This is a genomic window from Saccharomonospora glauca K62 (assembly GCF_000243395.2).
GTDB lineage: Bacteria > Actinomycetota > Actinomycetes > Mycobacteriales > Pseudonocardiaceae > Saccharomonospora > Saccharomonospora glauca.
Genome location: NZ_CM001484.1, coordinates 659,061 through 713,475 on the forward strand (window position 1 = coordinate 659,061; position 54,415 = coordinate 713,475).

Here is a 54,415-nt window from a genome sequence, read left to right on the forward strand (position 1 = left end):
GCGCGGCGAGGTAGCGCGGCAACGGGTACGCGGGTTCGAGCGCCTTGCGCAGCAGCGGCATCAGGTCGGCGTCGGTGCGGACCCGCTTGGCCTGTTCCTCGGCCCTGGCCTCGCGCAGCGACGGCAGGCGGTCCACGAACGCGTCGATGGCGAGCACCCCGGCCAGCGCGCCTCGGGACACCGGGACCGGTGTCGTCTCGGGCGGCCCCACGCCGGAGGCGAGGTCGAGTAGCGTCGGGTCGAGTTCGCCGCGCGCGGTGGCCCGCCGTACGGCGAGCGCCAGGGCCGCGGGGAGCACCGTCGCCAGCGTCTCGTCGGACAGGTTCTTGTAGAGCGCGCAGAGCGCGTTGCGCTCCAGCAGGAACGTCTCCCGTCCGCTGTCGGGAGTGTCCACAGCGGACATCGTGCCGTGGTGGCGGTGATAGGCGATCGAGTCGGGCACGTAGCGCACCCGCCAGCCACGCAGGTTGAGCCGCCAGCCGAGGTCGACGTCCTCGTAGAACATGAAGAAGTCGTCGTCGAACCCGCCCAGCTCCGCGAACACGCTCGCGCGGACGAACATGGCCGACCCGGTGGCGAACAGGACGTCCTTGGCGACGTCGTGCTCGGCCTTTGGCAGGTCGGCGATCGGGGTGTCGGCATGACGCTTGTAACCCATGCCGAACCACGTCAGTCCGCCGTCCACGAAGTCGGCGCGCTCACCGTCGAGGTCCAGCACCTTGCTCGCGACCGCCCCCACGGTCGGTTCGTCGCGCAACACCTTCACGGCGGCGTCGATCCAGCGCGGATGCGGCCGGGCGTCGTTGTTGAGGAACGCCAGCACCGTGCCGTTCGCGTGCCGGGCCCCGAGGTTGCAGCCCCCGGCGAAGCCGAGGTTGCGGTCGGAGGGCACGACTCGCGCGGAGGGCACGGCCGCCGCGATGCGGTCGGCGTCGTCGCCCGGCGAGGCGTTGTCGACGCAGATGATCTCCAACCGTGGGTGATCCAGTTCGGTGAGCGCCCGTAGGCACGCGATGGTGTCGTCGGCTCCGCGGTAGTTCACCACGACGACCGAGACCAGCGGAGTCGTGTTCCGCGTCGTATCCCCCTGGACCAACAGAGCTCCTTCCCGCCCGCGCAAGACTACTGTCCGGCCCACCGTCGCCAGACGTCACCTCGGCCCAGCACGCTTCGTCGTCGCACCTCCGCGCGCTGTCGCAACGTCGAGGGCAGCCGGAGGGCGACGTCGGCCAGGACCCGGCAGCGCAGCGGGACCCGGAAGTTCGCGGCCTTCGGGACCTCCTCCGAGCGTCGGGCCCGCCGCAGCGGCAGCACGGCCGTGAGAGCCGCGAACCTCGCCAGTTCCCGTGCGGCCACCACCGGGGGAGCGCACCGCAGCAGCGTCAACAGCCGGTTGCGTTCGTTCCACCGGTGGAACCGCGCGGAGCCGGGCCGGGTGCTGGCCCCGTGACGGTGGACCACCACCGCGTCCGCCGCGACGGCGACGTCGTAGCCGGCCAGTCGCAGTCGCCACGCCGTGTCGGTGTCCTCGTAGTAGCAGAAGAAGTCGGCGGGCACACCTCCCACCGCGCGGAGGGCGTCGGTGCGCAGCAGCACCGCGCCGCCGCAGAAACCGAACGGGCGCCGAGGTTCGGTCAGGTCGGCGCCGTGTCCGTCGGCGGTCAGGCACACCCCGAGGGACTGCACCTCGCCGCCGGCGTACCGCATCAGCGAGCCGACCGCGCCCAGTGCGGGGTCGGCGAGCAGCGTGTCCTCCAGCGCGGAGAGCCACCCCGGCCGTGGCACGGCGTCGTCGTTCAGCCACGCCACCAGAGGCGTCTCGACATGCGCGAGCGCCGCGGCGACCCCGCCCGCGTAGCCGGTGTTGCGGGGCAGTCGGAGCACCTCGGGACGGCTCGGGTGTCGCGCCAGCAGGGTCGCCGTGCCGTCGTCGGACGCGTTGTCGACGACGAGGGTGCGGTGTGGACGGTCCTGCGCGGCGAGCCCGTCGAGGCAGGCGGTGATGTGGTCCGCTCCGCGCCAGGTGACCACCACGACGGTGGTGAGGGGGTCCGAGGGCGTGGCGCTGGTCGGCACCGGGGCAGGATAGCCCGCACGACGGCGGCAGAATGGTCGCGTGCCGGAACTCGTGGTCGTCGCCGAGCAACTGCTCGCCCCCGTGCCCGGTGGTACCGGCCGGTACACCGCGCAACTGCTGCGGGCATTGGCCGCCACCGCGCCGCCCGGCTGGACGGTGACCGGCGTCGTGGCCCGGCACGCCGAGGTGGAGGCCGCCAGGGTCGAGGGCGTCGCGGGACCTCGGGTACTGCCCCTGCCGCCGAGGGCGCTCGTGGCGATGTGGGAGGCGGGGATACCGCTGTGGCCGGGAGGCGATGCCGTGCACGCGCCCACGCCGTTGGCCCCGCCGAGGGCGCCCCGTGGCCGTTCGTTGTCGGTGACGGTGCACGACACCGTTCCCTGGTCGCACCCGGAGACCCTCACCCGCCGAGGAGCGCGCTGGCACCGGCGGGTGATCGCGCGAGCGGCACGGCGGGCGGACGCCCTCGTCGTGCCGACGGAGGCCGTGGCCCGTGATCTCGCACGTCGGCTGGCGGTGCGCGTGCCGGTCCGCGTGGCCGGACACGGTGTCACCGACCTCGGGGCCCCCGCGCCCGTGCCCGACCTGCCCGACCGCTACGTGCTGGCCGTGGGCACCGTGGAGCCCCGCAAGGGGGTGGACGTGCTGGTGACGGCCGTCGCCGAGGTGGCGCGGTCGGACGAGTCCGTCTCCCTGGTGCTCGTGGGGCAACCCGGCTGGGGTGGTCTGGACCCCCTGCGGATCGCCGCGGACCGCGGCCTCGCCGAGAGCCGGGTCCGGTTGCTCGGCAGGGTCACCGACCGCGAGCTGGCGACCGTGTTGCGGGGCGCGAGCGTCCTCGCCATGCCGAGTCTCGCGGAGGGCTTCGGGTTACCCGTGCTGGAGGCGATGGCGGCGGGAGTCCCCGTGGTCCACAGCGACGATCCCGCGCTGGTGGAGGTGTCCTCCGGTGCGGCGATGGTGGTGCCGCGCGGGGACGCGCGAGCCCTCGCGGAGGCGTTACGGCGCGTCCTTGCCGACTCCGCCCTCGCCGCACGTCTTCGCGCCGACGGGAAGCGGAGGGCGGCCGAGTTCACGTGGGTGAGGGCCGCGAAGGCGGTCTGGGCCGGACATACCACGTAACGTAGGCAACGGTTTGTCAAATCCGGACCAACGTCACTCTGACGGGTCGTAGGCTGCACGGGTGCCCGAACCGCGTGTGTTGATCGACGCCACGGCCGTGCCGGCCGACCGCGGAGGAGTGGGCCGGTACGTCGACTCCCTCATCGCGGCCCTCGACGAGAACGGCGCCCGCCTCACCGTGGTCTGCCAGGCGCGTGACGCGCAGTTGTACTCGAAGCTCGCCCCGCACTCGCGCATTGTGCACACCGCCCAGTCCACGGCCACCCGGACGGCGCGGCTCACCTGGGAACAGACCACGCTGCCGGGCCTGGCCCGCAGGCTCCGGGTCGACGTCGTGCATTCCCCGCACTACACGATGCCGTTGGCCGCGCGGACGGCGTCCGTGGTGACCTTGCACGACGCCACGTTCTTCACCGACCCCGTCCTGCACTCCTCGGTCAAGGCTCGGTTCTTCCGGGCGTGGACCGTGACGGCGCTGCGCCGGGCGTCGTTGTGCGTGGTGCCCAGCCTCGCCACGGCCGACGAGCTGCGTCGGGTCACGCGCGTGCGAGGCGCGGAACTCCACGTGATCCGCCACGGTGTGGACGTCGACCGCTTCCACCCGCCGACGCCGGAGGAGGTCAAGGCCGCGCGGGACGCGGTGGGGCTCGGCTCGACGCCGTACGTCGCGTTCCTCGGGGCCCTGGAGCCCCGCAAGAACGTTCCCGCGCTGATCAGGGGTTTCTCCCTCGCGGTCGCCGACCTGCCCGATCCGCCCGCGCTGGTGCTGGCCGGGCAGCCGGGATGGGACTCGCAGGTGGAGCAGGCGCTGGCCGACGCGCCGCTGCGGTTGCGCGTGATTCGCGCGGGATACCTGCCCTTCGACACGCTCGCCGGATTCCTGGGCGGTGCCGAACTCGTCGCGTACCCGAGCCTGGGGGAAGGTTTCGGGCTCCCCGTGCTGGAGGCGATGGCCTCGGGAGCGTGCGTGCTCACCACCCGGCGGCTGGCCCTGCCCGAGGTCGGGGGCGACGCGGTGGCGTACTGCGGGGTCGGTGCGGGCGACGTCGCCGTGGCACTGCGGGAGTTGCTCGACGATCCCACGCGCCGCGCCGAGCTCGCGCAGGCCGCGCTGCGGAGGGCCAAGGAGTTCTCGTGGTCGGCCAGCGCCGAGGCCCATCGTGAGGCCTACGAGCGGGCATGGCACCGCCACCGCCGGGCGTGACCCTTCGGAGCGGCGGAGTTCGGGGCCGGTGGTCGCCCGGTACCGGCGGCCGCCGAGATCCCCGTGAGGAGGAGCGGTGCACAATGTCGGCGTGACGGAGCCGAAGACGTACGGTGACGAGGTCGCCGTGGTGACAGTGACCTACTCGCCGGGCGAGACCCTGGACCGCTTCCTCGACACGTTGGAGAAGGCCACCGACCGTGACGTCACGGTGGTGCTCGCCGACAACGGGTCCGTCGACGGGGTACCGGAGAAGGCGGCGGCCGAGCGCGACAACGTCCACTTCGTCCCCACCGGCGGAAACCTCGGTTACGGCGGCGGCGTCAACGCCGGTGTCGCCACCCTCGGTGACGAGGTGGGGTGGATCGTCATCGCCAACCCCGACCTCGAATGGGACCCCGGCTCGCTGGACGAGTTGCTGAAGGCCGCGAAGCGCTGGCCGCGGGGAGGGGCGTTCGGTCCGCTGATCCGGGAGCCGGACGGGTCGGTGTATCCGTCGGCACGGTTGCTGCCGTCACTGGGCCGAGGGATCGGGCACGCCGTGCTCGGCAAGATCTGGCCCGGAAACCCGTGGACCCGCTCGTACCGGCAGGAGACGCAGGCCCCCACCGAACGCACCGCGGGCTGGCTCTCCGGTTCGTGCCTGTTGGTGCGCAGGTCCGCGTTCGACTCCGTCGCGGGCTTCGATTCCCGCTACTTCATGTACTTCGAGGACGTCGACTTCGGTGACCGGCTCGGCCGGGCCGGGTGGCTCAACGTCTACGTGCCGTCGGCGAGCGTGATGCACATCGGCGGGGTGTCCACGAGCAAGGCCTCCAAGCGCATGCTCGCGGCCCACCACGACAGTGCCTACCGCTACCTCGCCGACCGACACACGGGGCTTTTGTGGAAGCCGGTGTTGGCCGCCATCAAGCTGGGTCTCGCGGTGCGGCTGAAGGTGGAGACCCGCGGCGCCTGAGGCGGGCCCGCGATCACAGCCCTTCGAGCCTGCGGGCGACGTACGACTGGTTCCGCGTCGTCTTGGTGGTGGGCACCAGTCCGCCGTCGTCGGAGTCCTCGTCGGTCCGGGACTCGGCTTGCGCGTCGGCCTTCGTGTCGCCGCTGCCCTCGGACGAGGGGATCGACACGGGCTGGGTGACGTCGGGCTGCTCCGACAGGGGAGTCCGCATCGGGGTCGTCGGCATCGTCTCGGAAAGGTGGGACTCCCGCGAGACGTCGTTGGCCTCGATCACGGACGACGGCAGTTTCGTAGTGGTGTTCGGGTCGACCTCGGAGTCGATCTTCTGAACCACCGCCCGTGGAATCTGCTGTGTGTTCACAGAGTCCATCGGCGATGTCATGTTGTCCGGTGTCACAACGCCCTTGCGCGCTTGTGCGCGGGCGAGCACGGCGTCCGCGCGGTCGCGGGGATCCATGTCCTCGCACCCCCATACCCTCACCGATGGCCCTCTCTGCACCGGGCCGCCGCCTTCGGCCTCTAGGGTAGGCCCTCTGGCACCCGCCCGTCGAAGGTTGGGTGTGCTTCGTCGTCGAGTCGATGATGTAGGTATGGGAGGGGTCTGCGCGACATGACGTCCGTGTCGGGTGCTGATGCCGTGATTCTCGTGGGGGGCAAGGGAACGCGGCTGCGTCCGCTCACCCTGTCGGCTCCCAAGCCGATGCTGCCCACGGCGGGGGTTCCGTTCCTGTCGCATGTGCTCTCGCGTATCCGCGCGGTGGGGATCACACATGTGGTGCTCGGCACGTCGTACCGCGCGGAGGTGTTCGAGGAGTACTTCGGCGACGGCTCGGCGTTCGGCCTCGACATCGACTACGTGGTGGAGTCCGAGCCGCTCGACACGGGCGGTGCCATCCGCAACGTCGTGGACCGGCTGCGGGGCGACGACGCGGTGGTGTTCAACGGCGACATCCTCTCGGGGGCCGACCTCGGCGCCCTGGTGGCCGCCCACCGGAAGGCGGAGGCCGACGTCACGCTGCACCTGCAGCGGGTCGCCGACCCGTCTCGGTTCGGGTCCGTACCCACCGACGCCGACGGCCGGGTCACCGCGTTTCTGGAGAAGACTCCGAATCCGCCCACCGATCAGATCAACGCGGGTTGCTACGTGTTCCGCCGCTCGGTGATCGAGGAGATCCCGGCGGGCCGTCCCGTGTCGGTGGAGCGCGAGACGTTCCCCGACCTGTTGCGGCGGGGCAGGCACGTGCACGGCTACGTGGACAGCTCGTACTGGCTCGACGTCGGTACCCCCGAGGCGTTCGTGCGCGGTTCGGCCGACCTCGTCACGGGGCGTGCCCCGTCCTCGGCCCTCCCCGGCCCCACGGGAGAGCGGTTGGTGCTCGACGACGCGGTGATCGCCGACGGCGCCGAGGTCACCGAAGGGTCCACCGTGGGTAAGGGGGCTTCCGTGGCCGCGGGTGCCCGAGTCCGTGGTTCCGTGCTCTTCGACGGCGCGGTGGTCGCGGAGGGGGCCGTGGTGGAACGGTCCGTGCTCGGTGTGGGAGCCCGAGTCGGCAAGGGAGCCGTCCTGAGGGGCGTGGTGCTCGGCGACCGGGCGTCGGTGGGCGCCGAGTGCGAGCTGCTCGACGGGGCGCGAGTGTGGCCGGACGTCGAACTGGCCGATTCCGCGATACGGTTCTCCAGCGATGTCTGAGGTCTCCCGCCGCTGGCGGCCTCCCTTCCCCCTCGACGTCGAGGGCGTACTGGCGCCCCTGCGCCGAGGCCGGGGCGACCCGTGTCTGAGGCACGACGGCGGCGGGCGCACCTGGCTCACCGCGAACACGGCCGACGGGCCGGGCACGCTCGTCTTCCGCGTGTGCGGGGACGGCACCGTGGAGGCGCGGGCATGGGGCGGTGGCGCGAACGTGCTGCTCGACGGGCTTCCCGAGCTGCTCGGGGCCGCTGACGACGACACCGGTTTCGTCGCCCACCACGACGCCGTGGCCCGAGCCCGGCGGCGGTCCCCGCTGCTCCGCCTGACCCGCACCGGCCGGGTGTGGGACGCGCTCGTACCCGCCGTGCTGGAGCAGAAGGTGACGACCCACGAGGCGCGGCGGTCGTGGCGGGAGTTGTGCCGTTGGTTCGGGGAACCGGCGCCCGGCCCGACCCCCGTGGGCCTGCGGGTGCCCCCGACCCCGGCGGCGATTCGGGCGGTGACGGAGTGGCAGTGGCACCGGGCGGGCGTCGACCTGCGACGGCGGACGACCCTGGTGGCCGCCGCGCGGGTCGCGCACCGGCTGGAGGAGGCCGCGATCCACGGCGGGGAACGCGGCCGCGCGCTGCTGCGGAAGGTGCCGGGCATCGGGGTGTGGACGGCGGCGGAGATCGCGCAGCGGGCGTGGGGCGACCCCGACGCGGTGAGTTTCGGTGACCTGCACACCCCGTCGCTCGTGGGACACGCCTTGGTGGGGTGCCCGTTGGACGACGGCGGGATGGCGGAGGTGCTGGCGCCGTACGCACCGCAGCGGCAGCGGGTGGTGCGTTACCTGCAGGCGGCGGGGTACTCGCGCCCGAGGTTCGGGCCGCGTGCCCCGGTGCGGAACTACCGCGCGATCTGAGTGAACGCCTCGGAAAGCTGTGCCTCGGCTCGGTCGAAGTACTCCTCCAGAGCCTGCTCCGCCTCGACGAGCTTGCCGTCGAGGACGAGCGTGGTGATCCGGCGGTTGAATTCGAGGTAGGGCTCGTGGAACTCGCGCGGCCGGGACATGACGTGGAAGGCCAACCGCAGTTCGGCGAGCAACTGCCGCATCAGCTCGTCCACGCGCGGGCTGCCCGCGAGCCCGCCGATGGCCTGGTGGAACCGCATGTTGGCGGTGCCGACGTCGACCCAGCGCTGTTCGGCGTGGGCGCGTTCGCCCTCTGACACGGCCTCGTCCAGGGCGGCGAGGCGAGTGCTGTCGGCGGTGTCCGCGAGCCGGATGGCACGGGTCTCCAGCATCCGCCGCACGCGGTAGAGATCGGCGACGTCCGCGGCGTCGAGGACCCGCACGAACACCCCGCGATGGAACTCGTGGACCAGCAGGCGTTCGTGCACCAGTAGCCGGAACGCCTCGCGGAGGGTGTTGCGCGACACGGACAGCGCGCGTCCGGCGTTCTCCTCCGACAGCCGGGTGCCGGGCGGCAGGGCGCCCTCGATGATTCGCTGGCGAAGGACGTCGGCGACGCGTTCGGCCGTGCTCGTTCGGTCGAGCAGTGCGCGATCGCCCGCGAGCAGGTCGACCCACAGGTCCGTGGTAGTCATGCGACCTCCGTTCGACGTCCCGCAGAGTACCAGGACAACTACACAAGCCCCTTGCAGGATTGTTCAACAATTCTGTACTGTCGGTCGTCCGACGGAGGTGGTGACATGCGCCTGCTGCCGTGTGCCGACACGGGGTTGCTCGTGGAGCTCGACGACCTGGCCCAGGTCATGGGCTTGCACGCGGCGTTGCGCGCCGACCCGCCCGTCGGGGTGGTGGATCTCGTTCCGGCCGCTCGCACGCTACTGGTGCGGTTCGATCCTCGTCGGACCGATCGCGCCACCGTGGAAGGCGCCGTGAAGTCCGCGAGCGCCGCTCGGCCCGCGGAAACGACCCGTGGGGAGACCGAACTCGTCGAGATCCCCGTGACCTATGACGGCGACGACCTCGCCGAGGTCGCCGACCTCCTCGGCCTCACCCCACGGGAGGTGGTCGCCGCGCACACGAGCGCGCGGTGGACCGTCGCGTTCGGCGGGTTCGCCCCCGGTTTCGGGTACCTGACGGCCGAGGAGTGGCCCCACGACGTTCCCCGCCGTGGGGAGTCCCGCACCGTCGTGCCGGAGGGAGCGGTGGCGGTGGCGGGGCCGTTCAGCGGGGTGTACCCGAGATCGTCGCCCGGTGGGTGGCAGCTCATCGGGCGTACCGAGACGGCGCTGTGGGATCTCCACCGTGATCCGCCCGCCCTGCTGCGGCCCGGAGTGAACGTGCGATTCGTGGAGAAGTCGTGAACGAGCGCGCGGAAATAGGGCTGGAGATCGTGGAGAGCGGCCCTCTCGCCACCGTGCAGGACCTCGGTCGACCGGGGCTCGCCGGGATCGGCGTCGGCGCCTCGGGAGCCGCCGACCGTGCGGCACTGCGGCTGGGGAACCGCCTCGTCGGCAACCCCGAGGGCGCGGCGGCCGTCGAGGTGACCTTCGGCGGGTTCGCCGCACTCGCGCGGCGCGACCTGACCGTCGCCGTCACGGGAGCCCCCTGCCCCGTGACCGTCGGGCGGCGGGGAGGCGCGGTGGGCGCCGTGCTGCGGGTGCGTGCGGGGGAGTGTTTGCGGTTGGGGGTGCCCGAACGCGGACTACGCAGTTACGTGGCGGTGCGGGGCGGGATCGCCGTGGAGCCCGTGCTCGGTTCCGCCTCCACCGACGTACTCGCCGGGGTGGGACCCCCGCCCCTGGAGGCCGGGCACACGCTGCCGGTGGGCGTCCCGAGGTTGCCGTTGCCGCCCGTGGACTTCGCTCCCGTGCCGCCGCTGCCCGCGGACGAACTCACGCTGCGCGTCGTTCGGGGGCCCCGCGCCGACTGGTTCGCCGACGCCGCGCTGTCCACACTGCTGGGGTGCCCCTACGAGGTGACGTCGCGCAGCAACCGGATCGGCCTGCGCCTCGACGGTCCCGAACTGGTCAGGGCCCGGCACGAGGAGCTGCCGAGCGAGGGCGTGGTACCCGGCGCGCTGCAGGTGCCTCCGAGCGGCAAGCCCACCCTGTTCCTCGCCGACCACCCCGTCACCGGCGGCTATCCGGTGATCGCGGTGGTGCTGTCCGCCGACGTCGACAAAGCGGCCCAGGCAAGACCGGGAGCGAGACTCCGCTTCGTGGAAGCCTGACCATCGTGTCCGCAAGTTGTGCACTCGTGTCCGCAGGTTGGGTACGGGTGTTCGCACTTCCCGTACACGGCGGCGCCGCTGGGGCCTCGCCTAGGCGCACACAAAGCGCGGACACGCGTGCGAGACCTGCGGACACGCGTGCGAGAACTGCGGACACGCGCTCATAACTTGCGTCAGGTTTCCAGGGCCGCCTTGACGATGGCGAGGGCCTCGTCGGCGGACAGGCCCAGCGCACGCACCTGCTCGGCGTAGGCCGCCGCCGCGTCACGCGCTCGCCGGAGGGTGACATCGCCCGAGGCGCCGACGAACGTCCCGGCCCGGCCCTTGGTTTCGAGCAGGCCGACCTCCTCCAGCTCCCGGTAGGCGCGGGCGATGGTGTTGGGCGCGATGCCGAGCTCGGCCGCCAGCGCCCGGACGGTGGGGAGCTTGGTGCCGACGGCGAGGCTGCCGTTGCGAATCCGCCGCGCGATCCCCGACTTCACCTGCTCGTACGGCGGCGTCTTCGAATTGGGGTCCAGCCGAACGATCATGTCGCCCTCACCTGTCGAGCGCCGCGGCGATGAGCTCGGTGAGGTCCTCGGTCCGCGGCGGCAGCTCGTGCACCGGCCACCACCGCAGGTCCTCGGACTCGTCGCTGGCCACCGGCTCGGCCCCCTCGGGTGCCCTGGCCACGAAGCGCACGTCGAAGTGCCGGGTGGGCACCCCGAGCGAACACGTCACCGGGTGCACGTCGAGGTGCACGGGCTCCGGGTCGAGCGAGAGCCCGGCGATGCCCGACTCCTCCGTGGCCTCCCGCAGCGCCGCCTCGACGAGCGAGGTGTCCTCGGGCTCGCAGTGGCCGCCGAGCTGCAGCCAACGCCCCACGCGCGGGTGCAGGGTCAGCAACACATGCTCGCCCTTGGCGTCGAGCACCACCGTGGAGGCGGTGAGGTGTCCCGCCACGCACGAGCGGTCGCACGCGTCCCGTCGCGCGGCCAGGAAGCCGAGGTAGCTCTGGCGCAGTGACTCCTGTGCGGCGTCGGAGGGCTTCCACGCCTCCAAGGTCGCCGTCGCGTCGGCGTGCAGGGCGCTCACCATTCGATCAACCCTTCGTCGAGATCACGCGGGGGTCGTGGGGACAGTGGGGTCGCCGGGTGACCGATCGCCACGGCGCCGAGCGGGTACCAGTGGTCGTCCAGCCCGAGGGTACGGCGGACCACATCGGCGGCGAAGATCGTCGAGCCGATCCAGCAGGAGCCGAGCCCCTCGGCGGCCAACGCCACCAGCAGGGCCTGCACGGCCGCGCCGCCGGCCACCGTGAACATCGTGTGCTCGCAGTCGTTGCGGCGATCGTCCCGGTAGGTGTGCGCGCCCTCGGGCACGAGGAACGGCACGACGACCTCGGGGGCGGTGTAGAGGATCTCGCCTCGGCGCAACCTGCGCTCGATCTGCTCGGCGCCGAACCCGTCGCCTTCGAGATCGGCGCGCCACGCCTCGCGCATGGCGTCGAGCAACTTCTCGCGTTCGGCCCGAGTACGCAGCCAGCCGAACCGTACGGGCCTGGTGTGGTGGGGTGCGGGCGCGGTGAGCGCGGCACCCACGGCCCTTCGCAGGGCCTCCGGGTCCACGGGCTCGTCGGTGAACTCCCGCACCGACCGACGCACGAGCACGGCTTCCCTGCGTCCCTTGGCGACGGCCTCCGCCGTGCCCAGGCGGAAGAGGTCCTCCTCGGCCGGACGCACGAGGTCGCGGGCGGTGGCCGCTCCCGGAACGTCGTCGCCGACGGACAGGCCGCGCACCACGGCGACGGGCACGGCCTTGAGCTTGCCCTTCACCAGGTCGGCAGCCGCGGCGACCTCGTCGGCCACGGCGATCTCGGTGACGGCGAGTTCGTTGCCCTGCCGGTCGCGGGCGCCGGCGTACGAGCGCAGCACACGTAGCCCCGAGGAACCGATGGCGGCGTCGGTCTGTCCGACCCGCCACGCACGACCCATCGTGTCGGTGATGACCACCGCGACCTCCACGCCGAGCCGTTCGCGCAGCCCGTTGCGCAGCGCCAGGGCCGAGGCGTCCGGATCGGCGGGCAGCAGTGCGATCTCCCCGGAGTCCACATTGGAGGCGTCCACGCCGGAGGCCGCCTGCACGATGCCGAGGGTGTTCTCGGTGATCACCGTGCGGCCGACGCGGGCGAGCACCCGCACGGCTTCCCGGTCGACGAGCTTGCGTCGTTCGGCGTCCCGCTTCTCCGGGTCGTCGGGCACGCGCACGAGCCTGCCCTCGACCTTCGACACCACCTTGCTGGTCACCACCACGACGTCGCCGGAACGCAACCACGGCGCGTGGCGTGCGATGGCGCCCGTCAGGTCGTCGCCGGGACGGAACTCCGGAAGCCCCTCCACCGGCAGGATCTCGATACGGTCCGCGGCGTGCTCAGTCATCGTCCACTCCGGCCAGGTCGAGCGCGGCCCGCACCATGTCGGCCGTCGCCTCGACGTCGGACATGATCAACGGCACGGCGCGTACGGCCACTCCCGGCACGTTCGCCGACTCGCCCTTGTGGACCAGCCAGCCGTCGAGCAGCCCGTCCTCGGACGTCTGCCGCGCCCCGTAGTACCTGCCGACTCCTTCGGCCGACGTCTCGACCCCGATCGCGGACAGGCACGCGTCGGCCATGCCCCGCAGGGGCTTCCCACCGATGATGGGGGACACACCCACGACCCCGGCCTCGGTGGCCCGAAGCGCCTCGCGCACGCCGGGCACGGCCAGCACCGTGCCGATCGACACGACCGGGTTCGACGGGGCGAACAGCACGGCGTCGGCCTCCTCGATGACCTCCAGGACACCCGGCGCCGGTTTGGCCTCCTCCGCGCCCACGGGAACGATGCTGTGGGCGCGAAGCTTCGCCCGGTACCGCACCCACCACTCCTGGAAGTGGAGGGCCTTGCGCTGCCCCTCCTGCTCCGGGTCGTCCACCACGACGTGGGTCTCCACCCGGTCGTCGGTCATGGGCAGGAGCCGGACGCCCGGCCGCCAGCGGTCGCACAGCGCCTCGGTGACGGCCGACAGCGGGTAGCCCGCGCGCATCATGCGGGTGCGGATGAGGTGGGTGGCGATGTCCTTGTCGCCGAGTGCGAACCACGTCGGTTCGGCGCCGTAGGCCTCCAGCTCGGACTTCACGGTCCAGGTCTCGTCGGCGTGTCCCCACCCGCGTTCCGGGTCGACCCCGCCGCCGAGCGTGTACATGCAGGTGTCGAGATCGGGGCAGATACGCAACCCGTGCATCCACACGTCGTCGCCCGTGTTGACGAGCGCGGTGATCCGGTGGGGGGACTCCCCTTCTCCGGTCGGGGGCAGGCCGAGAGCGGCCTTGACACCGAGCAGGAACCGGGCCCCGCCCACCCCGCCGACGACGACGACAACCTTCACTGTGTTGGCCTCTTCTTCACGTTCGGTGTTGCTCCTCCGGTGCTCGATCCTCGCACGGGACTCGCTGCCGGCAACGGTGGTATGGCACGAATCCGGTTCGCTCGGTGTCCACCCTCGAAGTCGGCGGTCCGTGTCCGGCGCGTGGGCGAATTCACAGGGCCCGTGAGGGCGGAGTTCGTCCCATGGGGGCCATGTTCTCGGCGCGCGTCTGCTGGAGTTCGGCGGTGTCGGTCACAATGGTGGTTGCCCCAACGAAGCACCCGGGGACGCGCGAATTCGCGTGGGTGTTCACTCCGTAACACGGCGACATCCCCTCGGGGGCGTCGGCATAGGATGCGCAAGCGGAACAGCGGAGTTGTCCGGCGAGAAGGCCAGACCGAAAGACAAAGCAGGAGAACGCAGTGACCTACGTGATCGCCGAGCCCTGCGTCGACGTGCTCGACAAGGCATGCATCGACGAGTGCCCCGTCGACTGCATCTACGAAGGCGAACGGATGCTCTACATCCACCCCGACGAGTGCGTCGACTGCGGGGCTTGCGAGCCGGTCTGCCCGGTGGAGGCCATCTACTACGAGGACGACGTCCCGGACGAGTGGAGCGCCTACACCAAGGCCAACGCCGACTTCTTCGACGAGCTCGGCTCGCCGGGCGGGGCGGCGAAGGTCGGAAAGACCTCGCACGACCCGCAGTGGATCAAGGACCTGCCCCCGCAGGGCGAATGAGTAGGCCCGCGCTTCCCGACTTTCCCTGGGACTCGCTGGCCGAGCACGCCGCCACGGCACGCTCCCACCCCGACGGGATCGTCGACCTGTCGGTGGGAACCCCCGTGGACCCGGTGCCGGAGAGCATCCGGGCCGCGTTGGCGTCGGTGTCGGACATTCCGGGTTACCCCACCACGCACGGCACCGCCGCGTTGCGTGAGGCGGCGGTGGACGCGTTGCGGCGGCGACACGGTGTCACCGGTGTCGAGCCGGAGGCGGTGCTGCCCACGATCGGGTCGAAGGAACTCGTCGCCTGGCTGCCCACGCTGCTCGGTGTGGGCGCCGGTGACACGGTGGTGATCCCCGAGCTGGCCTACCCCACCTACGAGGTGGGCGCACTGCTCGCGGGCGCGACCGTCGTGCGGGCGGACGGGCTCACCGCGCTCGGCCCCGCGAGGCCGAAGCTGTTGTGGCTGAACTCGCCGTCGAACCCCACCGGCAGGGTGCTCGGGGTCGCTCACCTGCGCAAGGTGGTGGAGTGGGCGCGGGAGCGCGGCACCGTGGTGGTGTCCGACGAGTGCTACCTGGCGCTCGGCTGGGACGCCGAGCCCGTGTCGATCCTGCATCCGGACGTGCACGGCGGCAGCCTCGACGGTCTGCTCGCGGTGCACTCGCTGTCGAAGTCGGCGAACCTCGCCGGATACCGCGCCGGCTTCGTGACCGGCGACCCCGTGTTGGTGCGTGACCTGCTGGCCGTGCGCAAGCACGCCGGGATGATCGTGCCGAGGCCCGTGCAGCAGGCCATGACCGTGGCACTGGCCGACGACGACGCGCTGCGGGACCAGCGTGCCCGCTACGCCGCGCGTCGGGACGTGCTGCGACCCGCCCTGGAGCGAGCGGGGTTCCGTATCGAGCACTCCGAGGCCGGGCTGTACCTGTGGGCGACGCGTGGCGAACCGGCGCGACGGACGGTGGCCCGGTTGGCGGAGCGCGGCATCCTCGTCGCACCGGGCACGTTCTACGGGCCGAAGGGCGGCGAGTACGTCCGGGTGGCGTTGACCGCCACCGACGAACGAGTGAAGACGGCGGCGGCGCGCCTGGCGGAGTGACACCGGGCGCGCGGTCCGCGGGAGTCGGGTCGGCGGAGAGCGGTTTTTCCGTGGGGCCGGATCGGGCACGTACTCGCCCGGTCCGGCCCCACGGCGTTTTTCGCGTGGCCTCAGTCGTTGGCGTGCAGGGCGGCGTTGAGCTCGATGCCCGCGCCGGTGCGTTCGACGACCTCCACCGCGCCGGTGGCGGAGTTGCGCCGGAACAGCACACCGGAGACACCGGACAACTCGCGAGCCTTCACGGTGCGGCCCCGGAAGACCACCTTCGTGCCCGCGGTGACGTACAGGCCCGCCTCGACCACGGAGTCGTCGCCGAGCGAGATCCCCACGCCGCCGTTGGCGCCGATGAGGCACCGCCGGCCGAGGGAGATGACTTCCTTGCCGCCACCGGAGAGCGTGCCCATGATCGACGCGCCGCCGCCGATGTCGGTGCCGTCGCCGACCACGACGCCCGCCGAGATCCGGCCTTCCACCATCGACGCGCCGAGCGTGCCCGCGTTGAAGTTCACGAAGCCCTCGTGCATGACCGTGGTGCCGCTCGCGAGGTGGGCACCGAGCCGCACCCGGTCGGCGTCACCGATGCGGACGCCGCTGGGCAGCACGTAATCGACCATCCGCGGGAACTTGTCGACGCTGTGGACGGTCACCGGACCGCGGGACCGCAGCCGCATGCGCGTCGCCTCGAAACCCTCCACCGGGCACGGACCGTGATTGGTCCACACGACGTTGGCCAGGTGCCCGAAGACACCGTCGAGGTTCTGGCCGTGCGGGCGCACCAGCCGGTGGGACAGCAGGTGCAGCCTGAGGTACACGTCGTGCGCGTCCTTGGGCGGTTCCGCCAGCGACGCGATGGTGGTCCGCACGGCCACGACCTCGACTCCCCGCGCGTCGTCGGGTCCGAGTACGGCGGTGGCCGACGCGCCGAGGGCTTCGGAGGCCTGTTCCTTCGACAGTCGCTCGGTTCCGCTTGTCGCGGCCGCGTCCGCGTCGACGAGTTTCGGCTGCGGGAACCACGTGTCGAGCACGGTGCCGTCGGGCGTGACGGTCGCCAGGCCGACACCGGTCGCGCCGGTCGTTTCGGGATTCGGGGTAGCTGTGCTCACGGGGGCTACGGTAACCCGCGGTCAGCTCGGGGACCCCGTCACATCGGGCAGGCTCGCCACCTCGGTCCGCAGGCTCGACAGCGCCGAGGCCATGTCGGTGAGCGTGCCGGCGCACACGTCGGGGTCGCCGTTGCCCTCGCAGTTGTTGTTGCGGTAGGCGGCCACGGTGGTGTCGAGGTCGTCGGCGGCCTTTCGCAGCCGAGGATGGTTCGTCGCGTACTTGCGAGCCGTGCCCGGCACGTTCGCCAGTTGCGTGACGTACTTCTCGCACGACGGCGACCGCACCTCCGTGGGTGCCGTGTAACAGGCGTCGGCCTGCAACGCACGCACCTTCACCAGCAGCGCGCCGGGCCCCGGATCGGGGGAGCCCTTGGGGCTGGGACCGGCCTCACGCGAACAACCGGTCAGTGTGAACAGTGCGGCGGTGAGCAGAGCGACACAGGCACGGGTACGCACGTCCCCACCGTACGCAGCGGGGGTTACGGTGCCAGCATGGCCTCGCTCGATCTGTGTTCCGATCCCGTCGACCTGACCGCCGCGCTCGTCGACATCGCCAGTGTGTCCGGGGAGGAAGCGGCCATCGCGGACGCGGTGGAGGACGCGTTGCGTTCCCAGGCGCCGCACCTGGAGGTGGTGCGCAACGGCGACGCGGTGCTGGCCAGGACGAACCTGGGCCGGGCGAGGCGGGTCGTGTTCGCCGGTCACCTCGACACCGTGCCGGTCAACGACAACCTGCCCTCGCGGCGTACCGGATCGGGCGACGACGAGGTGCTCCACGGTCTCGGCAGCGTCGACATGAAGGGCGGCGACGCCGTGTTCCTGCACCTGGCGGCCACGCTCCCGGACCCGCGTCACGACGTGACCTTCGTCTTCTACGACTGCGAAGAGGTGGACGCCGCCCGTAACGGGCTGGGCCGCATCGAACGGGAACTGCCCGAGTGGTTGCGCGGCGACCTCGCCGTGGTGGGGGAGCCGTCCAACGCCTCGATCGAGGCGGGGTGCCAGGGCACACTACGTGCGGAGATCCGGTTGAAGGGCGTGCGAGCGCACACCGCGCGGGCGTGGATGGGCACCAACGCCATCCACGCACTGGCCGAACCGCTGCGTCGACTCGCGGAGTACTCCTCGCGGGAGGTCGACATCGACGGTCTCACCTATCGCGAGGGACTCCAGGCGGTGCGGGTCTCCGGCGGCGTGGCGGGCAACGTCGTGCCCGACGAGGCGGTGTTGGTCGTGAACCATCGGTTCGCCCCCGACGTCACGCCGGAGCAGGCGGAGCAGCGGGTCCGCGAGGTGTTCGACGGTTACGAGCTCACCGTGGTCGACCGGTCCCCCGGCGCGCTGCCGGGGCTGGCGGAGCCCGCCACGGCGGAGCTGGTCCGCGCCGCGGGAGGCGACGTGGCGGCCAAGCTCGGGTGGACCGACGTTGCCCGGTTCGCCGCGCTCGGCATGCCCGCCGTGAACTTCGGGCCCGGCGACCCCACGCTGGCCCACACGCGGCAGGAGCACGTCGCGGCTCGGGACATCCGTCGGGTCACCCAGGTGCTGCGGACGTTTTTGGCCGACTGACTCTACGCTGATCGCTGTGACCGAGGTGATGCGCAACAATACGGACAACAACGGAGAGCGACCGCCCGAACGCCATCGTGGCCCCGTCGTCCTACGCCGGGGCCGGCAGTCGGAGGACTCCACCACCGACCAGCGGCTGCTCGACTCCCGAGGCCCCAGCGACTGGGTGCACACGGACCCGTGGCGGGTCCTGCGTATCCAGGCCGAGTTCGTCGAGGGCTTCGGCGCGCTGGCGGAGGTACCGCGCGCGGTGACGGTGTTCGGCTCCGCCCGCACCCCCCGCGACCATCCCGAGTACCAGCTCGGCAGGCAGATCGGCGCCGCGCTGGCGAGTGCCGGGTTCGCCGCCATCACCGGTGGTGGGCCGGGGGTGATGGAGGCGGTGAACCGGGGAGCGTCCGAAGCCGGTGGGCTGTCCATCGGTCTGGGTATCGAGCTGCCCTTCGAGCAGGGCCTCAACCCGTGGGTCGACCTCGGGGTGAACTTCCGCTACTTTTTCGCGCGCAAGACGATGTTCGTCAAGTACGCGCAGGCGTTCATCTGTCTCCCCGGTGGGTTCGGCACGCTCGACGAGCTGTTCGAGGCGCTCACGCTCGTGCAGACGAAGAAGGTCACCAAGTTCCCCGTGGTGTTGTTCGGCTCCTCGTACTGGGGCGGGCTGTACGACTGGATCCGGAACACGATGCTCGCCGAAGGCAAGATCAACGAGCGGGACCTGGCACTGCTGCACGTCACCGACGACATCGACGACGCCATCGGCGTGGTGCAGGAGGCCTACAAGGCATGGGAGGACACGCACTAGTGGAGCGGATCTGCGTCTTCTGCGGGTCGTCGTCGGGCAAGGACCCCGCCTACGCCACCGAAGCCGCCGCGATGGGCAAACTGCTCGCCGACCGCGGCATCGGCCTCGTCTACGGAGGCGGCCGGGTGGGGCTCATGGGGGTCGTGGCCGATGCGGTGCTGGAGGCGGGTGGCGAGGTCATCGGCGTGATCCCCAAGCACCTGATGCGGGCCGAGATCGCCCACCACGGCCTCCCGAAGCTCCACGTCGTGGCGGACATGCACGAGCGCAAGGCCACGATGGCGCGGCTGTCGGACGGCTTCGTGGCGCTGCCCGGTGGGGCGGGCACGCTGGAGGAGCTGTTCGAGGTCTGGACATGGGCCCAACTGGGTCTGCACGCCAAGCCCGTCGGGTTGCTGGACGTCCGGGGCTACTACTCCAAGATGGCCGAGTTCATCGACCATATGGTCGCCGAGGGGTTCCTGGGCGGGACCAGCCGCGACCTCGTGACCGTCACGGACGACGCCGAGGCGCTGCTCGACGCGTTCTCCCGGCACACGTACACGCCCGTCGACAAGTGGGCGGGCTGACCCGCCCGGTCGGCACCGACAAGACGCGTCGCGACCTGTCTCTCAGGCCGCGTCGGAGCGCGGACGCTCGTGGTAACGGTCCACGTACTCCAGCCCGGACAGCTCCATGATCGCGTACATGATCTCGTCGGTGACCGCGCGCCGGATCGCGGGCGAGGAACCGAGTCCCTCGTAGCGGGAGAAGTCGAGCGGCTTGCCGAACCGCACGCTCACCTTGGCGAACCGGGGGATCTTCTTGCCCACCGGCAGGAGTCGTTCCGTGCCGCTCAAGGCCACGGGAACCACCACGGCGCCCGTTTCGAGGGCGAGGCTGCCGACGCCGGTGTGGCCGCGGTGCAGCCGACCGTCGAGCGAACGAGTGCCCTCCGGGTAGATCGCGAAGGTCTCGCCCGCCTCCAGCACCTCGCGGGCCGCCGCCAACGCGGTGAGCCCGGCCATGGCGTTGCCGCGTTCCACGGGCACGTAGCCGAGCGCGGACAGGAACGCGGCCAGGGCGCGGCCCCGCAGCCCTCGGCCCGTGAAGTACTCCGCCTTGCCGAGGAAGCGCACCGGCCGGGGCGACACCAACGAGAGCACGGCCGTGTCGATCGCCGACCTGTGGTTGGGAGCTAGCAGTACCGGTCCGGACAACGGGACGTTCTCCACACCCTCGATCTCGGGGCGGTAGACGAGCCGGGCCAGCGGTGCGAGCGCTCCTCGGATCAGCTGTTGCAACACGGTCCCTCCCAGTGGCGATCGCCTCCCAGGATTACACGACCGGCGCCGTTCGCTCCGGGGTGGCCGCCGAAGCTCACGTGGGTTCCGTCGGTGTGTCACGATCGTGGTGTGACCACCGCCCTGATCTACCTCCTCGTGATGCTGCTGGTGGCGGCCGTGGTGTTCCTGCTGGCCTCGCTCGTGTTCGGCAGAGGAGAGGAACTGGCGCCGCTCGCTCCGGGAAGTTCGCCGACCCGCCTTCCCACCGACGACATCACGAGTGCCGACGTCGACAACGTCCGGTTCCAGGTCGTGGTGCGTGGGTACAAGATGTCGGAGGTCGACTGGGTGATGTCCCGGCTCGGTACGGAGATCGACCTCCTGCGCGCTCGCGTGGCGGAGCTGGAGGCCGAACGCGCGGGCGGTGAGGTGCGTCGTGAGTGACCTGGCGGTGTCGGTGGAGGTCGGCGCCCCCGCGGGTACGACCTGGCTCGCCCTGACCGACTGGGAACGGCAGCGGGAGTGGATCACGGCCACGACGGTGCGCGTGGTGTCGGGCAACGGGCGCAGTGTCGGCTCGCGGTTGGAGGCGTTCACCGGCATCGGCGGCATCGGCGTCACGGACCTCATGGAGATCACGAGCTGGGAACCCCCGGTGCGGTGCACCGTCCGCCACCTCGGCGGGGTGGTGAAGGGCACGGGCACTTTCCACGTCCAGGCGAAGGGGCCGACGCGGTGCGTGTTCGTGTGGGCGGAGGAGCTGATCCCGCCGTTCGGCCCGGTGGGCAAGCTGGGATGGCTGCTGGTGAAGCCCGCCTTCGCGAGCGCGTTGCGGCATTCCGTGCGGACGTTCGCGCGGTTCGCGGAGAACTACGAGGTGGGCGGGTGAGTCCCGAGCTGATCGGCGCCGACGGCGTGGCCCGCTGCGCGTGGGGCAACAGCGCGCCCGACTACGCCGTCTACCACGACGAGGAGTGGGGCGTGCCGTTGCGGGACGACGTCGCGTTGTTCGAGCGGCTCTCGTTGGAGGCCTTCCAGTCGGGGCTGTCGTGGCTGACCATCCTCCGCAAGCGGGAGGGGTTTCGCCGCGCCTTCGCGGGCTTCGTTCCCGAGCGCGTCGCCGCCTTCGACGACGCCGACGTGGCCCGGCTGCTCGCCGACGCTGCCATCGTGCGGAATCGCGCGAAGATACTCGCCACCATCGCCAACGCGAGGGCCGTCGCGGAGCTCGACGTGTCTCTCGGCGAGTTGCTGTGGTCGTTCGCCCCCGAGCCGGGCACCCGGCCGAGACCGGCCACGATGGCCGACGTCCCCGCCACAACCCCCGAGTCCGTGGCGATGGCCAAGGCACTGAAGAAGCGCGGTTTCGTGTTCGTCGGACCGACGACGTGCTACGCCCTGATGCAGGCGACGGGCATGGTCGACGACCACGTGCGGGGGTGCTTCCGCGCGGCGTGAACCGCGCGGTTCACCACCTTCAGCGACCTACTTTCCGGTGAATTTCGGGCGGCGTTTCTCGACGAAGGCCTCCACCGCCTCGCGGTGGTCGGCGGTGCCGCCCAGCTCGGTCTGGGCCGCGTTCTCGGCGTCCAGCGCCTCGGCGAGCGTGCTCCCGGCGGCCAGGGCGACCGTGCTCTTGATCTTGGCGTAGGCCCTGGTCGGGCCCGCTGCCAGGGTCGCGGCGACGGCGTGGGCGCGAGCGGCCAGCTCGTCGTCCGGCACCACCTCGCCGACCAGGCCCAACCGGAGTGCCTCGGCGCTGTCCACCTTGGTGCCGAGCATCATCAGCTCGACCGCCTTGCCGTACCCGACGAGTCGCTGGAGCGTCCACGACGCGCCCGAGTCGGGCCCGAGCCCGACGCCGGCGAACGCCATCGCGAAACTCGCCGAGGAGGCCGCGATCCGCAGGTCACAGGCGTAGGCGAAGGCGGCTCCCGCGCCCGCGGCCGAGCCGTTGACCGCCGCGATCACCGGCTTCGGCAGATCGACGATCGCGGTGACGATGGGGTTGTAGTGCTCGGCCACCGTTCCCAAGGGTGCCTCGGTGCCCGAGCGGAGCGTCTCGACGTGCTCCTTCAGGTCCTGACCCGCGCAGAACGCCTTGCCCGCCCCGGTGAGCACGACCGCGCGCACGCCGTCGTCCGCCGCCGCTTCCCGCAGGGCCGCAAGCAGGCGTTCCTTCAGCTCCACGGTGAGCGAGTTGTACGCCCGCGGTCGGTTCAGGGTGAGCGTGCGCACCCCGTCGGCGTCGGTGGTCAGCAGTACATCGTCCACCTCGGTGCCGGCCCCTTCTCCCGCGTGCGCCGTCGTTGTCGTGCTCTCGTATTGGGTCACCGCATCCTCCGTTGGTCGTTACCCGATTGGCGAGTCTGACAGGCTCGCGGCGCTCATACCAGCAGCGATCCGCCGCCGGTAAGATCGGTCCACGTTCGCGGCCGACCCCTCATGGGGGACAATGGTCACGACCCGGTTGCTTTGGCGAGTGAACCGGGCGCGCTGGTTCGTAACGGAGGGAGCACGCTATGGCGGCCATGAAGCCCCGGACCGGAGATGGTCCCCTCGAAGTGACCAAGGAGGGGCGGGGCCTCGTGATGCGCGTACCGCTGGAGGGAGGTGGGCGTCTCGTCGTCGAATTGACGGCTGAGGAGGCCAAGGACCTCGGTGCCGCCCTTCAGCAGGCCACGAGCTGAGTTTCCGTCCTGACAAGCAGCCGGTGTCGACCTCGCTCGGCCCGGCCTGATTCGTAGTGCCTGGAGATCGCATGGCGCGTTCGCCGCTTCCACCGGTTCCCTCACGGTTGCTCGATGTGGAGGTGGCCGATCGCGCGACGCGGAGAGCTCCCGAGGCGTTGGTCGTCGCCGAGGGAGTGACGCCCGCCGGGATCCCCGACGACACGGGGTTCACCGGCTCGGAGGGCGAGGTCCGGGCCTTGCCCGGCACCGACGGGCCCCGCTGGCTCGTGGGTGTGGGCAAGGGCACTCCACGGCACTTTCGTGCGGCAGGCGCGGCGTTCGTCCGAGCCGCGCGGTCCCACCTCGGCGCCGAAGCCGACTCGGGCGGTCGTCCGCCGCTGACCGTGCAGGCCCGGCTGCCCGAGTCGGCCGGCGCCGGTGACTACGCCGCGTTCGCGACCGGAGTCCTGCTCGGCGGCTACAGCTACCGTGTGACCGCGTCGGACGACTCGGTGCGGTTGCGGACCGTGCGGTTGCTGGCGCCCGAAGGCACGGTGGAGGAGTTCGCGGCCGCCGTGTCGCGGGCCCGCGAGTTCGCGCGCGCGACGAGTCTTGCGCGCGACCTGGCGAACACTCCGTCCAACGTGAAGTCCCCGGCTTGGCTCGCGAGCACGGCCGAGCGGGTGGTGGCGGACGTTCGTGGTCTTTCCGTCACCGTTCGCGACGAGAAGTGGCTGGCCGAGCGGAAGTTCGGGGGCATCCTGGCCGCCGGGGGCGGCTCGGCCAACCCGCCGAGGCTCGTCGAGCTGTCGTACCGGCCGCGCGGTGCCACCACCCACCTGGTGTTCGTGGGCAAGGGCATCACCTTCGACACCGGCGGGTTGTCGCTGAAGCCCGCCGAGGGAATGCACCTCATGCGCACCGACATGTCCGGGGGAGGCGCGGTCATCGCGGCCCTGCGCGCGATCGCCGCCCTGGGGCTCAAGGTGCGGGTCACCGGCCTGGTGCCGTCGGCCGAGAACGCGATCTCGGGTTCCGCGTACCGGCCCGGAGACGTGGTCCGCCACTACGGGGGTCGCACCACGCGGGTGGACAACACCGACGCCGAAGGCCGGATGGTGCTCGCCGACGCCCTGGCCTACGGGACCGCCACCTACCGTCCCGACGTGGTCGTCGACGTGGCGACGCTGACGGGCGCGATGAAGGTGGCGTTGGGGCTGCGTACCGGTGGGCTGTTCGCCACCGACGACGCGCTCGCCGAACGCATTCGCGCGGCGGGGGACGAGGTCGGGGAGTCGTGGTGGCGCATGCCGCTGTCGGAGGAGTACGCCGACGCCGTGCGGGCCGAGCTCGCCGACGTCCGGCAGTGCCCACCCGGTCCCGGAGGCATCACCGCGGCGTTGTTCCTGCGGGAGTTCACGGCGGGACTGCCGTGGGCGCACCTCGACATCGCCGGCCCGGCCCGCGCCGAGGACACTTATGCCGAAGTGGTGCCCGGCGGCACGGGTTTCGGCGCGCGGACGCTGGTGGAGTTCGCGGCCTCCTACGCGTGAGAGCTCTGAGAGCCGTCGGCTCCCGCGCGGCGGCGGACGAACTGGCGGAACGTCGCCACGGCGGGTGACAACGGCCGATCGGCCGGCCAGGCCAGACCGATCTTGCGGGTCACCCGTGGCGCGAGGGGGATCTCCACGACTCCCGAGGGCGGGTGCGGTTCGAACGCCGGGAGCAGCGCCACTCCCAGACCGGCGGCGACGAGCCCGCGTACCGTGTCCGACTCCTGCCCCTCGAACGCCACCGTGGGCGTGAACCCGGCGGCGGCGCAGAGGTCGTCGGTGATCTGCCGCAGGCCGTAGCCGTGTTCGAGCATCACGAACACCTCGTCGGCGAGCTCGCTCATCCGCACGTTCGGGCGGGAGGCGAGCCGATGGTCCGCGGGCACGGCCAGGAACAGTTCCTGTTCGGTGAGGACGGTCGCCTCAAGCGCCGCCTCCTCCGGGGGCGGGGCGACGAGGGCCAGGTCTATGGCCCCGGACGTGAGCCGGTCGACGATGCTCCGGCGCGAACCCTGCACGAGGCTGAACCGGGTGCGGGGATGGTCCGCCCGGAAGTCACGGAGCAGACCGGGCACCAGCGAGCGACCGAGCAGGTGCAGGAAGCCCAACACGACGTGACCGGATTCCGGGTCGATTTCCTCCCGTGCCCGCCGCACCCCGTGTTCGAGCGCGTCGACGGCTCGCTCGGCCGCGTCGGCGAGCAGGTGGCCGACGCGCGTGAGGCGGATGCCGCGTCCGGCGGAGACGGTGAGGGGTGCTCCGACGGCGGCGCCGAGGGCGGCCAGTCGACGACTCGCGGTCGGTTGGGGCACGCCCAGTTCGGCCGCGGCCCTCGTGAGGTTGGAGGTGCGCTTCAGCGCGCGCAGGAGCGCGGCGGCGGGGGCGAGTTCCGCGGTGAGGCGGGGTTCGTCAAATTGATTCACCACAGCATGAATGATGCGTCATTGTCGTATTGGACGTATTGTTTAGCGGTACTTACCGTTGAACCACGTGAACGTCACCGCGCGGGAATCGGCCGTCTCGGTCGGCAGTGGTCGCCGTGTCACCGTCTCGGTGGCGGCGGCCGGGATCTGTTCGTTCTCCCTGCTGTACGCGCCGCAACCGCTGCTTCCGCAGTTGGCGGCCGAGTTCGGTCTCGACCCCGGTGCCGCCTCGCTCGCCGTGTCGGCGGGCACGGGCGGTCTCGCGGCGGCCGTGCTGCCCATCGCCGTCGTGTCCGAACTCGTCGGCAAGCGGCCGGTGATCGTCGCCTCCGTGCTGGCCTCGGCCGTGCTGGGGCTGCTGCTGCCGTTCGCTCCTTCCTACGAGGTCCTGCTCGTGCTTCGCGTGCTCCAGGGCGTCGCGATCGCGGGCTTTCCCGGTGTGGCCGCCGCCTACCTCGCCGAGCTGCTCGGGCCCGCGGGCGTGGCCGGGGCGGTCGGCGCGATGATCGCCGGGAACACGGTCGGCGGGATGCTCGGCCGACTCACGGCCGGAGGGGTCACCGAGTGGTTGGGGTGGCACGGTGCTCTCGCCGTCGTGGGAGGCGTGGGGCTGCTGTGCGCGGTGCTCACCGTCGCCTCGCTGCCTCGACCGCCGCGTCGAGAGCGGGCCCGGCCCTCCGCCGCGCGCCTACGTACGGTGCTGTCGGGCTTCGCGTCGGGGCTGCGCAAACCCGTCCTGTGGGCGCAGTACGGCGTGGCGCTGCTGGCGATGGGGGCGTTCGTGGCGTTGTACAACGCGGCGGGCTTCCGGCTCACCGGCGAGCCGCTCAACCTCAGCCCGGCGATCGCCTCGCTCGTCTTCCTGTGCTACGCGATGGGCTCGGTGTCCTCGGCCACGGCGGGTCGGCTCGTGTCCCGGTTCGGCAGGATGCGCTGCTTGCTCACCGCGCTCGCCCTGACGGCCGTCGGTGCGGTGGCCACGGTGGCGGACTCCCTCGTCGTCGTGATCGTGGGATACGTGGTGTTCACGGGGGGTTTCTTCGCGGCGCACGCCGTCGCCAACGCCTGGGCCGCCGCCGAGGCGCCCCCTCGGGCGCGGGCTTCGGCCTCCGGCCTCTACACGCTGGCGTACTACCTGGGCAGCAGCGTCGGCGGCACGGTCGGCAGCGTCGTCTTCGGGCTGGCCGGATGGGGCTGGCTCGTGGTTGCGGTCGTGGTGTGGCTCGGTTGCGCGGCCGCGGGGGTGACGCTGTTGGCGCGGCCTCGCGAGGTGACCTGAATTCACCCCATCGAGTACGAACACATGTTCGAATCGAGGTTACGATGAGGGCATGTGCTCGCAGCCGGCCGGATCAGGCAGTCGTGGTCATCGCGGCCACCAGCAGGCCGTTGCCCATCGGCAGCAGGGTGGGGATCAGTCGGGTGTCCTCCCGGATGGCGCGAGCCACGTCGCGCAGGGCCAGCAGCTCGGGCTCCCGTCGGGTGGGGTCGGCGATCCGGCCCGCCGCCAGCACGTTGTGGAACGCGATCACACCCCCAGGTCTCAGCAGTTGCACCCCGAGGTCGAAGTAGCCGGGGTACTCCACGCGTGCCGCGTCGGCGAACACCAGGTCGTAGCCCCCGGTGGTGAGGCGAGAGAGCACGTCCAGCGCGCGCCCCATGATCAGACGGGTGCGTCCGGGGGGATATCCGGCGTCGAGGAACGAGCGCCGGGCACTGCGGTGAAACTCCGGCTCGATGTCGATCGAGGTCAACACGCCGTCGGGAGCCATTCCCCGCAGCAGGTAGAGACCACTGACGCCCGCGCCGGTCCCGATCTCGACCACCGCTCTGGCCTGGACCGACGCGGCGAGGAAGCTGAGGGTCGATCCCGTGGCGCACGACACCGGTGGGCAGCCGAGCTGTTCCGCCCGGAGGCGTGCCGTGGCGAGGACCTCGTCCTCGGGGAGGTACGCCTCGATGAATTCGCCGAGATCAACCCAACCGGTGATGTGCGTCTCGGAGTTCACGCGCCAGAGGTTAGCGCGGCACCGTGGGTCAGTATGGCCAGTCAGGTATCTAAGGTGCCGTTCGTCTCGGCCGAGCCACCGTCGTCCGCGGTGCGGTGGTGCGCGAGTGGCACGTGTGAAAACCACGTAAGCGCAGGTAGTGAAGGTTTTACTCGAAACCCTCCGTGACGAGGGTTTCTCAGGATGCTCTCAGACGGACTTCACTACAACCACAGGAAAGCGGGTAACACTGTGGTGCCAAGGCGGGAACTTCCGTCGTACCCGCCACGTTGGGTGGAGTAGTGAAGGGGACGGGCCGATGGAGGTGCCTCAGCTGCCAAACGACAGCACGCAGACCGCTCCGGTTCGGGTCGAGGACGAGGTCACGTGGACGCCGCCGACCTGGGACGAGGTCGTCCGGCAACACGCCGACCGGGTCTACCGGCTCGCCTACCGGCTGACGGGTAACGCCCACGACGCGGAGGATCTCACCCAGGAGACGTTCATCCGGGTGTTTCGCTCGCTTGCGTCCTACAAGCCGGGAACGTTCGAGGGTTGGCTGCATCGCATCACGACCAACCTGTTCCTCGACATGGCCCGGCGGCGCGCCCGCGTCCGCATGGAGGGTCTGCCGGAGGACACCGATCGGATCGTCGGGGACGATCCCAGCCCCGAGCAGGTGTACTCGGACACCCACCTCGACCCCGACCTGCAGGCGGCACTCGACGAACTCCCGCCGGAGTTCCGGGCCGCCGTGGTGCTCTGTGACGTGGAAGGTCTGTCCTACGAGGAGATCGGTGCGACGCTTGGCGTTAAGCTCGGCACCGTCCGCAGCCGGATCCACCGTGGCCGGCAGGCACTGAAGTCTTCCCTAGAGCGTCGTCGCGCGCTCAAACAGGAGGCAACGGTATGACGGTTGGCAGGGGATGGCGGATGGGCGAGTCGCATCTTCCTCCCGACGCCGTGGTGGCGTTCGTGGACCAGGAGCTCTCGTTGGGAGCTCAGGAACGCGCCGCGGCGCACCTCGCTCACTGCCCCCGCTGTGCCGCCGAGGTCGCCACGCAGCGCTCCGTCAGCGCGGCGGTGCGACAGGCGCGTACCCCCACCATCTCGGCGGGTTTCCTCGCGAGCTTGCGGGAGATACCGCACACCGTCGATCTCCCGTCGCCGCCCGACCACCTCGCCGTGGGCGCCGACGGGCAGGTGATGGCCGTTCAACGTCCCAATCAGGTCGCCGGGCTGCGCGACGGCCTCCCGCCGGGTGCGCTCGGCACGTCGGCGCCTCTCGGGACGTCACCCAACGTGCTCGGCAACGGTCCCCGGCTGGGCTTGATCCGAAGGCGAGCCACCCAGGGAGCCGGCGTCGTGGTCTCGGGTCTGGTCCTCAGCGCGCTCGCGCTGGTCGCCACCACCGCCACGGGCGACGGCGGCTCGGTCGAGGCCGATCCCGAATCCGCCACTCCCCGTACCGGTGTACTGCCCGCGGCGAAGATGGGCGCTCACGGTCCCACGTACGCCCCCGAGGACGTGCAGAGCACCTCGACGACCGTGGGAGCCTCCACCACGAGCACGACGACCACGACAGCGCACCCCGGTACGCCGACGTCCACGTCGGAGACCGTCACGCCGACCACCACGGGAGTCGTGGTCGCGCCGGCGAGTGCCCCACGCTGACTTCACCGGCACATGGGCAGCATCACTGTGGAAGGCTAGGCGTAGGGTCACACGCCGAGCGAGCCCAGTGACCACCGCAGTCCAACCGGGGAAGAATGAGCGAACCAGCCACGCCGAAACAGGAGGAGTCCGGGTCTCGGGAGCATCGGCTCCGCCCGCGCCCCATCGTGCGCCCGCCGGTGGACCCGGCGCTGGCCGCGATGTTCGGCAGGCCCCGAGGCGTGGAGGGATCGTTCGACCTGCTGCATTCCCCCGACACGGGGGGAAGCCGACAGCCGACCCGGTCGACACCGCCCCCACCGCCACTGGCCGAGGCGTTCGGGCGCCAGCCGGGCGAGGAGGGCGTGGTGTTGCAACGCCCCGCCGACGAACGACCGGACGAGCGGGGTGACGGTCTCGACGGCACCGCCGACCCCCTGTGGGCGAGCGAGGACGACCCGTGGCGCGATCCGGGATCGCCCGCCGTCCTGGGACAGCCCGCCCTGCGTGAGGACGACCGTGCCGACGACGAGGCGACCCGTCCCACGGGCCCGCTGCTCAGCCTCCCCGAGGTGTTGTTCGGCCGCCGTGTCAAGCCGACGGCGCTGGCACTGCTCAGCGTCATCGCGCTGCTGATCGGAGCCGCGGGCGGTGTGGTCGGCTGGGCCATCGCGACGGCCGGTGACACCCTGACCGGGGAGCTGAACATCGCCGAGGCCGAGGCGGCCAAGGAACGTCCCGCGGGTTCCGTCGCCGCGATCGCGCAAAAGGTGTCCCCGGCCGTGGTGTCCATCGAGGTCGAGGTCGGCCAGTCCGGAGGTGTGGGCTCCGGCGTCGTGATCGACCGAGAGGGCTACATCCTCACCAACCACCACGTGGTGTCGCAGGCCGTCCGCGCCGACGAGGCGAAGCTCACGGTGGTCTTCACCGACGGCACCAGGGTCCAGGGCGCGATCGTGGGAACCGACCCGAGGACCGACCTCGCGGTGTTGAAGGTCAGGGTGGAGAACCCGGTCGTGATCCAGATCGGGGATTCCGACTCGCTCGCGCCCGGCGACAGGGTGATGGCCATCGGTTCTCCGTTCGGCCTGGAGAACACGGTCACCGAAGGCATCGTGAGCGCGTTGAACCGGCCGGTGACCGCGCCCGGTGAGAACGGGGACCCGCCGGTCACCTACGACGCCATCCAGACGGACGCGGCGATCAACCCCGGCAATTCGGGCGGGGCGCTCGTCGACTCCACCGGGGCGCTCGTGGGCATCAACTCGATGATTCGCACCGCGGGCAGCACGGGGGAGGGCGGCAGCATCGGTCTCGGCTTCGCGATCCCGGTCAACCAGGCCATCAAGATCAGTGAGGCGCTCGTGCGCGACGGCACCGTCAAGCACGCCTCGCTCGGAGTCAACGCCGCGTCCGTGGCGGCCAACACGTCGCAGGGAGCCCAGGTACGCGACGTGGTTCCCAACGGTCCCGCCGCCAAGGCGGGGATCGCCGAAGGGGACGTGATCGTGAAGGTCGGCGATCGCCGGATCCGCAATGCCGCCGAGCTCACCGTGGCCGTGCGCGAGCACGACATCGGGCAGTCCGTGCCTGTTCAGGTGGTACGAGACGGCCGTCAGTTCACCGTCGACGTAACCCTCGGTTCCGACTGAAGAGGTACGCTTTCACCGCATCGTGGTTCGAGGCGGAGGTTGGTCGCGTGTTCGACAACATTGGCTGGGGGGAGATCCTGGTTCTGATCGTCGCCGGCCTCTTCATCCTCGGCCCCGAGCGGTTGCCCGAAGCCGCCGCCTGGCTCGGACGAACCGTACGCAAGATCAGGGACTTCGCCACGGGTGCCCGCCAGCAGCTGCGCGAGGAGGTGGGCACCGACTTCGAGGAGTTCCGCAAGCCCATCGAGGACCTGCGGAGCCTTCGGAACTTCGATCCGAAGTACGCCGTGCGGCAGCACCTGTTCGACGGTGACCCCGACCCGCTGGGCCTCAACAACATCAACGGCACCGGGCCGACGAACGGCACCGGCACGTCCCCCACGGGCGGGCAGCCGCCCCGGCCTCAGCAGGAGGAACCGCTTCGGCCGGGGGAGAAACCGCCGGTGGACCCGGACGCCACCTGACCGGCCGTCAGCGACCCGCGGGGGTGACGTTCAGCATCATTCCGGCCAGGCCCCTGGCCCGGACGGACAGCTTCTCCGCTGCGCCCGCGAGCACTTGGCTCGCCGGAGCATCCGGGTCGGCGAGGACGAGAGGCGTGCCCGCGTCGCCCTGCTCGCGCAGCTTCGGGTCGAGGGGCACCTGACCGAGCAACGGGACCTCGGCGCCGATGGACTTGGACAACGACTCCGCCACGGTCTTGCCGCCACCCGAACCGAAGATCTCCATGCGGGTGCCGTCCGGGGTCTCGAACCAGGACATGTTCTCGATGACACCGGCGACGCGCTGACGGGTCTGCAGCGCGATGGCGCCCGCGCGTTCGGCGACCTCGGCGGCGGCCTGCTGCGGCGTGGTCACGACGAGGATCTCCGCGTTGGGGATGAGCTGCGCCACCGAGATGGCGATGTCGCCCGTCCCCGGCGGGAGGTCCAGCAGCAGGATGTCGAGGTCACCCCAGAACACGTCGGCGAGGAACTGCTGCAAGGCCCTGTGGAGCATGGGGCCGCGCCAGACCACGGGAGTGTTGCCCGGCGTGAACATGCCGATGGAGATGACCTTCACGCCGTGCGCCTGCGGCGGCATGATCATCTTCTCGACCTTGGTGGGCTTGTCGCTCGCGCCCAGCATCCGGGGGATCGAGTGACCGTAAATGTCGGCGTCCACCACGCCCACGGACAGGCCCTTGCGCGCCATCGCGGCGGCCAGGTTGACGGTGACGCTCGACTTGCCGACCCCGCCCTTACCGGAGGCCACGCAGTACACGCGGGTCAGTGAGCCCGGCTGCGCGAACGGGATCACCGGCTCCTTGGCGTCACCACGCAGTTTCTTGCGTAGCTCGGTGCGCTGCTCGTCGCTCATCACGTCGAGTTCCACGCGCACGTCCCGAACACCGGGGAGTTTCGTCACGGCGGCCTTGGTGTCGCGCGTGATGGTGTCCCTGAGCGGACAGCCGGCCACGGTGAGGTAGACGGCGACCGTGACGACCCCGTCGTCGCCGACGGAGATGTCCTTCACCATTCCCAACTCGGTGATCGGCTTACGGATCTCCGGATCGATGACCGAGTTCAGCGCGGCGCGCACGTCCTCGACACCGGGAGTCTCTTGCGTGGTGGTCACTGCTGCGGCACCGACCTTCTCGTCGCTGATGAGTTGCGTTCACCCCTCATGCTACGTGTCGGTAATCGATGCCCACCGGCTACGTCCGCGCACCGAGGCGAGTTGGATGTAACATGGATCACATTATCCCGACGGTGGTCGGGGTCGCGCCATCGGGCGCGAGGAGCCGGGTGGCACGGCCCCGCGGAAAGCGGGTGACGATCATGGCAACGTTGCTGGTCGTCTGCGTCGTCCTCGGCATCGTGTTGGTCGTGCTGGCGGCCTCGTCGATACGGGTGATCAGGCAGTACGAGCGCGGCCTGATCTTCCGGTTCGGTCGGGTGGCCAGGGCGCCGAAGGAGCCGGGGCTGGCCCTGATCGTTCCGGTGGTCGATCGCATGCACAAGGTGAACATGCAGGTCGTGACGCTGCCGGTGCCCGCGCAGGACGGCATCACGCGCGACAACGTCACCGTGCGCGTGGACGCGGTGGTGTACTTCCGGGTGATCGATCCGGTGCAGGCGATCGTCGGCGTGGAGAACTATCGGTTCGCCATGTTGCAGGTGGCGCAGGCGAGCCTGCGGCGCACGATCGGGGAAAGCAATCTCGACGACCTGCTATCGCATCGGGAGCGGCTCAACGAGGGGCTCGAATTGATGATCGACAGCCCGGCCGCGACATGGGGCATCCACATCGATCGGGTGGAGATCAAGGACGTGGCGCTGCCGGAGTTCATGAAGCGGGCCATGTCGCGGCAGGCCGAGGCCGAACGCGAGCGCCGGGGTCGTGTGATCGCGGCCGAAGGTGAGTTGCAGGCGTCGGAGAAGTTGTCCCAGGCGGCGGCGACGATGGCGGCCACGCCCGCGGCGTTGCAGTTGCGGTTGTTGGAGACCGTGGTCGAGGTGGCGGCCGAGAAGAACTCGACTCTGGTGCTGCCGTTTCCCGTGGAGCTGTTGCGCTTCCTCGACGAGGCGGCGAAGCGGGACGCGGCGACGCGCGAGGGAGGTGCCGGGGAGCCGGTCGCTCCCGCGCCTCGCCGGGAGCCGGTCGCGAACCCCGAACCCGGCTTCGCGCCCCGGTGACCGTCGAGGGTGGTCACCGGGGCCCGTCGGCCGCCGTTTCGCCGGGTGTCGAGCCGGATCGTCGCCGTGCTCACCGGTTTTACGGGTGTACGAAGCGTGAGATCATGGGTGCCACCCGCCTCAGGTGGTCGGCCAGCGCAACAGAGCAGAACACAGGTGATGATCGTGACCGGTCCCTTCTCGTCGGGTAACCAGACGCCGAGGTTGCCGCGTCTTCCCACGCCGCCGTCCGGTTGGCCGATCGGCTCGTACGCCACCTACGAGGAGGCGCAGCGCGCCGTTGACTACCTCGCGGACAAGGAATTCCAAGTTCAGGACGTCACCATCGTGGGGGTCGACCTGATGCTCGTGGAGCGCGTGCTCGGTCGGCTGTCGTGGGCGAAGGTGTTGGGCACCGGTGCGGCGTCGGGCGCGTGGTTCGGTGTGTTCATCGGCGTGCTGCTGAGCTTGTTCAACCCCGCCCAAGGGTTTTCGTACGTGCCGTTGTTGGTAGGCCTGGTCGCCGGTGTGGTGTTCGGCGCGGCCTCGGCCGCCATGGGCTATGCCTTCACTCGCGGTAGGCGTGACTTCTCGTCGGCGAGTCAGCTCGTGGCGGGGAGGTACGACGTGCTCTGCCAGCCCCGAACTGCCGAGAAAGGTCGCGATCTGCTTGCACGTCTCGCCATGGGGTCACACGGCTGAGGGAACAAGGTCTTTTATTTGACCTTCGATCGTTACTGTCTGTACTTGCGAGCTGCTTCCCACCGGCATAGATTTATGCCACCTGTCACAGGCGCTTTCCCGGCCCTGTGACGTCGATGTCCGTGCACGTCGTGGTGGTGGGCTCGTCTCTGCCACCCAACGTGTGGTGGGGAGGAGACACATGGTGGAGGTCGCTGCGCGGCGGCGGCTCCGGCGTTCACCCGTTCGAGTAGCGGCGATGCTCGGTGTCACTGCGGTGACGGGGGCGCTGCTGACCGCGTGCGGGTCGAGCGATGGCATGCAGATCAACGTCTACTACGCCCCGGAAGACAACTTCCAGAAGGTGGTGGACGACTGCAACAGGCAGGCGGGCGGTCGCTACGAGATCGTCTACAACAAGCTGCCCCGTGACGCCGATGGCCAGCGCGAGCAGATGGTCCGCAGGCTCGCTGCCGGTGACACCTCGATGGACGTTCTGGGCCTGGACGTCACGTGGGTGCCCGAGTTCGCGGAGGCGGGCTGGATCGAGGAGTGGACCGGCGAGAACAAGGCCGAGGCCGAGCAGGACGTGCTCCCCGGCCCGCTGGAGACGGCCATGTGGGACGGCCGGTTGTACGCCGCTCCGAAGAACACGAACGTCCAGCTGCTCTGGTACGACGACCGCATCACCCCCGAGCCTCCGCGCACGTGGGAAGAGATGATGGAGATGTCGCGGCAGCTCCGTGAGCAGGGCAAGCCGCACCAGATCCTCTTCACCGGTGCGCAGTACGAAGGCCTCGTCGTGGTCTACAACTCGATCGCCGAGTCGGCGGGCGGGCGCATCCTGTCCGAGGACGGCAATTCGGTGGTGATCGACTCCGGTGCCGTGCGCGGGCTGGAGATCCTGAAGGAGGTCAGCTCGACCGGGCTCACCGACCCGTCGCTGACCAACCAGCAGGAGGACCAGGTACGGCTGACGTTCCAGCAGGGGCGCGGTGCGTTCCAGCTCAACTGGCCGTTCGTCTACGCGTCCTACGCCGCCGAGAAGCCGGACGAGTTGGAGCACTTCAAGTGGGCGCCCTACCCCGGTGTCGGTGAGCCCGGCACCGGACGCAGCACCATCGGTGGTTACAACCTCGCGGTGAGCTCGTCGTCGGAGCACAAGGAGGAGGCGTTCGAGGCGGCGCTGTGCCTGCGCAGCCCCGAGCACCAGAAGTTCTCCGCGCTCATGGACGGTGTGCCGCCCACGGTCGAGTCGGTTTACAACGACCCGACGCCGCTCGATCCGTCGCAGCCCGCCGACGCCGAGTCGAACCCGACCATGGAACAGAAGTACCCGATGAAGGACACCATTCGGGATCAGCTCAAGAACGCGGCGGTGCGTCCGTTGACCCCGGCGTACCAGAACCTGTCCATCGTCATGGCGAAGATCCTGTCGCCGCCGTCGGCGATCGACCCGCAGGCGACCGCGCAGCGGTTGCGCGACCAGCTCGACGAGGCGCTCAGCTCGAAGGGCGTGATCCCATGAGTGACACGGCCGCAACCTCGGCGACCCGGACCGCGTCCGCGCGGCGTGTCGAGACGGAGGCGAAGCGGGGCAAGGCCCCGATGAGCGAGGGCAAGCGGGCCGAGCGCAGGCTCGGGCTGTTGCTGGTGGCTCCCGCTGCGATCGTGATGCTGGCCGTCACCGGCTACCCGATCATCTACTCGGTGTGGCTGTCGCTGCAGCGTTACGACCTGCGGTTCCCCGACGAGCGCGAGTTCGTCTGGTTCGACAACTACGCCGCCGTGCTCACCAACTCGTACTGGTGGACGGCGTTCGGCGTCACCATGCTCATCACGGTGGTGTCGGTGGCCATCGAGTTCGTGCTCGGCATGGCACTGGCCCTCGTCATGCACCGGACGTTGGTGGGTCGGGGACTCGTGCGCACGGTGGCGTTGATCCCGTACGGCATCGTCACGGTCGTGGCGGCGTTCTCGTGGTTCTACGCCTGGACGCCCGAGACGGGGTACCTCGCCAACGCGCTCGCGCCCGACGGCGCACCGTTGACCGAGCAGTGGTCGTCGCTCGGCATCATCATCCTGGCCGAGGTGTGGAAGACCACGCCGTTTATGGCGTTGCTGCTCATGGCGGGTCTGGCGCTCGTGCCGGACGACCTGATGAAGGCGGCGTCGATGGACGGCGCGAACGCCTGGCAGCGGTTCACCAAGGTGATGCTGCCGGTGATGAAGCCCGCCATCCTCGTGGCTCTGCTGTTCCGCACCCTCGACGCGTTCCGGGTGTTCGACAACATCTTCGTGCTGACGAGCGGCGCCAACGACACCTCGTCGGTGTCGATGCAGACCTACAACAACCTGATGAAGGGGCTGAATCTCGGCATCGGCTCCACGATGGCCGTGCTGATCTTCATCGCGGTGGCGATCATCGCGTTCATCTTCATCAAGGTGTTCGGTACGGCGGCGCCGGGCAGTGACCAGGAGGGAAGGCGCTGATGGCCATGGGTACGGTCACCACCGCGCGCAAGGCGCGGTGGGCGCTGATCGACATCATCGTCGTGGTGTACGCGCTGGTGCCGGTGCTGTGGATCGTCTCCCTGTCGTTCAAGACGAAGGAGACGCTCGCGGACGGCAACTTCATCCCGCGCGAGTGGACGCTCGACAACTACCGCGAGATCTTCGCGACCAACGAGTTCATCCGGCCGCTCGTCAACTCGATCGGTATCGCGCTCATCGCGACGTTGATCGCCGTGATCCTCGGCATGATGGCGGCGTACGCGGTGGCCCGGCTCGACTTCCCCGGCAAGAAGCTGCTCATCGGGGTGTCGCTGCTGATCGCGATGTTCCCGCAGATCTCCCTGGTGACGCCGCTGTTCAACATCGAGCGCGAACTCGGGTTGTTCGACACGTGGCCGGGGCTGATCCTGCCCTACATCACCTTCGCGCTGCCGCTTGCGATCTACACACTGTCGGCGTTCTTCCGCGAGATTCCGTGGGAGCTGGAGAAGGCGGCGAAGATGGACGGCGCCACTCCGGCACAGGCGTTCCGCAAGGTCATCGCACCGCTGGCCGCGCCGGGCGTGTTCACCTCGGCGATCCTGGTGTTCATCTTCTGCTGGAACGACTTCCTGTTCGCCATCTCGCTGACGTCCACGGAGGCGTCGCGGACGGTGCCCGCCGCGCTGTCGTTCTTCACGGGTGCCTCGCAGTTTGAGGACCCCACGGGGACCATTTCGGCGGCCGCGGTGGTGATCACCATTCCGATCATTGTGTTCGTGTTGTTCTTCCAGCGACGCATCGTCGCGGGGCTGACCTCCGGTGCGGTGAAGGGGTAGGCAATGTCTGAGATCGTGCTCGACAAGGTGACCAAGCGGTATCCCGACGGAGCCCTCGCCGTGTCGGAGATGGACATCCACATCAAGGACGGGGAGTTCATCATCCTCGTCGGTCCGTCCGGCTGCGGGAAGTCGACGGCGCTGAACATGATCGCGGGGCTGGAGGACATCACCTCCGGGGAACTGCGCATCGACGGCGAGCGCGCCAACGAGAAGACGCCGAAGGACCGCGACATCGCGATGGTGTTCCAGTCCTACGCGCTCTACCCGCACATGAGCGTGCGGGAGAACATGGCGTTTCCGTTGCGACTGGCCAAGGTGGACGACGCCACGGTGAAGCGGAAGGTGGAGGAGGCCGCGCGCATCCTCGACCTGACGCAGTACTTGGACCGCAAGCCGGCGAACCTCTCCGGTGGGCAGCGGCAGCGGGTCGCCATGGGGCGAGCCATCGTGCGTAACCCCAAGGCGTTCCTCATGGACGAGCCGTTGTCCAACCTGGACGCCAAGTTGCGGGGTCAGATGCGCACGTCGGTGTCGAAGCTGCAGAGGCAGCTCGGCACCACCACCATCTACGTCACCCACGACCAGACCGAGGCCATGACGCTCGGCGACCGGGTCGTGGTGTTGCGTGGCGGTGTCGTGCAGCAGATCGGCGCGCCGCAGTTCCTCTACGACAACCCCGCGAACCTGTTCGTGGCCGGGTTCATCGGCTCGCCCTCGATGAACTTCGTGCCGGCCACCCTGGAGAACGGGGCGTTGAACAGCGCCTTGGGCACCATCGAGTTGCCCGACCGGCTGCGGCGGTTGGCCGAACGGGCCGACGCGCCGCGCGAGGTGATCATGGGTGTGCGCCCGGAGAGCTTCGAGGACGCCGCGCTGCTCGACGACGCGCACCGCCGGAGTGGCACCACCTTCAGCGCGACCGTGGACGTGCTGGAGTCGATGGGCTCCGAGAAGTACGCCTACTTCACGGTGGAGACGGAGCTCGCGCAGACCGCCGAACTCGCCGAGCTCGCGGCGGACGCGGGTTCGGCGGACGTGCCGGGGGCGGGCTCGACGCTCGTGGCCCGGCTGTCGGCGGCCTCGGAGGTCCGGGAGGGCGAGCAGGCGCAGGTGTGGTTCGACCCGGAGAAGCTCCACCTCTTCGACCCGTCCTCGGGCAAGAACCTCACCTACGAAGGCTGACGCAGGAAGCCAAGCAGGCTGCGGGCACCGAAAGTTCGTGTCCGCAGCCTGTGTGCTTGTGTCCGCAGCCTGTGTGCTTGTGTCCGCAGGTTGTGTGCGGGTGTTTGCAGCCTGTGTACCCGTGTCCGCGGGTTGGGGACGGGTGTTCGCACTTCTCGTACGGAGGTTTGGAGGTCTAGGGAGCGTGTCCGCGCCGGAGGTCGCGGACACGCGTGCGGGAAGTGCGGACACGCGTGCGGGAAGTGCGGACACGCGTGCGGGAAGTGCGGACACGCGTGCGGGAAGTGCGGACACGCGTGCGGGAAGTGCGGACACGCGTGCGGGAAGTGCGGACACGCGTGCGGGAAGTGCGGACACGCGTGCGGGAAGTGCGGACACGCGTGCGGGAAGTGCGGACACGCGTGCGGGAAGTGCGGACACGCGTGCGGGAAGTGCGGACACGCGTGCGGGAAGTGCGGACACGCGTGTCAGCGGCGTTGGAGGCGGACGGCTCGGATGACGTCGTCGTCCCAGCGATGGGTGCGGATCATGCGGTAGCGTTCCCCGGCGACCCAGAGGTACGCCTCGGCTTCCGTGCGGTCGCCCACCAGTTCGGCCTGGCGCAGCATCTGCACCACCGGCTGGTACTCCTCCTCGTACCACCGCCGCGCCACGGTCACCCGGTCGAGCAAGGTGCCCTCGTCCTGCATCAGCCGAAAACCCCAGGCCTCGACGTGTTCCCCGAGCCGGGCGTAGTCCTCGGGCTCGGTCACCACCACGGCCGCACGGGCCTCGCCGCGCAACGGCACTCGCTCCAGGAACAGCCTCCGGTAGCCCTTGACGATGAGGTCACCCCGGTACCGGATGCCGGCGGGGTTCAGTTTGGTCCGCACCAGGGTGACGTTGGCCTCGATCGAGGTCAGCCCCAGCGCGTACGCCACCGACACCCGGTGGTGCCCGTCGATCACGAAGTGCAGGTCGCCGACCCGGTAGACGTCGATGGGCGGGATGTGCTCACCGCGTCTGCTCGCCGTGGCGAGCCGCTCCCAGCGCTGCCGTACCCGCGCGGACGTGGGCCGGAACCGGCGGTCGAAGTCACGGCTGCGGTCCACGCTGCCCACGATGGAGTCGAGCCGGATCACCCGCAGTCCGATCCGCCGTTCGTTTTCCTTGCCGAGGGCTTCCACCACCTCGTCGAACGGCAGCATGATGTTGACGTCGTCCGGTTCGCGCCGCAGCCAGTTGGCCAGCCGGGACAACACCTGACGACGTCGTGCTCGGAGGAAGTCGTACTCGGCGTCGGCGCGTGGGAAACCCGTGTCGCGGCTTTTCACAGTGCCTCCGTTCCAGTGCGGGGGCCGAGGCAGAACACGTGCGCACCGACGACGTTGCGTACGCGGGTGTCGCCGAGGCGGTGTTCGGTCGGCCGCCTGCCGTACGGGTGGACGTGTCCGTGCAACAGCCAGCGGGGTCGCAGGCGCTGGACGGCGTGATGGAGACAGGCGAAGCCTCGGTGCGGTGCGTCCTCTCCGTCACCGACGCCCCGAGGCGGGGTGTGGGTCAGCAACACGTCGACCGGTGTGCCGCGTGCTCGTCGCACGAGCCGGCGGGCGCGACGGTTCTGAGCGGATTCGGTCCATTGGTTCGGACCCCCGTTGTACCAGGGGGAGCCGCCGAGCCCCGCGATGCGAATACCCGCGACCTCGACGACGCGCCCGTCGGCGTTGACACCGCCGGGCGGCCCCGGCCAGCGAGCCGGGAATCCGGCTCGCAGGGTCAACCCGTTGCGGAAGCCGAATCCGCTCAGGTCGGGATCGTGGTTGCCGGGTACGAACACCAGCGGCCGGTCGAGCGTGCTCGCGAGGAAGTCGAGGTAGTCGAACGGCAGGTCGCCCGCGGCGAGGATCAGGTCGACGGAGAGGTCGGCGGCTCGGTCGGTCCACAATGCCTCTTCGACCTCGTCGGAGACGGCGAGTACCCGCAGCGGCGCGTCGGCTCCGGGCACGCCGCCGAGGCGGTGGCCGCTCGGCGGGGTCATGACCCCATTATCACGTGCCGCGGGCGAACTCGGGGTTCGTCGCGATGATCACGGTGACGACGACCACCCACACCAGCGCGGTGGTGAGGGCCCAGAACTTCAGGTTGGTGAGCATCCGGAGCACGGCTTCACTCCTTTCGATCGAGCGCGGGAGCGGACACGGTGGAGACCCCGAGAGGCGGGGTAGTCAGAGCCATTTCTTCTTGCGGAACACGCGGTAGAGCACCAGGCAGATCACGAGGATGACCGTGATGACCACCGGGTAGCCGTAGCGGGTCTGCACTTCGGGCATGTACTCGAAGTTCATCCCGTAGATGCCGGCGATGGCCGTGGGCACGGCGATGATCGCGGCCCACGACGTGATCTTGCGCATGTCCGCGTTGAGCTGGAGGGTGATCTTTCCGAGCGTGGCGTCGACGAGCGTGGTGAGCAGTTCGTCGAACGCCGCGACGCGGTCGGACACCGTGGTGACGTGGTCGTGCACGTTGCGGAAGTACGACCGCACCTCGTCGGGAATCAGCCGTGTGTGGCCCTCCGCGAGCCTGCGCAGTGGAGTGGCGAGCGGCAGCACGGCCCTGCGCAGTTCGAGCACCTCGCGTTTGAACAGATAGATCTGTTCGGACGTGACGCGGCTGCGCGGGGCGAACACCTCGGTCTCCAGCTCGTCGATGTCGTCCTCGATGCGTTCGGTGACCACCAGGAAGTGGTCCACGACATGGTCGGCGATGGCGTGCAGCACCGAGGCGGGGCCGGCCGTCAGGCGTTCCGGGTCGGCGTCGAGTTCCCTGCGCAGGTGGGAGAGCCCGGCGTGGTTGCCGTGGCGCACCGTGATGATGAAGTCCGAGCCGAGGAACGCCATGAGTTCGCCGGACTCGACGATCTCGTTGGCGGTGGTGGGGGAGTCGTGCTCCACGTACCGGACGGTGCGGAACACCATGAAGAGCGTGTCGTCGTAGCGTTCCAGCTTCGGTCGCTGGTGCGCGTGCACGGCGTCCTCGACGGCGAGTTCGTGCAGGCCGAACGTGTCGGCGATGCCCTGGATCTGCTCCTCGTTGGGTTCGTGCAGCCCGATCCACACGAAGCCCTCGCCCCGCTCGCGCACCTCGGCGATGGCGTCGACGTGGGACCACTCACCGGGTTGCCGAACCCCGTCTATGTAGACACCGCAGTCGACGACGTAGGGCGACGGCCGAACCTCTCGCGAGTCACGACGACGACCGTCGCGGGAAACACGGCCGTTGCCCAGGCCGCGCAGGTTGCCGAGGGAACGAATGGCGGACATGACGGTCTCCTGGCTGCGACGTCGAGGACTGAAACGACGGGCACATGCCAGCGGCCCCGACCAGGGCCACGTCATGCGGAAGCTCGTTACCGGTCACCGCGGCGGTGCTCGGCCCTGGGGGTGGGAACGCTGGCAGTACTAGGAAGCGGACTATCGCCACTACTCATCTGCGTCCTCACCTCCTCGGAGTCGAGTCGAACGGGCGCGGGCGGCGAGAGATTTCGCCGGTGCGATCTCACCGCGCCGTCATCCGAGGGTACTCCTGCCGTGTAGATCACGTCGGCGCAGGTCGGTGTGACGTAGGTGAACATTCGGTGTGGCCCCCGTGGCCGGGCGTTCACCCGTCCGGTGGCGGCCCCGGCGGCTACGGTGGGGCGAAGTCCCCACCCGGCCCACGCGTCGGCGAGGACGTCCCGTAGGAGAGCCCGAGGACGCACATGGCTTCGAGTCTGGACACGGTTCGTGAAAGACTGCGCCGGTTCGCCGAGTACGAGGCGGCCGAGACGTCGCCGCTGTACTCGCACCTGGCGGGAAAGGCCGCGACCGACGACGACGTGGCCGCGCTGCTCACCGTGGCTTCGGGCAACGACGCGCATCCGACGTTGCTGTTCGCGGCGGCGCACCGGCTGCTCCAGGCGGAGCCGATCCACCCCCTGACGCGGTACTACCCGTCGTTGGGCGGGCTCTCCGGCCCGGACGAGGGGACCTGGGGGCTGTTCCGGGAGTTCGTGCTCGAACGGGCCGCCGCGATGCGCGAGCTCGTCGCCACCCGGTTCACGCAGACCAACGAGGTGCGCAGGGCGGCCGTGCTGTACCCCGCCGTGGCGTCCCTGGCGAAACAGCTCCGAGGGGCCGTCGGTCTGCTGGAGGTCGGATGCAGTGCCGGGCTGTTGCTGGGCATGGACACGTTCTCCTACCGGTACCTGTGTGATGGCGGGGAGCAGATCACGGCGGGGCCGGCGAAGGCGGCCGTGGGGCTGCACTGCGCGCTGTCGGTGCGAGGCGAGGCGGTGTTTCCGGCATTGCCCCGGAAGGTGACCGTCAAGGCCAGGGTCGGGCTGGATCGTGCGCCCGTGGACGTCTCCGACGAGGAGGAGCTGGCATGGCTGGAGGCCTGTGTGTGGGCCGACCAACCGGATCGCATTCGGCTGCTGCGCACGGCCGCGCTCGCGCAGCGCCGTGTGCGACCGGAGCTCGTGGCGGGGGACGCCGTGGACGACCTCGCCGCGGCGGCCGAGCGGGTGCCCGAGGAGCTACCGCTGGTGGTGTTCACGAGTTACGCCCTGCCGTATCTGCCCGCCGCCCGGCGCGACGACTTCGTGTCCGCGTTGCGCGAGCTCGCCGTACGACGTCCACTGTGGTGGGTGGCGATGGAGGACTACGCGGCGGGACTGCGCCATGTGCTTCCCGGCCACGACGACCTCTCCTACGCCGAGACGGGGCAGGTGGTGCTGGGGGTCGTGTCGTTCGACGGCACGAGGGTGAACGTCGAGCTCAAGGCGCGGGCCGTGCCTCACGGGCAGCGGATGACGTGGCTGGCGGGTCGATGACCGACCGACCGCTCAACATCGGGGGGCCACGTCCCACTGCCGGAGGGTCTCGGTGAGGCCGTCGGTGAGCAGCCCCGCTCGCTCCAGCGCGGTCAACTCGACGGTGTCGACCCATCGGGCGTCGTCGGCGTCGTCACCGGGATGGAGTCGCCCGGTGACGACGGTGCACGTGTAGTCGTGGATCTCGTACCGGCCTCGGGTGACGGTGCCGGCGAGTCCGGTGGGGCGCACGGTGAGCCCCGTCTCCTCGTGGAGTTCGCGGACGACGGCCTCGGCATCGGTCTCGCCGGGTTCCACCCGGCCGCCCGGCAGCGACCACAGTCCCGCGGAGGGTTCGTGGCCCCGGCGGATCAGCAGCAGGCGACCGTCGGCGTCGAACACGATCCCGCCGACACAGCGCTGAGTGGTCACCGGGCCCGCCTCCCTCGGAAATCGTGTGATGGGTCACAGGGGGCACTCACGCAGTGTAGTTAAAGATCAAGTTCTTCGCGGGGCGCTGACCCAAGTGCAGGACTTTGCTGCCGTAACGGAGCGCAGTGCGGTACAAACTTAGTGGCACCAAGCCGCACACAGGTCTGCACTTCGAGAGACGGGATTGATCGCCGTGAACGCGAAAAAGCTTGCGACGTTCGCTGGTATCGCGTTGGTCCTTTTCTTCGTGATCGCCCGACCAGGAGAGGCGGCGGGGTTCGTGGACAACATCATCTCGGCGTTGCGGGACGCCGCCGAGGCCGTGATCACGTTCGTCAGCAGCGTCTTCAGCTGACCCGGCGATAGGCTCTGGCCGTGTTCGCGCCCCGCGATCCAGACGAATACCTGCTCGACACCGAGCGCCGGGTGATCAGGGTTCGGCGGCACTGGTCGTGTCTCATCTGGCAGACCTTCGAGGCCGTTGCCCTGATCGCCGTGTGCGTGATGGTGTCGTACATCCTGCCGCCCTCGATGTGGGTGATGCAGAACGTCCTCTGGTACGTCGCGCTCTTTCTCGTGCTCCGCTACGCCTACCACGTGGTCGAGTGGTGGGTGGAACGGCTGGTGGTCACGGACAAACGGTTCGTCATGACCACCGGCGTCTGGACGACGCAGGTCCTGATGATGCCGATCACCAAGGTCACCGACCTGACCTACGAGCGGCCGTTCCTCGGGCGCATCCTCGGGTACGGGACGATGATCGTGGAGTCGGCCGGTCAGATCCAGGCGCTGAACCGGATCGAGTACCTGCCGAAGCCGGAGGAGTTCTACGACACGATCTCCGAGTTGGTGTTCGGCGACAAGCAGAAGCAGGCCGAGCGGTTCTCCATGATCAAGGCGCAGCGCGCGGCTCGGCGAGGCCGGAAGAAGCCGGTGGTCGGTTGAGGTCGAGCCGGGCCGGTCGCCCGCGCGCTGGACAATGGTCGGTGTGCGCATCGACCTGCATACACACTCCACCGTCTCCGACGGCACCGACAGCCCCGAGGAGCTCGTACGTGTCGCGGCGGAGGCCGGCCTCGACGTCATCGCGTTGACCGATCACGACACCACCGCCGGGTGGGAGGTGGCGGCGCGAGCACTCCCACGCGGACTTCGGCTGGTCCCCGGTGCGGAGCTTTCGTGCGAGGCGATGGGAGTCGACGGGGGCCGGGTGAGTGTGCACCTTCTGGCGTACCTGTTCGACCCCGAGGCTCCCGCCCTGGTGGCGGAGCAGCGCCGCCTGCGGCGGGAGCGGCGGACGCGGCTGCGTGCCATGGCCGAGCGCATGGCGGCCGACGGTCTGCCGATCGATCCCGACGAGGTGCTGGGTGGGTTGGCCCCCGACGCTCCGGCGGGAAGACCGCACCTCGCCCGCGCGCTCGTCCGGGCCGGCGCGGTCCGGACCGTGGACGAGGCGTTCGCGCGGTTCCTCGGAGGCGGACGCGGTTACTACGTGCCGAGAAGGGACACGCCGGTGGAAACGGCCATCGACATGATCGAAGAGGCGGGTGGGGTGACGGTGCTGGCACATCCCTTCGCGTCGTCGCGGGGCCCGACGGTGACGGAGGAGACGATCGCCGCGCTGGCCGAACGCGGCCTCACCGGCGTGGAGGTGGACCACCCCGACCACGACGAGGCGACACGGCGGCGGCTGCGGGCGCTGGCCGACGACCTCGGACTGGTCCGGACCGGTTCCAGTGACTACCACGGGACGAACAAGACCATCATCATCGGCCAGGAGACCACGAACCCCGATCAGTTCGAGGAGTTGCTCGCGAGAGCGGGCGGGGCCCCGGTGACGGCGTCGTGAGCGAGTTTTTCGACGTCACCCTGTTCCTGGAGGCGGCGATCACGCTGTTGGTGATCATGGACCCTCCGGGGACGGTGCCGGTGTTTTTGAGCCTGGTCGGTCGTAAGCCACCGGCCGCGAGGGCGAAGGCCGCACGTCAGGCGGTGCTCGTCTCGCTGTTGGTGATCACGCTGTTCGCCGTCGCGGGCCAGTTCATCCTGGCGTACCTGGGCATCGGCATTCCCGCGTTGCAGGGCGCGGGTGGGTTGCTGTTGCTGTTGGTGGCGCTCGATCTGCTCACCGGCAAGGGCACGCCGGAGGCGGAGGCCACCGAGGACGTCAACGTCGCGCTCGTGCCGCTGGGGACACCGCTTTTGGCGGGGCCGGGTGCGATCGCGGCGACCATCGTGTTCGTGCGCCAGGCTCACGGACACGTCGGTGCCTACGTGGCGCTGGGCGCGGCCATCGTGGCCGTGCACCTGGTGCTGTGGACGTGCATGAGGTACTCGGGTGTACTGATCCGCCTGGTGCGGGAAAGCGGGATCACATTGCTGGCCAAGGTCGCGGGTCTGTTGCTGGCCGCCATCGCCGTCGAGCTGGTGGCCGACTCGGTCCGCGGCTTCGTCGAGGGAGCGTGAGATGGAACAGCTCGGGTTCGACTTCGGGGTCGAACCGAGGCCGCTGATCAGGGTGACTCCCGCGAAGTTGGCGCTCTACGACGACTGTCCGCGCCGGTACCGCATGACCTACCTCGATCGCCCGACGCCGACGCGGACGGGGCCGTGGGCCCACAACACGATGGGCGCGGTGGTGCACAACGCGCTGCGCGAGCTGTTCGACCTCCCGGCGGCCGAGCGGACCCCGGAACGCGCGGCGTCGTTGGTGGGCAAACACTGGCGCAGTGCGGGCTTCGCCGACTCCGTGCAGGTGGCCCGGTACTCCGAGGCGGCCCGCCGGTGGGTGGCCGACTACGTGGAGGCCGGGGGCGCGGACGTCGACGTGGTCGCCGTCGAACGGTGGGTGTCGGCCACGACCGGGAGCGACCCCGCCGCGCCGTCGTTGATCGTGGAGGGCCGGATCGACCGCGTCGACCGCAGGGACGCCGAGTTGGTGGTGGTGGACTACAAGACCGGACGACGCCCGCCCGAGAACACCGACGCGCAACGGTCACGGGCGCTCGCCCTCTACGCCGTCGCGGCTCGGCGCACGCTGCGGGCGCCGTGTTCACGGGTGGAACTGCATCACCTGCCCACGGGGACCGTCGCCGCGGCGGAACACACCGCCGAGACGTTGCGCGAACACGTCCGCGAGGCGGAGGAGATCGCTACGGCGTCCCATACCGCAACCGATAGGCTCAGGCAAGGGGGCGATCCGGATCGGCTCTTCCCCGCGCGGCCGGCGCCCCGATGTGCGTGGTGTGAGTTGCGTCCCAGCTGTCCGGAAGGCCGGGAGGCCGCCCCTTCTGCGCGTCCGTGGGATTTGCTGGCGCCGATGGCGTGACGATGAATGACGGAGTGACATGGCGGAGCTGGAGCCGGTGGAATTGAGGACGGCCTCGTCTTCGCGCGGGCCGGTCCGGGCCGGGATCTCCCGGTGGCGAGGGATCACCGGAGCTTTCGCGGCGGGTTGGGTCGTGGTCTTCCTCGCGCTGGTCGTCGCACAGCTCCTGGCGTGGGGCAACGGCGACGAGGGCCCCGGGGCTTCCGCTCTCGTGGGGCACTTCGTCGGTGGTGTGCTCGTCGGTGGGGCCCAGTACGTCGCGGACCGCAGCGACGGAGTGCGTGCGGGGCTTGCGGGCGGAGCCGTCGCCGTGCTCTCCCTTGCGATGCTGTGGCTGTTCTGGTGGTCGTGAGACTCTCGCGGGACCGACCTCGGCCGACCGCGTCAGGCCGCGCCCAGCCAGCCGCGCCAGCGGGTGAGGAGCTCCCGTAACAGCGCGGTGGGGTTCTCCGTGTTCGGCGAGTGCGCGGCGTCGGGGATGAGGACGAACTCGGCGTCCAGCCGTCGTGCCATGTCCCGCTGACTCGGCACGCTCCACGCGTCGTCGTGTTCACCCGCGACCACGAGGCACGGCACGTCGTGCTCCCGCAGTGCCGCCGCGAGCTCCGGAACGAGGTCGGGTTCCCGCCGCAGGCCGTCGGCCATGCCGAGCAGGCACGCCGCCTTCGTGGCCAGGAAACGTTCGCGGTAGAACTCGGCCAGCCGCTCGGGCATCGGGGGGCGGTTCGGGGCGAGCTGAGCGGTCAGTCGCTCCCGGACGACGTACGCCGCCTCCACGCCCCGCTCGCGCAACAGGGGCTCACCGGCCTCCATGGCTCGGTACCGGGGGCCCGGTGGCAGGGCAGCTGGGCCGCTGCCCAGCAGGGTGAGTCCGGCGATCGGCGCGCCGGCCAGCGCGGCTCCTCGCACCACGAGGCCACCGTAGGAGTGCCCGAGCAGGAGAACGGGACCGTCGGCGGCGAGCTGCGACACGAGGTCGGCCACCACCTTGCCCAGCTCCGCCGGAGCGTAGGCCGATTCGTCGTCGGGGCCCGGCGACTCGTACTGTCCGGGCAGGTCGATCGCCACCGGAAGGATCGCCGCCTCGGCGATGCCGTCCAGCAGCGGCGCGAAGTCCTCCTTGGAACCGGTGTAGCCGGGGACGAGAAGCGCGGTCGCGATCACCTCGTCGGGCCGTGGGCCTCGGAGCGCGGCCACCGGTCCGTGAGGGCCGTGCAACTCCACCCGGTCGCCCTTGTGGGGGCTCAGTGGGGAGAACTCACTCACCAGCTCACCTCAGTGCTACCAACGTCCGTCCACGTTGTTCGAGGAGTACCGGGCCCGTCGCCGCGAGCTCGACCGGCCCTTCGTAGCCGTGGCGGTCCACGGCCACGGTGCGAGTCGTCGCACCGGTGTACTCGTCGAGCGCGGCGATTCCTCCCCGGACGGGCACCACGTACTCGTTCGCGAACACCGTACCCGGCCCGAGGGTTCCCTCGACCGTCCATCGGGGTTGCAGTTTGTGGAGGTCGAGCGCGACGGTGCGGGAGCCGGTGAACCAGTACACGTGTTCTCGGCCCTTGGAGGTCGACACCACGCCGGAGGGGGGAACGGCCGCGAGTTCGGACGTCGGAACGGCGAGGTCGTAGGTGCCCACCTGATTGCCGTCGTAGTTCCAGACGAGGAGGTGTCGGCGTTCCGGCAACGCCACCGCCACCCGTTCGTCCGACATGGCCACGAGCTGGGCCGTCGGCTCGGGCAACAGCACGCTGAACACCTGCTCGGGTTCGTCGGCCTCCTCGCCCGCGGCCTTCAACACGGTGAGCCGCGCACCGGTCTCGCCGGGACAGTGTTCGATCACCCCGACCCGGTCGCCGCCGGCGGCCACCGTCGAATACCGGCAGTCGGGCCTCGGCTGCCGACCGGGGTTGACCGGGGCGGGAACCCGGCCGTACTCAAGCGTCTTGACGAGGTCGCTGCGCCAGGTGTTGAGCAGCTCCGTGCCCGTGGTGGTCACGTGGCTGTCGTCCACGACCAGGCGTGTGGGAGCTTCGGCGTCGCCGTTGCGCTGGGCCGTCCTCCGGCCCGTGGCGGGGTCGAGCTGGGTGACCTCGCTGCAGCCGACGTCCTTGCGGTAGACGGCCAGCGCCTTCGACCACGCGGCACTCACGGTGCACAGTTCGAGATCACGGCCGTAGCTCCAGCGGACCTCGCCCGTGAGGGGGTCGCGGCCCGCGACGGTGCCGTCCGAGGCGGTGATCACGAATCCGCCCTCGGCCACCGGTACCGGAGTCGCCTCGCTCGTGGCGCTCCACCGTTCGGCCAACGCTCCGGGCACCGCCGAGGGGACCGTGAGGCGAGGCGGGGGCTCCGAGGCCAGGTGCCGCGTGGTGGCACGGCTGTCGCTGAACAGCCAAACCACCATGCCCGTGGCGACACAGAGGACGGCGAGCACCGCGGCCACCACCCGGTCGCGGCGCCGGTTCCAGGGGGAGCGCCGAGGCATCGGCGAGGACTCCACCGCCCCGTCGGGGGCCCCGCGAGCGGCGGATTCCCCCTCGGGGGAAGCCGGGTCGGTCCGTGCGAGCCCGTGCTCGGGCTCCGGCGAGTGTGCCGACGTCTCGGGAGAGTCCTCGCTGGGCCGTCCGGTGGTCACGCGCCCTAGTCTGCCTCCGCCGCCGTTTCGGTGGTGTTGGCGGGGTTGGCGCTGCCCACACTCTCGCCACGCCTCCTGCGGCGCCGACGTCGGGTGGGCCGCTCACCGCTGTCACCGCGCGTCGACTCCTCCTTGTCGGCCGGAGCGGCGTGCTCGGCGGTCGGGGTGTGGGGGACACCTCCCCGCGTGCGGCGCCTGCGGGGGCGCGTGGTGTCGGCGGCCTCGTCGGTGGCAGTGCTCGCCGTCCGCTCGCCTCCGTCCGTGCGCGTGGCGGGAGTGATCTCACGACCGCCGCGGGTGCGCCTGCGCTGGCGGGACCTGCGCTTGCGCGGGGTGTCGGCGCGGCGGCGTCGCGTGCCACCGAAGTCCTCCTCGGCCTCGGCAGCCAGCCCGGCGCGGGTGCGCTTGGACAGCGGCAACCTCCCGGTGGCGTTCTCCGGGATGCCGAGGTCGGTGAACAGGTGCGGGGAGGTGGAGTAGGTCTCCACCGGCTCGGGGATGCCCAGCCCGAGTTCGTCGGAGATCAGCTTCCAACGCGGGACCTCGTCCCAGTCGACGAGGGTGATCGCCACCCCGGCCTTGCCCGCGCGGCCCGTGCGGCCGATGCGGTGCACGTAGGTCTTCTCGTCCTCGGGAGTCTGGTAGTTGATGACGTGGGTCACGTCGTCGACGTCGATGCCGCGGGCGGCGACGTCGGTGGCCACCAGGACGTCCACCTTGCCCGACCGGAAGGCCCGCAGCGCCTGCTCGCGTGCTCCCTGCCCCAGGTCACCGTGGACGGCCGCGGCGGCGAACCCGCGTTCGGTGAGGTCGTCGGCGACCTTCTGCGCCGTCCTCTTGGTCCGCGTGAAGATCATGGTCAGCCCCCGGCCCTCGGCCTGGAGCACCTTCGCCACCAGCTCGGGCTTGTCCAGCGAGTGCGAGCGGTAGACGAACTGCGTGGTGCGTTCGTGCACCGCGCCCGCCTCGTGGTCCTCGGCCCGGATGTGGGTCGGCTGGTGCAGGAAGGTCCGTGCCAGCGTGAGGATCGGGCCGGGCATGGTGGCCGAGAACAGCATCGTCTGCCGCTCGTCGGGCACCATTCGCAGGATGCGCTCGATGTCGGGGAGGAAGCCGAGGTCGAGCATTTCGTCGGCCTCGTCCAGCACGAGCGTGGCGATCTTGCCGAGCACGAGATGGCGCTGTTCGGCGAGGTCGAGGAGTCGGCCGGGCGTGCCGATGACCACGTCGACGCCCTTGCGCAGGGTCTTGATCTGGGACTCGTAGGGGCGGCCCCCGTAGATCGACGCGATGCGCACGCCGAGGTGCTTGCCCGCGTTCTCCAGGTCCTGGCTGACCTGCAGACACAGTTCGCGGGTGGGAACCACCACGAGTGCCTGTGGGGTGCCGTCCCCGGGGAGCGTGAGCCGTTGCAGCAGTGGCACGCCGAATCCGAACGTCTTGCCCGTTCCGGTCCGCGCCTGCCCGATGACGTCCTCGCCGCGCAGCGCGAGCGGCAGTGTCAGGGCCTGGATGTCGAAGGTGCGCTCGATGCCGGACTCCGCGAGGGCCCGGACGATGTCGGGATGCACCCCGAGCTCGGCGAACGTGGGGTTGGTCGGTGTGCCGGCGTCTGTGCCCGTGGCTGGGGCATCCGTGCGGTTTTCGTTCTGGTCGATGTCGAATCGCCTCTCTCATACCAGCGCGCACAGCCCGGTACTCGCGGCCTGTCGACCACTACGCGAAAGCGCGTTCGCTTCGCGATATGTCACACGAAACGGAGTGGGATGCCGCCGAAAGGCGTGCACGCACACTGTCAGGGTGTAGTGAAGTGGTCGCGACGGAGGACGGCGTGTAGGCAACCCGACGCCGGGTCGGCACTGCCGTGTCGGGCGCCTCGTGTGTGCCAGCTCGACGTCGTGCTCTACACGAGGCCAACTTCACTACCAGCCAATAGTCTAGCCCGTCCGGTGCCCGCTCCAGGGACCTCGCGCGATACGACGGCGTGTTGTTGGTCTCGTTGTGGGCTGAACTACGGTTATCGCGTGACTGACGCGAAGGCTGATGCCACCGAGGACCGTCCGGAGATCGGGACGGGTGTCGTCGATCTGCTCGGCGTGCTGGCGTACGGAGAGCTGTCGGCTTTCGACCGGTTGGCCGAGGACGCCCGCACGGCACCCACCCTGTCCGGCCGGGTAGCGCTCGCGTCGATGGCGGCGGCCGAAATGGGTCACTACGGGCTGCTGGAACGCTACCTCGCCGAACGGGGTGTGAGCGTCGAGGAAGCCATGCGCCCATTCATGCGGCACATCGACGCGTTCCAGGAGTCCACCGCGCCGAGGACCTGGCTGGAGTCGCTGGTCAAGGCGTACGTCGTGGACAACCTGGCCGCCGACCTGTACCGGGAGCTGGCCGAGGTGCTCGACGAGGAGCCCCGTGAGCTGGTGACCACCGTGTTGGCCGACACGGGCCACTCCGCGTTCGCCCAGCGCGAAGTCGCGGCGGCCATCGAGAACGACGCTCCCGTGCGCGATCGCCTCGCGCTCTGGAGCCGCCGGCTGCTCGGCGAGGCGTTGACGCAGGCCCAGTACGTCGTGGCGGAAAGCGACGGGCTCGCCGAGCTCATCGTGGCCGGGACCGGCGATCTCTCCGGCATCGCGGCGTTGTTCCGCAAGCTCCAAAAGCAACACACCAAGCGGATGCAAGCCCTCGGTCTCGGCTAGCCTTGAGGGCGACGAACGGTCACGACTAGGCGGAGGTCGCAGTGGAGGTCAAGATCGGCATCAAGGACGCGCCGCGGGAGCTCGTGGTGGCCAGCAAAGCCTCAGCCGAAGAGGTGGAAAAGCAGGTCGCCGACGCGCTGAGTGCCGATGACGGCCTGTTCCGGCTCACCGACGAAAAGGGCCGCAAGTTCCTCGTCCCGGCCGACCGCATCGCCTACGTCGAGATCGCGCCGTCCGACGTGCGTCGAGTCGGTTTCGCCGTCGGTTCCTGACACCCGAAGACGTACGGCCACCCACTCCTCCCCGCACGGGGCGGGAGTGGGTGGCCGATTTTTGTTGGGCGAACCCGGGACACTTCCCGGCCGAGGCCGGGGCCGCGCGGGTTTCCTAGCCCTCCACCGGGGCCAGGTCCTCCAGTGACGTGGGGACCGAGAACGGGGGCCTGCTCACGCCGGTGATCCGGTAGCGGTCCCACGGGTCGGGGTCGGAGATCTCGCCGGACGCGCTGCCCTCGGGGGTGCGGATCTCGACCTTCTGCTTCTTCCCTCCCGCCAGTTCGGAAAGCCGCTGGTCGGCCTTGATCCGGCCGTACCAGTGGTAGTAGCCGTCGATCGGCTGGAAGTGGCCGCGCAACTCCACCTCGACCGCGAGTTCGGCCTCGCCGAGGCGCAGGGTCGCGGGGCCCGTGTAGCCGTCCTCGTCGTGGTCGTGTCCGCTCACGATGATTCTCCCGTCTGCTCGAAAGGGGGCGGGGTGCGTTTCAAGGTGACGACCTTGTTGGCTTCCAGCGGTTTGTTCGGGTCGAGCACGATGCCGTGCTGCCGGGTCAGCCCGTCGATGGCGGCCCAGATGATCTGCGTCAGGTACTCCACGACGCTGTCGCGGCTCATGGTGCGCTTGTCCAGCCACCACTCCCCGGTGTTTTGCACCATGCCGACGATGCCGTGGGCCCAGGGCTCGGCGGCGCCGGAATCCATGTTGAGCATTCGCATGTAGTCGCCGAGCAGGGCCGTCAGTGCGGTGGCGATGAGCTGCTTGTCCTCGGCGACGACGTCGGCGTCCACCGGCCGGTCGCCGAAGGACTTGCGGGCGAGCAGCCGATAGAGGTTCGGGTGCTCCTCGATGACCGAGAAGAACGCGTCGAGGGCCATGCGGATGCGCGGTAGGGGTGCGAGTTCGGCGTTGATCGCCGGGATGAGGCGCTCGAACAGGATCTCCGTGCCTCGGCGGCCGAGCGCCAGGTACAGGTCGGCCTTGTCCTCGAAGTGGCGGTAGAGCACGGGTTTGGTGACGCCCGCGGCCGCGGCCACGTCCTCCATGCCCATGTCGGGGCCGTGTTCGTCGAGCGCTCTCAGCGCGACCTCCACGAACTCCGCGCGGCGGGCGATCCGGTGTTTGCGCCAGCGGTCGCGACGCGCGTCACCGGTGGGTTTCTCACCGGAATCGCGCCTCGACCTGCTGGAGCGGTTGACACGGTCGGCCATGTTGTCCATGCTACCAGAAGTAACTGTTACCCGAGGTTACATGCAAGGGGAAGGTGGTGGCCGCGATGACGCGCGCGGTGAGGGAGTCCAGCCGCGAGAAGACCGCCGAACGGCTGCTGAAGTCGTCGGCCAACAAGTTCTACGACCCCGAGGTCGACATCGACTGGGACGCGCCCCTCGTGGAGGGCAAGCGCTACCTCCCCGAACATCGGTCCACCCTCTACGGCACGAAGCTGTGGGAGCAGCTCACGCCCGAGCAGCGCATCGAACTCGGCAAGCACGAGATCGCGAGTATCGCCACGAACGGCATCTGGTTCGAGGTCCTGCTCATGCAGATGCTGCTCAAGGAGGTCTACAACGCCGATCCCACCACCGGCTTCGCGCAGTACGCGCTCACCGAGATCGCCGACGAGTGCCGCCACTCGACGATGTTCGCCCGGTTCAGCGAACGGGTCGGCTGTCCGCACTACGGCCCCGTCTCCTGGCGGAAGCGGCTCGGCAAGTTGCTGAACGTGCTCGCGTA

61 protein-coding genes (2 of these 61 only partly in view) are annotated in these 54,415 nt (G+C 70.1%); 37 read left to right on the top strand and 24 right to left on the bottom strand.

Annotation, left to right across the window (positions count from 1 at the left end):
- Together SACGLDRAFT_RS03175 and SACGLDRAFT_RS03180 are read right to left on the bottom strand one after the other, a co-directional pair.
- Positions 1-1,096, bottom strand: the 5' portion of a protein-coding gene (locus tag SACGLDRAFT_RS03175; RefSeq protein ID WP_005461689.1) for a glycosyltransferase. Its footprint begins 1,427 nt before the window's first position; 1,096 of the gene's 2,523 nt are visible here — the first part of the coding sequence; its start codon is at positions 1,094-1,096; the stop codon falls past the left edge of the window.
- Positions 1,097-1,122: 26 nt separating this feature from the next.
- Positions 1,123-2,076 (bottom strand): glycosyltransferase family 2 protein, encoded by a 954-nt coding sequence (locus tag SACGLDRAFT_RS03180; RefSeq protein ID WP_005461690.1) that lies wholly within the window; start codon positions 2,074-2,076, stop codon positions 1,123-1,125.
- 40 nt (positions 2,077-2,116) lie between these two features.
- Here SACGLDRAFT_RS03180 and SACGLDRAFT_RS03185 point away from each other — a divergent pair, with 40 nt between their 5' ends.
- From SACGLDRAFT_RS03185 to SACGLDRAFT_RS03195, 3 genes are all read left to right on the top strand, one after another.
- Positions 2,117-3,199 carry a glycosyltransferase family 4 protein gene (locus tag SACGLDRAFT_RS03185; RefSeq protein ID WP_005461691.1) on the top strand — a complete coding sequence of 361 codons (1,083 nt, stop codon included), beginning with the start codon at positions 2,117-2,119 and terminating at the stop codon, positions 3,197-3,199.
- A 61-nt stretch (positions 3,200-3,260) separates the two neighbouring features.
- A complete protein-coding gene (locus SACGLDRAFT_RS03190) occupies positions 3,261-4,403 on the top strand; it encodes a glycosyltransferase family 4 protein (RefSeq protein WP_005461692.1) in 1,143 nt (380 codons plus the stop codon).
- A gap of 76 nt (positions 4,404-4,479) precedes the next feature.
- Positions 4,480-5,361 carry a glycosyltransferase family 2 protein gene (locus tag SACGLDRAFT_RS03195; protein ID WP_005461693.1) on the top strand — a complete coding sequence of 294 codons (882 nt, stop codon included), beginning with the start codon at positions 4,480-4,482 and terminating at the stop codon, positions 5,359-5,361.
- A 13-nt stretch (positions 5,362-5,374) separates the two neighbouring features.
- Here the strand turns inward: SACGLDRAFT_RS03195 and SACGLDRAFT_RS03200 are convergent, their stop codons facing one another.
- Complete coding sequence (locus SACGLDRAFT_RS03200; protein WP_005461694.1) at positions 5,375-5,818, bottom strand: hypothetical protein; 444 nt, start codon at positions 5,816-5,818, stop codon at positions 5,375-5,377.
- 153 nt (positions 5,819-5,971) lie between these two features.
- Here SACGLDRAFT_RS03200 and manB point away from each other — a divergent pair, with 153 nt between their 5' ends.
- Positions 5,972-7,051 (top strand): mannose-1-phosphate guanylyltransferase, encoded by a 1,080-nt coding sequence (gene manB, locus SACGLDRAFT_RS03205; protein WP_005461696.1) that lies wholly within the window; start codon positions 5,972-5,974, stop codon positions 7,049-7,051.
- Entirely contained in the window at positions 7,044-7,955 is a 912-nt protein-coding gene (locus SACGLDRAFT_RS03210; protein WP_005461698.1) for a DNA-3-methyladenine glycosylase family protein, read from the top strand. Before manB ends, SACGLDRAFT_RS03210 begins: the two co-directional genes overlap by 8 nt.
- Here the strand turns inward: SACGLDRAFT_RS03210 and SACGLDRAFT_RS03215 are convergent.
- Positions 7,940-8,638 carry a GntR family transcriptional regulator gene (locus SACGLDRAFT_RS03215; RefSeq protein ID WP_005461699.1) on the bottom strand — a complete coding sequence of 233 codons (699 nt, stop codon included), beginning with the start codon at positions 8,636-8,638 and terminating at the stop codon, positions 7,940-7,942. The two genes, SACGLDRAFT_RS03210 and SACGLDRAFT_RS03215, sit on opposite strands and share 16 nt — an antisense overlap.
- A gap of 105 nt (positions 8,639-8,743) precedes the next feature.
- On the opposite strand from SACGLDRAFT_RS03215, the gene SACGLDRAFT_RS03220 reads away from it, so the two are divergent.
- Both SACGLDRAFT_RS03220 and SACGLDRAFT_RS03225 read left to right on the top strand, forming a co-directional pair.
- Positions 8,744-9,364, top strand: a complete 621-nt coding sequence (locus tag SACGLDRAFT_RS03220) for a 5-oxoprolinase subunit B family protein (RefSeq protein WP_005461700.1) — start codon at positions 8,744-8,746, stop codon at positions 9,362-9,364.
- A complete protein-coding gene (locus SACGLDRAFT_RS03225; RefSeq protein WP_005461702.1) occupies positions 9,361-10,233 on the top strand; it encodes a 5-oxoprolinase subunit C family protein in 873 nt (290 codons plus the stop codon). Before SACGLDRAFT_RS03220 ends, SACGLDRAFT_RS03225 begins: the two co-directional genes overlap by 4 nt.
- Positions 10,234-10,406: 173 nt before the next feature.
- Here SACGLDRAFT_RS03225 and SACGLDRAFT_RS03230 read toward each other — a convergent pair whose 3' ends face one another.
- The 4 genes from SACGLDRAFT_RS03230 to cofD are packed head-to-tail and all read right to left on the bottom strand — an operon-like array spanning position 10,407 to position 13,638.
- Positions 10,407-10,763 carry a GntR family transcriptional regulator gene (locus SACGLDRAFT_RS03230; RefSeq protein WP_005461704.1) on the bottom strand — a complete coding sequence of 119 codons (357 nt, stop codon included), beginning with the start codon at positions 10,761-10,763 and terminating at the stop codon, positions 10,407-10,409.
- A 7-nt stretch (positions 10,764-10,770) separates the two neighbouring features.
- Positions 10,771-11,310 (bottom strand): NUDIX hydrolase, encoded by a 540-nt coding sequence (locus tag SACGLDRAFT_RS03235; RefSeq protein ID WP_005461705.1) that lies wholly within the window; start codon positions 11,308-11,310, stop codon positions 10,771-10,773.
- Positions 11,304-12,650: a coenzyme F420-0:L-glutamate ligase gene (locus tag SACGLDRAFT_RS03240; protein ID WP_005461707.1), complete on the bottom strand. Its 1,347-nt coding sequence runs from the start codon at positions 12,648-12,650 to the stop codon at positions 11,304-11,306. The genes SACGLDRAFT_RS03235 and SACGLDRAFT_RS03240 overlap by 7 nt, the downstream gene beginning before the upstream one ends.
- Complete coding sequence (cofD, locus tag SACGLDRAFT_RS03245) at positions 12,643-13,638, bottom strand: 2-phospho-L-lactate transferase (protein WP_005461709.1); 996 nt, start codon at positions 13,636-13,638, stop codon at positions 12,643-12,645. The genes SACGLDRAFT_RS03240 and cofD overlap by 8 nt, the downstream gene beginning before the upstream one ends.
- A 401-nt stretch (positions 13,639-14,039) precedes the next feature.
- On the opposite strand from cofD, the gene fdxA reads away from it, so the two are divergent.
- Entirely contained in the window at positions 14,040-14,360 is a 321-nt protein-coding gene (fdxA, locus tag SACGLDRAFT_RS03250) for a ferredoxin (protein ID WP_005461711.1), read from the top strand.
- A complete protein-coding gene (gene dapC, locus SACGLDRAFT_RS03255) occupies positions 14,357-15,448 on the top strand; it encodes a succinyldiaminopimelate transaminase (protein WP_005461713.1) in 1,092 nt (363 codons plus the stop codon). Before fdxA ends, dapC begins: the two co-directional genes overlap by 4 nt.
- 110 nt (positions 15,449-15,558) lie before the next feature.
- On the opposite strand, the gene dapD is transcribed toward dapC, so the two are convergent.
- Together dapD and SACGLDRAFT_RS03265 are read right to left on the bottom strand one after the other, a co-directional pair.
- On the bottom strand, positions 15,559-16,551 hold the full coding sequence (dapD, locus tag SACGLDRAFT_RS03260) for a 2,3,4,5-tetrahydropyridine-2,6-dicarboxylate N-succinyltransferase (RefSeq protein WP_005461716.1): 993 nt from the start codon (positions 16,549-16,551) through the stop codon (positions 15,559-15,561).
- Between the two features lie 21 nt (positions 16,552-16,572).
- Positions 16,573-17,007 (bottom strand): hypothetical protein, encoded by a 435-nt coding sequence (locus SACGLDRAFT_RS03265; protein WP_005461729.1) that lies wholly within the window; start codon positions 17,005-17,007, stop codon positions 16,573-16,575.
- A gap of 36 nt (positions 17,008-17,043) precedes the next feature.
- Between SACGLDRAFT_RS03265 and dapE the strand changes: the two genes are divergently transcribed.
- The 3 genes from dapE to SACGLDRAFT_RS03280 are packed head-to-tail and all read left to right on the top strand — an operon-like array spanning position 17,044 to position 19,491.
- Positions 17,044-18,120 (top strand): succinyl-diaminopimelate desuccinylase, encoded by a 1,077-nt coding sequence (gene dapE, locus SACGLDRAFT_RS03270; protein WP_005461730.1) that lies wholly within the window; start codon positions 17,044-17,046, stop codon positions 18,118-18,120.
- A gap of 28 nt (positions 18,121-18,148) precedes the next feature.
- The gene (locus tag SACGLDRAFT_RS03275; protein ID WP_005461732.1) at positions 18,149-18,922 is read left to right on the top strand and encodes an LOG family protein; all 774 of its coding nucleotides are present in this window, start codon (positions 18,149-18,151) and stop codon (positions 18,920-18,922) included.
- The gene (locus tag SACGLDRAFT_RS03280; RefSeq protein WP_005461734.1) at positions 18,904-19,491 is read left to right on the top strand and encodes an LOG family protein; all 588 of its coding nucleotides are present in this window, start codon (positions 18,904-18,906) and stop codon (positions 19,489-19,491) included. The genes SACGLDRAFT_RS03275 and SACGLDRAFT_RS03280 overlap by 19 nt, the downstream gene beginning before the upstream one ends.
- 42 nt (positions 19,492-19,533) lie before the next feature.
- Here SACGLDRAFT_RS03280 and SACGLDRAFT_RS03285 read toward each other — a convergent pair whose 3' ends face one another.
- Positions 19,534-20,208, bottom strand: coding sequence for a lysophospholipid acyltransferase family protein (locus SACGLDRAFT_RS03285; protein ID WP_005461735.1), 675 nt, complete (start codon positions 20,206-20,208; stop codon positions 19,534-19,536).
- Between the two features lie 108 nt (positions 20,209-20,316).
- Here SACGLDRAFT_RS03285 and SACGLDRAFT_RS03290 point away from each other — a divergent pair, with 108 nt between their 5' ends.
- From SACGLDRAFT_RS03290 to SACGLDRAFT_RS03300, 3 genes are read left to right on the top strand one after another with little or no spacing between them, the layout of a single operon-like run.
- Complete coding sequence (locus SACGLDRAFT_RS03290; protein WP_005461737.1) at positions 20,317-20,631, top strand: DivIVA domain-containing protein; 315 nt, start codon at positions 20,317-20,319, stop codon at positions 20,629-20,631.
- Entirely contained in the window at positions 20,624-21,076 is a 453-nt protein-coding gene (locus SACGLDRAFT_RS03295) for an SRPBCC family protein (protein WP_005461739.1), read from the top strand. Before SACGLDRAFT_RS03290 ends, SACGLDRAFT_RS03295 begins: the two co-directional genes overlap by 8 nt.
- Positions 21,073-21,645: a DNA-3-methyladenine glycosylase I gene (locus SACGLDRAFT_RS03300; RefSeq protein ID WP_005461740.1), complete on the top strand. Its 573-nt coding sequence runs from the start codon at positions 21,073-21,075 to the stop codon at positions 21,643-21,645. Before SACGLDRAFT_RS03295 ends, SACGLDRAFT_RS03300 begins: the two co-directional genes overlap by 4 nt.
- A 27-nt stretch (positions 21,646-21,672) precedes the next feature.
- Here SACGLDRAFT_RS03300 and SACGLDRAFT_RS03305 read toward each other — a convergent pair whose 3' ends face one another.
- Complete coding sequence (locus SACGLDRAFT_RS03305; RefSeq protein WP_040919536.1) at positions 21,673-22,461, bottom strand: enoyl-CoA hydratase-related protein; 789 nt, start codon at positions 22,459-22,461, stop codon at positions 21,673-21,675.
- A gap of 248 nt (positions 22,462-22,709) precedes the next feature.
- Here SACGLDRAFT_RS03305 and SACGLDRAFT_RS21740 point away from each other — a divergent pair, with 248 nt between their 5' ends.
- On the top strand, positions 22,710-22,877 hold the full coding sequence (locus SACGLDRAFT_RS21740) for a DUF3117 domain-containing protein (protein WP_005453727.1): 168 nt from the start codon (positions 22,710-22,712) through the stop codon (positions 22,875-22,877).
- A 71-nt stretch (positions 22,878-22,948) separates the two neighbouring features.
- Complete coding sequence (locus SACGLDRAFT_RS03310; RefSeq protein ID WP_005461745.1) at positions 22,949-24,412, top strand: leucyl aminopeptidase family protein; 1,464 nt, start codon at positions 22,949-22,951, stop codon at positions 24,410-24,412.
- Here the strand turns inward: SACGLDRAFT_RS03310 and SACGLDRAFT_RS03315 are convergent.
- Positions 24,403-25,338: a LysR family transcriptional regulator gene (locus SACGLDRAFT_RS03315; RefSeq protein ID WP_005461747.1), complete on the bottom strand. Its 936-nt coding sequence runs from the start codon at positions 25,336-25,338 to the stop codon at positions 24,403-24,405. The two genes, SACGLDRAFT_RS03310 and SACGLDRAFT_RS03315, sit on opposite strands and share 10 nt — an antisense overlap.
- A 64-nt stretch (positions 25,339-25,402) precedes the next feature.
- On the opposite strand from SACGLDRAFT_RS03315, the gene SACGLDRAFT_RS03320 reads away from it, so the two are divergent.
- Positions 25,403-26,614, top strand: coding sequence for an MFS transporter (locus SACGLDRAFT_RS03320; protein WP_005461749.1), 1,212 nt, complete (start codon positions 25,403-25,405; stop codon positions 26,612-26,614).
- A 73-nt stretch (positions 26,615-26,687) separates the two neighbouring features.
- Here the strand turns inward: SACGLDRAFT_RS03320 and SACGLDRAFT_RS03325 are convergent, their stop codons facing one another.
- A complete protein-coding gene (locus SACGLDRAFT_RS03325; protein WP_005461751.1) occupies positions 26,688-27,344 on the bottom strand; it encodes an O-methyltransferase in 657 nt (218 codons plus the stop codon).
- 298 nt (positions 27,345-27,642) lie between these two features.
- Between SACGLDRAFT_RS03325 and sigE the strand changes: the two genes are divergently transcribed.
- From sigE to tatB, 4 genes are all read left to right on the top strand, one after another.
- Positions 27,643-28,236 carry an RNA polymerase sigma factor SigE gene (gene sigE, locus SACGLDRAFT_RS03330; RefSeq protein ID WP_005461753.1) on the top strand — a complete coding sequence of 198 codons (594 nt, stop codon included), beginning with the start codon at positions 27,643-27,645 and terminating at the stop codon, positions 28,234-28,236.
- Positions 28,233-28,997, top strand: coding sequence for an anti-sigma factor family protein (locus tag SACGLDRAFT_RS03335; protein ID WP_005461754.1), 765 nt, complete (start codon positions 28,233-28,235; stop codon positions 28,995-28,997). The genes sigE and SACGLDRAFT_RS03335 overlap by 4 nt, the downstream gene beginning before the upstream one ends.
- 95 nt (positions 28,998-29,092) lie before the next feature.
- On the top strand, positions 29,093-30,628 hold the full coding sequence (locus tag SACGLDRAFT_RS03340) for a S1C family serine protease (RefSeq protein ID WP_005461755.1): 1,536 nt from the start codon (positions 29,093-29,095) through the stop codon (positions 30,626-30,628).
- A gap of 47 nt (positions 30,629-30,675) precedes the next feature.
- The gene (tatB, locus tag SACGLDRAFT_RS03345) at positions 30,676-31,092 is read left to right on the top strand and encodes a Sec-independent protein translocase protein TatB (RefSeq protein ID WP_005461756.1); all 417 of its coding nucleotides are present in this window, start codon (positions 30,676-30,678) and stop codon (positions 31,090-31,092) included.
- Between the two features lie 7 nt (positions 31,093-31,099).
- Here tatB and SACGLDRAFT_RS03350 read toward each other — a convergent pair whose 3' ends face one another.
- Positions 31,100-32,245 carry an Mrp/NBP35 family ATP-binding protein gene (locus SACGLDRAFT_RS03350; RefSeq protein WP_005461757.1) on the bottom strand — a complete coding sequence of 382 codons (1,146 nt, stop codon included), beginning with the start codon at positions 32,243-32,245 and terminating at the stop codon, positions 31,100-31,102.
- Between the two features lie 203 nt (positions 32,246-32,448).
- Here SACGLDRAFT_RS03350 and SACGLDRAFT_RS03355 point away from each other — a divergent pair, with 203 nt between their 5' ends.
- The 6 genes from SACGLDRAFT_RS03355 (at position 32,449) to SACGLDRAFT_RS03380 (ending at position 38,483) form a co-directional block, all read left to right on the top strand.
- Complete coding sequence (locus SACGLDRAFT_RS03355; RefSeq protein ID WP_040919542.1) at positions 32,449-33,306, top strand: slipin family protein; 858 nt, start codon at positions 32,449-32,451, stop codon at positions 33,304-33,306.
- A gap of 159 nt (positions 33,307-33,465) precedes the next feature.
- Positions 33,466-33,987: a general stress protein gene (locus SACGLDRAFT_RS03360; protein ID WP_005461759.1), complete on the top strand. Its 522-nt coding sequence runs from the start codon at positions 33,466-33,468 to the stop codon at positions 33,985-33,987.
- A gap of 181 nt (positions 33,988-34,168) precedes the next feature.
- Complete coding sequence (locus tag SACGLDRAFT_RS03365; RefSeq protein WP_005461761.1) at positions 34,169-35,494, top strand: ABC transporter substrate-binding protein; 1,326 nt, start codon at positions 34,169-34,171, stop codon at positions 35,492-35,494.
- A complete protein-coding gene (locus tag SACGLDRAFT_RS03370; protein ID WP_005461763.1) occupies positions 35,491-36,459 on the top strand; it encodes a carbohydrate ABC transporter permease in 969 nt (322 codons plus the stop codon). The genes SACGLDRAFT_RS03365 and SACGLDRAFT_RS03370 overlap by 4 nt, the downstream gene beginning before the upstream one ends.
- On the top strand, positions 36,459-37,298 hold the full coding sequence (locus tag SACGLDRAFT_RS03375; protein WP_005461765.1) for a carbohydrate ABC transporter permease: 840 nt from the start codon (positions 36,459-36,461) through the stop codon (positions 37,296-37,298). The genes SACGLDRAFT_RS03370 and SACGLDRAFT_RS03375 overlap by 1 nt, the downstream gene beginning before the upstream one ends.
- Positions 37,299-37,301: 3 nt before the next feature.
- Positions 37,302-38,483 (top strand): ABC transporter ATP-binding protein, encoded by a 1,182-nt coding sequence (locus tag SACGLDRAFT_RS03380; RefSeq protein WP_005461767.1) that lies wholly within the window; start codon positions 37,302-37,304, stop codon positions 38,481-38,483.
- A gap of 467 nt (positions 38,484-38,950) precedes the next feature.
- Here the strand turns inward: SACGLDRAFT_RS03380 and SACGLDRAFT_RS03385 are convergent, their stop codons facing one another.
- The 3 genes from SACGLDRAFT_RS03385 to corA form a co-directional block, all read right to left on the bottom strand.
- Positions 38,951-39,796 (bottom strand): ParB N-terminal domain-containing protein, encoded by an 846-nt coding sequence (locus SACGLDRAFT_RS03385; RefSeq protein ID WP_005461769.1) that lies wholly within the window; start codon positions 39,794-39,796, stop codon positions 38,951-38,953.
- A complete protein-coding gene (locus tag SACGLDRAFT_RS03390; protein ID WP_005461770.1) occupies positions 39,793-40,500 on the bottom strand; it encodes a metallophosphoesterase family protein in 708 nt (235 codons plus the stop codon). The genes SACGLDRAFT_RS03385 and SACGLDRAFT_RS03390 overlap by 4 nt, the downstream gene beginning before the upstream one ends.
- A 187-nt stretch (positions 40,501-40,687) precedes the next feature.
- Positions 40,688-41,782 (bottom strand): magnesium/cobalt transporter CorA, encoded by a 1,095-nt coding sequence (gene corA / locus SACGLDRAFT_RS03395; protein WP_005461772.1) that lies wholly within the window; start codon positions 41,780-41,782, stop codon positions 40,688-40,690.
- A 437-nt stretch (positions 41,783-42,219) separates the two neighbouring features.
- Here corA and SACGLDRAFT_RS03400 point away from each other — a divergent pair, with 437 nt between their 5' ends.
- The gene (locus SACGLDRAFT_RS03400) at positions 42,220-43,332 is read left to right on the top strand and encodes a DUF2332 domain-containing protein (RefSeq protein ID WP_005461773.1); all 1,113 of its coding nucleotides are present in this window, start codon (positions 42,220-42,222) and stop codon (positions 43,330-43,332) included.
- Positions 43,333-43,344: 12 nt separating this feature from the next.
- On the opposite strand, the gene SACGLDRAFT_RS03405 is transcribed toward SACGLDRAFT_RS03400, so the two are convergent.
- The gene (locus tag SACGLDRAFT_RS03405) at positions 43,345-43,743 is read right to left on the bottom strand and encodes an NUDIX hydrolase (protein ID WP_005461774.1); all 399 of its coding nucleotides are present in this window, start codon (positions 43,741-43,743) and stop codon (positions 43,345-43,347) included.
- A gap of 375 nt (positions 43,744-44,118) precedes the next feature.
- Between SACGLDRAFT_RS03405 and SACGLDRAFT_RS03410 the strand changes: the two genes are divergently transcribed.
- From SACGLDRAFT_RS03410 to SACGLDRAFT_RS03430, 5 genes are read left to right on the top strand one after another with little or no spacing between them, the layout of a single operon-like run.
- Positions 44,119-44,688 (top strand): PH domain-containing protein, encoded by a 570-nt coding sequence (locus tag SACGLDRAFT_RS03410; RefSeq protein WP_005461776.1) that lies wholly within the window; start codon positions 44,119-44,121, stop codon positions 44,686-44,688.
- Between the two features lie 34 nt (positions 44,689-44,722).
- The gene (locus SACGLDRAFT_RS03415) at positions 44,723-45,592 is read left to right on the top strand and encodes a PHP domain-containing protein (RefSeq protein ID WP_005461777.1); all 870 of its coding nucleotides are present in this window, start codon (positions 44,723-44,725) and stop codon (positions 45,590-45,592) included.
- Positions 45,589-46,209: a MarC family protein gene (locus SACGLDRAFT_RS03420; RefSeq protein WP_005461778.1), complete on the top strand. Its 621-nt coding sequence runs from the start codon at positions 45,589-45,591 to the stop codon at positions 46,207-46,209. Before SACGLDRAFT_RS03415 ends, SACGLDRAFT_RS03420 begins: the two co-directional genes overlap by 4 nt.
- A 1-nt stretch (position 46,210) precedes the next feature.
- The gene (locus tag SACGLDRAFT_RS03425; RefSeq protein WP_005461779.1) at positions 46,211-47,071 is read left to right on the top strand and encodes a RecB family exonuclease; all 861 of its coding nucleotides are present in this window, start codon (positions 46,211-46,213) and stop codon (positions 47,069-47,071) included.
- Positions 47,072-47,090: 19 nt separating this feature from the next.
- On the top strand, positions 47,091-47,423 hold the full coding sequence (locus tag SACGLDRAFT_RS03430) for a hypothetical protein (protein WP_005461781.1): 333 nt from the start codon (positions 47,091-47,093) through the stop codon (positions 47,421-47,423).
- Between the two features lie 32 nt (positions 47,424-47,455).
- Here SACGLDRAFT_RS03430 and SACGLDRAFT_RS03435 read toward each other — a convergent pair whose 3' ends face one another.
- From SACGLDRAFT_RS03435 to SACGLDRAFT_RS03445, 3 genes are read right to left on the bottom strand one after another with little or no spacing between them, the layout of a single operon-like run.
- A complete protein-coding gene (locus tag SACGLDRAFT_RS03435; protein WP_005461783.1) occupies positions 47,456-48,337 on the bottom strand; it encodes an alpha/beta fold hydrolase in 882 nt (293 codons plus the stop codon).
- A 4-nt stretch (positions 48,338-48,341) separates the two neighbouring features.
- Entirely contained in the window at positions 48,342-49,706 is a 1,365-nt protein-coding gene (locus SACGLDRAFT_RS03440) for an Rv3212 family protein (RefSeq protein WP_005461785.1), read from the bottom strand.
- Positions 49,707-49,711: 5 nt separating this feature from the next.
- Complete coding sequence (locus SACGLDRAFT_RS03445; RefSeq protein WP_040918479.1) at positions 49,712-51,364, bottom strand: DEAD/DEAH box helicase; 1,653 nt, start codon at positions 51,362-51,364, stop codon at positions 49,712-49,714.
- Between the two features lie 366 nt (positions 51,365-51,730).
- Between SACGLDRAFT_RS03445 and SACGLDRAFT_RS03450 the strand changes: the two genes are divergently transcribed.
- Positions 51,731-52,408 (top strand): ferritin-like fold-containing protein, encoded by a 678-nt coding sequence (locus SACGLDRAFT_RS03450; protein WP_005461792.1) that lies wholly within the window; start codon positions 51,731-51,733, stop codon positions 52,406-52,408.
- A 41-nt stretch (positions 52,409-52,449) separates the two neighbouring features.
- Complete coding sequence (locus SACGLDRAFT_RS03455; protein ID WP_005461793.1) at positions 52,450-52,680, top strand: DUF3107 domain-containing protein; 231 nt, start codon at positions 52,450-52,452, stop codon at positions 52,678-52,680.
- 115 nt (positions 52,681-52,795) lie between these two features.
- Here SACGLDRAFT_RS03455 and SACGLDRAFT_RS03460 read toward each other — a convergent pair whose 3' ends face one another.
- Together SACGLDRAFT_RS03460 and SACGLDRAFT_RS03465 are read right to left on the bottom strand one after the other, a co-directional pair.
- On the bottom strand, positions 52,796-53,128 hold the full coding sequence (locus SACGLDRAFT_RS03460; protein ID WP_005461794.1) for a DUF4873 domain-containing protein: 333 nt from the start codon (positions 53,126-53,128) through the stop codon (positions 52,796-52,798).
- The gene (locus SACGLDRAFT_RS03465; RefSeq protein ID WP_005461795.1) at positions 53,125-53,901 is read right to left on the bottom strand and encodes a TetR/AcrR family transcriptional regulator; all 777 of its coding nucleotides are present in this window, start codon (positions 53,899-53,901) and stop codon (positions 53,125-53,127) included. The genes SACGLDRAFT_RS03460 and SACGLDRAFT_RS03465 overlap by 4 nt, the downstream gene beginning before the upstream one ends.
- A gap of 56 nt (positions 53,902-53,957) precedes the next feature.
- Between SACGLDRAFT_RS03465 and SACGLDRAFT_RS03470 the strand changes: the two genes are divergently transcribed.
- A protein-coding gene (locus tag SACGLDRAFT_RS03470) for an AurF N-oxygenase family protein (protein WP_005461796.1) crosses the window boundary here: on the top strand, positions 53,958-54,415 show its 5' portion. 448 nt of this gene lie beyond the right edge of the window; 458 of the gene's 906 nt are visible here — the first part of the coding sequence; the start codon lies at positions 53,958-53,960; its stop codon lies off the right edge, out of view.

Coding starts and splice junctions, on each gene's coding strand:
- SACGLDRAFT_RS03200 (WP_005461694.1), bottom strand. CDS start 5,818: ATGGATCCCCGCGACCGCGCGGACGCCGTGCTCGCCCGCGCACAAGCG.
- manB (WP_005461696.1), top strand. CDS start 5,972: ATGACGTCCGTGTCGGGTGCTGATGCCGTGATTCTCGTGGGGGGCAAG.
- SACGLDRAFT_RS03210 (WP_005461698.1), top strand. CDS start 7,044: ATGTCTGAGGTCTCCCGCCGCTGGCGGCCTCCCTTCCCCCTCGACGTC.
- SACGLDRAFT_RS03215 (WP_005461699.1), bottom strand. CDS start 8,638: ATGACTACCACGGACCTGTGGGTCGACCTGCTCGCGGGCGATCGCGCA.
- SACGLDRAFT_RS03220 (WP_005461700.1), top strand. CDS start 8,744: ATGCGCCTGCTGCCGTGTGCCGACACGGGGTTGCTCGTGGAGCTCGAC.
- SACGLDRAFT_RS03230 (WP_005461704.1), bottom strand. CDS start 10,763: ATGATCGTTCGGCTGGACCCCAATTCGAAGACGCCGCCGTACGAGCAG.
- SACGLDRAFT_RS03235 (WP_005461705.1), bottom strand. CDS start 11,310: ATGGTGAGCGCCCTGCACGCCGACGCGACGGCGACCTTGGAGGCGTGG.
- SACGLDRAFT_RS03240 (WP_005461707.1), bottom strand. CDS start 12,650: ATGACTGAGCACGCCGCGGACCGTATCGAGATCCTGCCGGTGGAGGGG.
- dapC (WP_005461713.1), top strand. CDS start 14,357: ATGAGTAGGCCCGCGCTTCCCGACTTTCCCTGGGACTCGCTGGCCGAG.
- dapE (WP_005461730.1), top strand. CDS start 17,044: ATGGCCTCGCTCGATCTGTGTTCCGATCCCGTCGACCTGACCGCCGCG.
- SACGLDRAFT_RS03275 (WP_005461732.1), top strand. CDS start 18,149: ATGCGCAACAATACGGACAACAACGGAGAGCGACCGCCCGAACGCCAT.
- SACGLDRAFT_RS03280 (WP_005461734.1), top strand. CDS start 18,904: ATGGGAGGACACGCACTAGTGGAGCGGATCTGCGTCTTCTGCGGGTCG.
- SACGLDRAFT_RS21740 (WP_005453727.1), top strand. CDS start 22,710: ATGGCGGCCATGAAGCCCCGGACCGGAGATGGTCCCCTCGAAGTGACC.
- SACGLDRAFT_RS03310 (WP_005461745.1), top strand. CDS start 22,949: ATGGCGCGTTCGCCGCTTCCACCGGTTCCCTCACGGTTGCTCGATGTG.
- sigE (WP_005461753.1), top strand. CDS start 27,643: ATGGAGGTGCCTCAGCTGCCAAACGACAGCACGCAGACCGCTCCGGTT.
- SACGLDRAFT_RS03335 (WP_005461754.1), top strand. CDS start 28,233: ATGACGGTTGGCAGGGGATGGCGGATGGGCGAGTCGCATCTTCCTCCC.
- SACGLDRAFT_RS03340 (WP_005461755.1), top strand. CDS start 29,093: ATGAGCGAACCAGCCACGCCGAAACAGGAGGAGTCCGGGTCTCGGGAG.
- SACGLDRAFT_RS03355 (WP_040919542.1), top strand. CDS start 32,449: ATGGCAACGTTGCTGGTCGTCTGCGTCGTCCTCGGCATCGTGTTGGTC.
- SACGLDRAFT_RS03360 (WP_005461759.1), top strand. CDS start 33,466: ATGATCGTGACCGGTCCCTTCTCGTCGGGTAACCAGACGCCGAGGTTG.
- SACGLDRAFT_RS03365 (WP_005461761.1), top strand. CDS start 34,169: ATGGTGGAGGTCGCTGCGCGGCGGCGGCTCCGGCGTTCACCCGTTCGA.
- SACGLDRAFT_RS03370 (WP_005461763.1), top strand. CDS start 35,491: ATGAGTGACACGGCCGCAACCTCGGCGACCCGGACCGCGTCCGCGCGG.
- SACGLDRAFT_RS03375 (WP_005461765.1), top strand. CDS start 36,459: ATGGCCATGGGTACGGTCACCACCGCGCGCAAGGCGCGGTGGGCGCTG.
- SACGLDRAFT_RS03380 (WP_005461767.1), top strand. CDS start 37,302: ATGTCTGAGATCGTGCTCGACAAGGTGACCAAGCGGTATCCCGACGGA.
- SACGLDRAFT_RS03390 (WP_005461770.1), bottom strand. CDS start 40,500: ATGACCCCGCCGAGCGGCCACCGCCTCGGCGGCGTGCCCGGAGCCGAC.
- corA (WP_005461772.1), bottom strand. CDS start 41,782: ATGTCCGCCATTCGTTCCCTCGGCAACCTGCGCGGCCTGGGCAACGGC.
- SACGLDRAFT_RS03400 (WP_005461773.1), top strand. CDS start 42,220: ATGGCTTCGAGTCTGGACACGGTTCGTGAAAGACTGCGCCGGTTCGCC.
- SACGLDRAFT_RS03415 (WP_005461777.1), top strand. CDS start 44,723: ATGGTCGGTGTGCGCATCGACCTGCATACACACTCCACCGTCTCCGAC.
- SACGLDRAFT_RS03425 (WP_005461779.1), top strand. CDS start 46,211: ATGGAACAGCTCGGGTTCGACTTCGGGGTCGAACCGAGGCCGCTGATC.
- SACGLDRAFT_RS03430 (WP_005461781.1), top strand. CDS start 47,091: ATGGCGGAGCTGGAGCCGGTGGAATTGAGGACGGCCTCGTCTTCGCGC.
- SACGLDRAFT_RS03465 (WP_005461795.1), bottom strand. CDS start 53,901: ATGGACAACATGGCCGACCGTGTCAACCGCTCCAGCAGGTCGAGGCGC.